Consider the following 47,541-nt stretch of genomic DNA (forward strand, 5'->3'; position numbering starts at 1 on the left):
CTCACTCGCCGCCACATCCCGCGCCGCCCGCCGCCCCTTCAGCGCCGCTCGTCCGTGCCCGCCACCCTGGCCGTGGCGAGGGCGACCCGGTTCCAGGTGTTGATCGTGCAGATGAGGGCCAGGACCTGGGCGAGTTCCCGCTCGTCGAAACGGGCCGCGGCCTCGGCGTAGACGTCGTCCGGGACACCGCCGTCGGCCACCAGCGTGACCGCTTCCGTCAGCGCCAGGGCGGCCTGCTCCTTCTCGGTGAAGAAGTGCCGGGCCTCCCGCCAGACGGCGACCATGTGCAGGCGGTCCTCGCTCTCACCGGCCTTGCGCGCGTCGTTGGTGTGCATGTGGAGGCAGTACGCGCAGTGGTTCAGGTGGGAGGCGCGGATCTGGATCAGTTCGACGAGGGCGGGGTCGAGTCCCTCGCGGGCGGCGGCGTCGAAGCCGACGAGCGCGCGGTACACCTTGGGGGCGGACTTGGCGAAGTCCGGACGGCTCCTGGCGGCCTCGGCGGCGGCGATCGCGGCGGTGGGCGCCGGGGCGCTCTCGGTCGTCCGGGTGTCGATCATGTTCGTCGTCGTCATGCAGACCAATCTACGAGCCGGAAAGACCCTCTGTAGGGTGCATTTCCATGGAGGAATCATGGGTCAATTCCGCTGAGCGGATCGGTGCCGACCTGCATCTGGAGCTGTCCGCGCCGGGCGGGCGGCGGGCCGCGCTGATCCGGGCGCTGCGCGAGGCCGTGCGCGGCGGGCGGCTCGCTCCGGGCACCCGGCTGCCGCCGTACCGTTCGCTCGCCGCGGATCTCGGGGTCGCGCGCAACACCGTGGCCGACGCCTACGCGGAGTTGGTGGCGGAGGGCTGGCTGACGGCTCGTCAGGGGTCCGGGACGCGGGTCGCCGACCGCATGGAACCCCTGCGACACGCCGCGCGAAGGCCCGTTGAGGCACCTCCACGCGCGCGTGGTCCCCGGCACGACCTCCGGCAGGGCAGCCCGGACACGTCGTCGTTCCCACGTGCGGCTTGGCTGGCGTCCTACCGGCGGGCGCTCCAGCAGGCGCCGAGCGAGGTGTTCGGGCCCGGCGACCCCGCCGGGCGCCGCGAGTTGCGCGAGGCTCTCACCGAGTACCTTGCCCGCGCGCGTGGCGTGCGCACCGAGCCCGACCGCATCGTGATCTGCTCCGGCTTCGCGCACGCGCTGGGACTGCTGTTCGGCGGGGGCGCGAGCGGGGTGCTGCGCGGCCCGCTGGCGGTGGAGGCGTACGGGCTGGGATTCCACCGGGAACTGCTGGCCGCGGCGGGCGTACGGACGGTCCCGCTGCCGCTCGACGAGGACGGGGCGCGCGTGGGTCTGCTGGGGCGCGAGCGGGGGGTGCTGCTCACGCCCGCGCATCAGTTCCCGACCGGCGGGCCGCTGCACGCGAGCCGCCGTGCCGCCGTGATCGCCTGGGCACGCGCGCGTGGCACGGTGGTGCTGGAGGACGACTACGACGGCGAGTTCCGCTACGACCGCAGGCCGGTGGGCGCGCTCCAGGGCCTGGACCCCGAGCGCGTGATCCACGTCGGCTCGGTCAGCAAGAGCCTGTCGCCGGCGCTGCGGCTGGGCTGGATGGTGCTGCCGCAGCGGTACGTCGGCGATGTCCTCGCGGCCAAGGGCGACCGGGAAACCTGGGCGAGCGTCCCGGACCAGCTGGGCCTGGCCGACTTCATCGTCTCCGGGGCCTACGACCGTCATGCGCGGCGCATGCGGCAGCGCTACCGGGGCCGCCGGGACCGTCTGGTCGCGGCGCTCGCCGAGCACGCGCCACGGGTCACGGTCACGGGGGTCGCGGCCGGACTGCACGCGGTGCTGCGGCTGCCGCCGGGTACCGAGTCGGCCACGGTCGAGGCGGCCGTCCGGCAGGGCGTCGCGCTGGACGGCCTGGCGGGCTTCCGGCACCCGGAGGCGGACATGGAGGCGCGGGACGGTCTCGTCGTGGGGTACGCGACGCCGTCCGAGCACGCGTACGGGGCCGCGTTGGACGCGCTGTGCGGCGTGCTGCCGTAGCCCCTGGTGCACGTCCCGCGCCGCGTGTGGTCCTGGACCTGACCGGCAGCGGCAGGAGGCGTCACGCGCGCGTGACGCCTCCGGCACACCACACGCCTACGGCTTGCGTGCCACCGCCCCGTAGCCGGGGATGACGCCGTCCTCCTGGCCCGGCACCGGCTCACCGAGTTCGGGGTGCCACTCGGGCACCACCGCGACCCCGGGTTCGACCAGTTCCAGCCCGTCGAAGAAGCGGCCGAACTCCTCGCGGGAGCGCAGCGCCAGCGTGACGCCCGCCGCCTTGAGCTTCTCGGTGGCCGCCGCGGACTCCTCCGGGGTGAAGTCGGCGGTGGCGTGGGTCATCATCAGGTAGCTGCCCGACGGGACTTCGGCCAGCAGCCGGTCGACGAGTTCGTGCGCCCCGTCCTCGTCGGAGACGAAGTGCAGCAGCGCGATCAACGACAGCGCCACGGGCCGCTCGAAGTCCAGGATCTTCCGGGCGCCTTCGACGATGGTCGCCGGGTCGCGGACGTCCGCCTGGAGGTACTCGGTGACACCCTCGGGCGTGCTGCGCAGCAGGGCGGCCGCGTGGGCCAGCACGATCGGGTCGTTGTCGCAGTACACGACGCGGGCGTCGGGCGCGGCCTGCTGGGCGACCTGGTGGAGGTTCGGCTCGGTGGGGATGCCCGTGCCGATGTCGAGGAACTGCCGGACGCCGTGGCCCGCGAGCCAGCGCGTGGCGCGGTGCATGAACGCCCGGTTGACCCTGGCCATCACCGGGACGCGGGGGTCGAGCGCCAGCATCTGCCGGCCCATCGCCTCGTCCACGGGGTAATTGTCCTTGCCACCGAGGTACCAGTCGTACATCCGTGCGGGATGGGGTTTGCTGGTGTCGATCCCGACGGCGCCGGTGGGGTCCTGCCCGGTCATGAGGAACTCCGTAAGCATGTGACACGAATAATGAGCAAGTCAGCACCAAGATAAGGAAGTTGATTAAAAAGTGCGCAGGGAGAAGGGACAGGCGGGTGGGTTCAGGACAACAGGAAGTCCGCCTCTCCCGCCTTGGCTCCCTCGATGAAGGCCGTCATCTCGTCGGAGGTGTAGATCAGCGCCGGCCCGTCGGGGTCGGTGGACTGACGGACGGCGATCCGGCCGTCGGCGAGCTTCATGGCCTCCAGGCAGTTGCCTCCGTTGCCGCCGCTCCACGGCTTGTGCCAGCCCTCGCTGCCCAGGTCCCTCGCGGGCATGCCGTTGTAGATCCGCTGAGCGCGGCCACGCGGCCTGGTCGGGGACTTGATGCGTTCCATTCACAGCTCCTTGCGGAGATCCCGGAGGATCTCCTTCGTGCGATGTGCCGTAGCGGCCTGCGCCGCCATGCGGTCCATGACCTCGAGGTGGGTCGCCACCTCCGTGCGCGCGTCCAGATAGACGGCGCCGGTCAGGTACTCGCTGTAGACCATGTCCGGAAGTTCGGGCATGGCGAATCGGAACAGCACGAAGGGCCCGTACGTACCGGGGTGCGGCCCCGAGGAGAACGGGGCGACCTGTAGCGTCACGTTGGGCAGCTTCGTGGCGTCGAGCAGTTTGTCGATCTGCGCGCGCATCACCTCCGGGCCGCCCACCGGGCGGCGCAGCACGGTCTCGTCCATGACGACCCACAACCGGGGCGCGTCCTCACGGGTGAGCAGTCCCTGGCGTTGCAGCCGCAGGTCGACGTGGCGCTCGATGTCCTCCGGCCGGGTCTGGCCGATGGCCCCGGACCTCAGTACACCGCGCGCGTAGTCCTCGGTCTGCAGCAGGCCGGGGACGAAGTGCGGTTCGTACTGGCGGATCAGGGCTGCCGCGCCCTCGAGGCTGACGTGCATCGAGAACCAGCCGGGCAGCACGTCGTGGAAACGCTGCCACCAGCCGGGCTTGTTGGCCTCCTCGGCGAGCTGGACGAAGCCCTCGGCCTCCGCGTCGGTGACACCGTAGGCCTTCAGCAGCAGCTGGAGGTAAGGGATCTTGAGCGAGACCTCGGCCATCTCCATACGACGGACCGTGGCGGGTGCGACACGCAGGATGCCGGCGGCTTCCTCACGCTTGAGCCCGGCGCGTTCCCGCAGGTCCAGCAGGCGCCGGCCGAGGACGACCTGCCCCACCGTCGGCGCGGACCGCGGTTCGCTCACGCTCCACCTCCACCAAGAGCCGCCGACGGGTCACTGGGCCCGCCGGCCGGTCACGAAAAGGAATCCCAACAGCCCTACGCGCCATGCGAAGACCTAATTCGAAGAGACGTACGAATAAATACGGATCTTCGGTGATCCCAACTGGCGCCGCTCAACGTGCTGTTGCGAGCAGTGTGCCACGGCCCTTCACCGCGTCACACAGCACTCTGCATTTTTCAGAGTGACACTTGCCAAGTGTTCACGGCGGGGCGATAGTGGCAAGCGTGATTCCGTCCGCGCCCTTAGGAACAGACGCCGCCGCAGGCCACCCCCGAGGTCTCGGTGCCGATGGGGGTATCCCCTCGCGAGCGCATTCGAGCCTGGGGGAGGCAGCGGGCCCCGACCGTGCCGCTGCAGAGCGCCGGTTCCGGTTCGAGCTTGCCGCGCACCCGGGTTCCCCGGCGCGGGCCAGACGCCTGGCCCGGGCCCGGCTGACCGGCTGGTCGGTGTGCGAGGACACCTGCGACACCGCCGCCCTGGTCATATCCGAGCTGGTCACCAACGCCATCGTGCACACCGCGAGCGGCGTGGTCGTCTGCGAGCTGTACGACGGCGGAGACCTCGTGCGCATAGCCGTACGCGACGAGGGCTGCGCTCCCGGTGAGCCGCACCCCTCGCCGCAGCGCCCCGACGAGGAACACGGGCGGGGCCTGTTTCTCGTCGACGCCCTCTGCCACTCCTGGGGCGCCCAGGAGCACGGCCCCGGCCTGCTGGTCTGGGCCGACCTGCCCCGGCAGGCTTCCGCGGAACACCCTGCCGAGCTGCGTGACGACCTCGCCGACACCGACCGGGCCCCGGCGCCGCGTGCCGACCTCGGCTGGGGCGCCCGCCCGAAGCCGGGCCCGGCCGACGGCCCGGACGACGAGGGCGAGGCCCCCGCCGAGCAGGGCGATCACGGCGACGCGGTGCACCGTGGCCCCGGCCCAGGCCCCGTCGAGCAGGTCCCCCGCGCTCACCCCGCGGAAGCCCACCCGTCCGGCCACACGCACCGGCCCCGCCACTCCCCCGCCACCGACGGCCGGGCCGATCCCCGGCCGAGCGGCCCTCTCGGCCGGCTCCCGCGCCTGTCCGACGGCCCTCTGTCCCGCGTGGCGCCGCAGTGGCACCGCGGCCCGGGAACCGGCGGGCCCACCCTCCCGGCCGAGCGCACCGACCACGCCCTCGACACGACGGGCGGGGCGACCGCCTGGCGCCCACATCCCGACGCGGGGGCACCGGCTCTCCCCCCTCGCGACCGGGACACGGCGTGAGGGCCACCCCCGGCCGGATCGGGGTACTCACCCTGGACACGCTGGTCCGTCTGGGGCGCGGCCCGGGCGGCGACACCCCGCGGAGCCCGTCCCGGCTCGCGGTTCCCGAAGGCATGACGGCCCCGCTGGGCTGCGACGCCGTCGCCGTACCGGCCCAGCTGGGGCCACTGGTCATGCCTCGTCTGCCGCGCGTGGGGTGCGTGTACGCCGACGAGGCGCACTGGTGGTGGCTGGTCCCGTCGGACTCCGACTACGCGCTGGAGTGGCCCGCCCCGGCGCAGTACGCCACGGGTGCGATCGTGCCGGACTCCGCGCGGGTCCCCGGCCTCATCCACCGGCCGGACGGCACGCTCCCGTACACCCCGCCGATCCCGCTCTACCTGGCCCTGTGCCGCCTCACGGACACACCGCCCACCTGGTCACGGCCGATCAGCGCGTGACGCCCGCCCGCGCGCCACGCGCCGGTTGCACAGCCCTGATCGATACACCCGACGCAGCCTCGATCGACACGACCCCGATCGACGCCTGCCGTCATGGACGCCCCCGGGCGCACGCCGGCGCGCGGTGACCGAGCACCTCCCGCGCCCATGCCCTTGGCGGGCTGCGGCCCACCGGGACGACGGAGGCCGGCCGACGTGGTCGGGTGAGGGTGCGCCGAGAGAGTGGTCGCGGATCTGCCGCGCGCCCTGGACACACCGCCGGCCGCGACTTCAGCGGCGGGCACCAGCTGTCCCGCGGTCAGTGGCAGCGGCTGGGGATCACGAGAGCAGCGTATGGGCATGGCCGCATCCTGCTCGTTGAGAAGCCGACGGCAGACGGCGGCTCTGCACGCCTCGGCCGAACTGGAGGTGTTCGTGAGGAACCGCATGGGCCGGGTGCCCGCCTCGAAGCGGGCCGACCGCGGCGTCAGCCGGTGACGTCTCCGCCCCGGACGACCACCAGGAACGTGTCGGTCGCGAGGTCCATGACAACCTCAGCGGCCAGTCCCTCCATGCGCCGCGCCTGCGCGAATTCCTCCGCGGGCCACGACCCACGCGGCCCGCCCGCGGGAAAGCGTTCGAGCACTGTTCGCCCGTTCACCATCTCGCACCTCCGATAAGCGTTGTACTTGTAGGAGTTAACGCTGTTCGGGGGCGGAACGCCTCGGCCAGTGACATGACTGAGACATAGTTGACACAGGTTCACTGCGGAGGGTGAGGTTCCAGTCACCTTCTGAACGCATTGACTACATTCCGCGTCAGAACTCGTACTCGTCGTGACAGCGGATACGGGTACCGTCCGCGGGGGCACCGAGGCTCGACGCCCTTCCCTTCGGCCCCTCCCACCCTCCTGGCGCCCGAGGGCCGTCAGGTCCACCCGCCAGGTCCAGCAGCATGGTCGTCGAGCCGAGCCCGTCGAGCCCGCGCCGTAGGTCGAATAGACGCGGAAGACGCGGTCACCGTCCCGCAAAAAGCAGCTGAGGCCGGACCGCTCCACGAAATGACCGGATTGCTCAAGGGTGACCTCGAAGTCCCGGTTGAAACCGTTGTCGTACGAGGAGTACCAGGGCAGCGTCCGGCCCATGCGCGCCTTGAACGGCAGGATCCTCGGGAAAGGTGCCCGCGAGATCACGGCGAACGGCGTGTCGCGCGCCTTCAGATGGGCGAGGTGGCCGATCTGGTCGAGGAAGGCGGAGCAACTGCGGCAGCCGGCCTCTCATTCGGGCGCGAACATGAAGTGGTGGACGACGGGTTCTGGGGACTCCGGGCTCCTCAGGTGTCGTACTTCTGGATGCGTCGGCCGTGGCCGCGGTCCACCAGTGCGGGCAGGCGCTCGGCCAACTCCTCCACGGTGGCGGGGACGTCGAGAGTGAGCAGCTCGCGGTCGCGCATGAGGATCCGTCCGTCGACGATCGTGGTGCGTACGTCGGAGGATCGGGCGCTGTGGACGAGGGTCGCGGCGAGGTCGTGCACGGGCTGGGTGTGCGGGCCCGTGAGGTCGACGAGGACGATGTCGGCATCCGGCCGGGGGCGATACGGCCGATGCGGTCGCCCAGGCCGACAGCCCGGGCGCTCTGCACGGTGGCGTGGTGCAGGGCTTGACGCGAGGTCAGCCAGCGGGGGTCGCCCTCGGTGGACTTCTGGATGAGCGCGGTGAGCGCCATCGACTCCCAGACGTCGAGGGAGTTGTTGGAGGCGGCACCGTCCGTGGCGAGTCCGACGGGGACGCCGATCTCGCGCAGCGCCCGGATCGGCGTCGTGGTGGGCCAGGCGAACTTCAGGTAGCCGCGGGGCGCGCTCGCCACGGCCGTACGGCCGCGCGCGCGTGCGAGGACGGGAAGGTCGCGTTCCAGGATGCCGGTGCCGTGGGCGAGGAGGACATCGGTGTCGAGGACGCCGGTGCGTTCCAGGACCTCGATCGGGGTGACCCCGTGCCGGGCTAGGCCGGCGTCCGCCTGGGCCCGGTTCTCGGAGGCGTGCAGATGGACGGCCAGGCCGTGGTCGCGGGCGAGTTCGGCGGTCGCGGCGAGGTCGGCGTCGGTGACCGTGTAGGGGGCGTGCGGGGCGAGGGCGGTGGTGATACGGCCGTCGGCGCCGCCACGGCACCGCAGCGCGAACTCCAGCGAGGCTTCGCGGCCCGGTGCACCCTGAGAGGAGAAGTAGGCCTGTCCCAGATGGGCGCGCATGCCGCATTCCTCGACGACGGCGGCGACCGTGTCCATGTGGAAGTAGTGGTCGGCGAAGCAGGTGACGCCGCCGCGGATCATCTCGGCGCAGGCGAGGCGGGCGCCCAGTTCGACGTCCCTCTCGGTGAGGTTGGACTCGACCGGCCAGACGACGTCGTTGAACCACTCCTCGGTGGGCAGGTCCTCGGCGAGGCCGCGCAGGGCGACCATCGGCGCGTGCGTGTGGCAGTTGACCAGCCCCGGCATCGCGACCTGGCCGCGCGCGTCGATCCGTTCGGCGGCCGCGATCGCCGCCGCGTCGGCGGCGGTGGTGACGGCGTCGACCACTCCGTCCCGTACGACGACGGCGGCGTCCTCGCGGAAGGCGATCCGCTCCCGGTCGTCGTGCACGAGGACGGTGCAGTGGGTGATGACGAGATCGGCGGAGTCGTCCCGTTCGGGAGATGACTGCGGTGACGTCCGGGAGGGCGTCGGAGGGGGCGTCATCGCGTCAACCTACGACGCCGTGGTCCCGTCGCGTGAGCCTTGGCGCGCACGGTGTCCGGAACCTTGCGTCCGGCCCTGCGACGGGCCTCGCCGGCCGGTCCTACGACCGCCCGCGCGGGCCGTGGTCACACCGCGACGGCGTGGCCCGTGACACCGGTCGGCAGTCCCACCCGCTCCCGGTGTGCCGCCAGTTCCCCGAGGAGTTCGGTGAGCCGGTCGCTGTGGCGGCGGTCGAGCCGGCCGGTGTCGTCGAGGTGGACGGCGGCTGCGGTGGTCGTGTCGACAAGTCTTTCGAGGAGGGCGGCGACCTCGTCGGTGCCCTCGGTGTGCCGGGCGAGCGCGGGCAGTTCGGCGGCCGAGAGGGCGATGGCGGCGCGAGCCTCGGAAAGTGCCCGGTAGGCCTCGCGGCGCAGCGTCCAGCGGGCGGCGCGGTCGTCGGAGCCGTCCAGTACGTGGACGAGGTAGGCGTGCGCGGCGCCCGCGGCGGACGCGAGCCGGGCGCGTACGTGCCCGCCGCGCTCCCCCGGCATCGGCAGATGCCCGACGACCAGCACGAGCGCACAGGCCAGCAGCGTCTCCCCGATCCGCCCGACGGAGGCCTGGGGCTCCCCGCCGACCATGACCAGCGACAGGACGAGGACGGTGACCACGGCCGTCTGGGCGGCGAAGTGCCGGGTGGAGACGGGTATCAGCGCCCCGCAGACGGCGACCAGCGCCACCAGCCCCTGCGGGTCGGGCAGCACGGCGGCGAAACCGGCGAAGAGCAGCGCTCCGAGGACGGTCCCCGCGGCCCGGCACAGCACGCGTGAGACCAGCGGCCCGAGGTCGGGCTTCACCAGGAAGACGGCGGTGGCGGGCAGCCAGTACCAGTGCGTGTGCTGCCCGTACCAGTGGGAGTGGTGCAGGGCCTGGGCGATGGCGGCGCTGGCGCCGAAGCAGAGGGCGACCCGCAGCCCGTACTCCCGCCCCCCGGCCCCGAAGGCGGTCCGCAGCAGGTCACGGGCGCCGCGCCGCCGTGTGTGCAGGTCGGAGCCGCCGCCCCGGTCGAAGGCGTGGGCGGCCTGGAGCAGGGCGTCGTCGAGGGCGCGCAGCGCGGGCGCGGACCGGGCGGGCGCGGGCAGCGGCCCGGTGGCCGCGCTCTCCCGTACGGCGGCGGGCGAGGCGCGGGGTCCTTCGGCGGCCCGGCCGGTGAGGGGTTCGCCGGCCCAGGCGAGGGCGGTCGCGGCCTCGGCGAGGGGCAGGGCGGCCGCGTACTGGGCGTGTAGCCGGCGTTCGGCCGCGGAACTGGCGTAGCGCCGCAGCCGGGGCCCGGCGAGGGCGTCCTGGGCCTGGTCGAGAGCGGCGGTGAGGGCGGCGCGGCGGGCGGTGGCGTGCTCGGTGCCCGCCGCGTCGAGGAGCGCGGCGACGGCCTCGTAGACGGCGGCTACGGCCGCTCGCTCCCCGTCGAAGCGGAAGTCTCCGGCCGGCGCGCCCGGGGTGGGCAGCGCGAGCCGCAGCACGATCAGCCAGCCGGCGCCGGCGAGGAAGGCGAGGGCCCGCGCCCAGCCGCTGTCGGGCAGCGGCATCCCGGCGCCGATGGCCGCCGCGACGAGGAGCTGGGTCCCGCCCCCGGAGGCGACGGGCCCGATGGCGCTCATGCCGCCGGCCAGGAGGCCCAGGGCGGTGAGGACGAGCGTCAGAGCGACCGCGCCGACATGGTCCCCGGCGTACGTCCCGACGAGGACTCCGGCCGCCCCGGCGACCGCGGGCGCCCCGAGCCGCCGTACCGCGGTGCGGCGGCTGCCGGGTCGGTCGTTGATCCCGGCGAGCATGGCGGCGATGGCGGCGACGACCCCGAGGGAGGTGCGACCGGCGATGACGGCGATGAGCAGCAGCGGCCCCGCGGCGAGCGCGCCACGCACGACGGCGCTCCACGGGACGGGCCCCCGCTGGGCGCGCAGGGCGTGCGCGAGCCAGGGCGGCAGGGCGGGGAGTGTGCGAACGGCAACGGTGGAACGCGGGGACACAAAGCTCCGTTCGGACGAGGGCGGGGTGTGCCTTCGGGCGACGGTGGCCGGGGCTGGTGCTCGGGCTGTGTCTCCACGGTACGGGGCCATCTTGGAGAAGGTGGGACGGCCGCGTTTCGGGAAGGTGACACCTGGCCGATCCGGGGTTCTTTATGAACGCAACTGCCGGGGCGGTCTCCGCGGTGGCCGCGCCTCCTCACGCGCGCGTGGCTGCCGAGGGCCGCGCCTCCTCACGCGCGTGGCTGCCGCGGGCCGCGGCTCCTCACGCGCGCGTGGCTTCGGCCGCCGCCACCGTCTCCTCGAAGAGGACGCGGGCCCGGTCGAGCGCCTGCGCGACGCTGCCGTTGGCGATCTGGGCGATCTGGGCGTCGACGTCTCGCAGTCCGGCCCGCTCCAGCAGCCTCTTCTCGTTCGTCACCCACTCCCCGCGCGCTGCGAGGACGGCGTGCCCGGCCTGCGTGGCGGCGACGGCCAGAGCGCCGGCGGCTTCCGTGCGGCGGTCCCCGTCCGCGTGGTGGGCGGCAGCGTAGGCGAGGGTGGCGTTCGCCGTGCCGTACCAGCGCTCGCACGCCGCCCGGCGGAGCTTGTCGGGGTAGGCGGCCGGGCGCGGCAGCTCTCCGTGCAGCACGCGGTTGATCGCCAGCTCGGCGACGACCAGGTAGCTCGGGATGCCCGCGAGGTGGAACAGCAGCGGTTCCACATGGAACCGGCCCTGCTCCGCCTCCGCCAGTTCGTGGGTGACGACGTCCAGGTCCCGGTAGTGGACGTCCACCCGTCGTCCGTCGATGGTCAGCCACGCGCCGCCGTTGAAGACGCCGCCGCCCCACGCGCCGACCTCGGACACCTCGCCCTCCCAGCCGACGGCCCGGAGGCCGGCCGGGTCGAAGGTGCCCCGGTAGTAGACGGCCAGGTCCCAGTCGCTGTCGGGGCGGTGGGTGCCCTGGGCGCGGGAGCCGCCCAGGGCGACGGCGCGAACGCCGGGCAGGGCGGCCAGCCGGTCGGTGGTGGTGCGGAGGAAGGCTGCGTCCATCTCAGAAGTCCCAGATGTTCCGGTGGCGGTGGCGGGTCGGCGGGTGGTCCAGGTCCCCGGCGACGTCGAGGAGGGCGCCGGGCGGGGCCGCTCGCAGACGGTTGCGGGCGGTCGTGCGGAAGACGGCCAGCGCGGCTCGGGCACGCGACTCGTAGGGGCCGTCGACTCCCGCGTTCAGGGAGCGCGGGTATGTGTGGGCGGTGAAGGCGCACCGGACGGGGACGGGGCGCGGGCGGCGTCCCTCGCGCCGGGCGCGGGCCGACTCCTCGGTGCCGACACGGAGTTGGACGAGGCGGTGCCCGGACCGCAGACCCGCCCAGCGGGTCGACCAGGGGGCCGGGTGGTGGTTTCGGTGTCGGGGGCGGACGTGGTGGACGGTGCGGGACATGGCGGACCTCCCGGGGCCCGCCGGGATTTCCGGCGCGGCCCGCTAGAGCTCCGCCGCCGTGAAACGGCTCGGATGATGTTTGGTGCGCATGGGAGGAAGGGTGCCTCCGCGGCCCGCGCTCGTCCAGCGGTTAATCGCGGCGGGGACCGGGCGGGGCGAGGCGAGGGCGATTGTCAGTGGGGCGCGCTTCAATGGGAGGCGTCGTCACGGAGAGTCACGACGGAAGGGACACGGGGATGGGGACTGTGAGGTTCGCGGAGGACGAGCGGCGGTACGTGTCGTTGGCCGGACTGAGGATGCGGGGCTGGACGGGAGCGCTGGTGCACCGGCTCCTGGGCCCGCCGGACCGGATCAGCGTGGATCCCCGGGCGCGGGCCGCGCCCCAGGTGCGTCTGTATCGCGTGGAGCGGGTGGAGGCGGCGGAGCGCGGCGAGGAGTTCCGGCACGGGCACACACGACGGATACGCGGCGCGGCACCGGCCGGAGGTCGGGAAGCGCTGGACGACCCGGATATCCCGGGGGTCCCGGTGGTCCCGGGGGTCCCGGGGGTCCCAGGTGGCCCAGGTGGCCCAGGTGGCCCAGGTGGCCCAGGTGGCCCAGGTGGCCCAGGTGGCCCAGGTTGCCAAGTCATCCCGGACCTCCCGGATGTCCTGGGTGTCCCGGATGTCCCGGGGGCAGAGGGGCCGTGAGTCGGTCAGTCCCGGCCCGCGCTCCAGGTTCGCCGCTTCGGAACCGGCTTCGCCAGGCTGCCCCGCCCGGCCGTCCGCAGGCCCATCGCCACGAGTGCCTCCACCAGCTTCACTGCCGCGGCCACCCGTCGACGACCGGGAGGCCCAGTTCCTCCCCCAGCGTGCGCTGAGTCCCGTCATCCCGGCGCAGCCGAGGACGAGGACTTCGGCGTTGGGCAGCCGAGGACGAGGACTTCGGCGCCAGGCAGCCGAGGGCGAGGACTTCGGCGTTGGGCAGCCGAGGACGAGGACTTCGGCGCCGGCGTCCCGGGCCCGGTCGGCTGCGGCGAGGAAGGCAGCGACCCTGCGACGGGAGCAGCTCGCCAGCCGCGCCCGGCGCCGGGTCAAGGGATCATCTCCGGCGTACTGCGCCCCGGCGACCGGCTCGTCGAACGCGAGCCGGCCGAGCGGTTCGGCGTCTCCCGCGTCCCGGTCCGTGAGGCCATCCGCGCACGGGGCGGGCCGGTCAGCCCAGTCCCGCTGCCCTCGCCGCCGTGCGCAGCACCTCCCGCAGCATCTCCGGGGTGAGGCGCCCGGTGAAGGTGTTGCGCTGGCTGACGTGGAAGCAGCCGAAGAGGTCCAGGCCGTCGAGCGGCACCCGCACCCCGTGCGCGAAGGCCGGCCGGGGCCGGGGCACGGTCCAGCCCGCTTCGGTGAACGCGGGCAGCGCGGCCTGCCAGCCGAACGCCCCCAGCACGACGGCCGCCCGCAGCGTGGGACGCAGCAGCCGCAGCTCCTGGACCAGCCAGGGCCGACAGGTGTCCCGCTCCCGCGGGGTCGGCTTGTTCGCCGGAGGCGCGCAGTGCACGGGTGAGGTGATCCGCACACCGTGCAGGGCGAGACCGTCGTCGGCGGACACGGAGGTCGGCTGCGAGGCGAGCCCGACGTCGTACAGCGCCTGGTACAGCACGTCGCCGGAACGGTCGCCCGTGAACATGCGCCCCGTGCGATTCCCGCCGTGCGCGGCCGGGGCCAGCCCCACGATCAGCAAGCGCGCATCGGGCGGACCGAACCCCGGCACCGGCCGCCCCCAGTACGTCCAGTCGGCGAAGGCCGCCCGCTTCGTACGGGCCACCTCCTCCCGCCACTCGACCAGCCGGGGACAGGCCCGGCACCCCGCGACCCGCCGGTCCAGGGCGGGAAGCGGGGTCGGGTCCAGAGGTTCGTCGGCGTCCATGGGTCCACGGTAGGGCGGGGCACCGAGGTCACGGGATCAGACCGTCACGGCGTGCGCCGCACCAGCCGCGCCAGGTCCTTCACGGAGTCGCGTCGGGCCCAGGCGATGAGGCCCAGCGGGACCAGCAGGATGAGCGGCGTCGCCGCGTTCTGCCCGTCGAAGGCGACGATCGTCACGACGAACGCCCCCACCATGAGCGCCCCCAGCGACACCGCGGCCACCGACCGGAGCACCGGGACCAGCAGGGCGACCGCGCCCGCCAGTTCCAGGACGCCGATCGCGTACATGCCGGTGTCGCCCCAGCCCAGCTTGTCGAAGCCCTCGGCCGCCGACGGGTGGGCGATCAGCTTCGGCAGTGCGCTGGCGATCCCGTAGAAGAGGGCGAGCAGCACCTCCAGCCCGCGCAGTGCGATGCGGGCCCGCCGGCGCCCGGCGGTCGGCGTCTCGGAACCGGCCGAGGCGGCGGAGGGGGCGGAAGAGGCGGAGGGGAGGGGTGCCGTGATCTCGGCCATGGGGGTCTCCTGGGTAAGCGGTCCGTTGTGCTGTCGGAGAGTCAGACCGCTCCCCCGCCGTGAACTCATCGCTTGCCGCCGCTTTTCATCGCTTCACCGCCCGCACCCAGATCCGGTCCTCCGTCAGATACCGGTCCACCGTCAGCCCCGCCTCCGCCAGCGCCTCCTCGAACTGTTCCCGGGTCAGCGGCCGGGAACGGAAGGTCTGGGTCCATATCGCGTCCGGGAACACGTACTCCGCGCGCACCGAGTCGACGCCGTCGCCGACGGGTTCGGCCGACAGGATCCGGGTGGTGAAGCCGCTCGGGTCGCCCCGCTCCCGGGGCAGATCGGTGTGGTAGTCCTCGCCCTCCCGCTGGATCAGCACATACCCGCCTTCCGCCACATGCCGGACGCAGGTGCCCAGCAGGCCGCGCCGGACCTCCTCGTCCCCGGCGTGGACGAGGAACGACGCCAGCATCACCACGTCGAAGGTCTCGTCCAGGTCCAGGTCCTCGATGGGGCTGCACACCGTGCGCGCTCCTCGCACCCGGTCGAGCATCTCCGCGGACTCGTCCACCGCCGTCACCGTGAAGCCGCGCTCGAGGAGGGGGTGGGTCATGCGGCCGACGCCGCTGCCCAGCTCGAGGATGCGCGCGCCCGCGGGCACGGCGGCGGTGATGATGTCGGGTTCGTCGCCCACCGGAAGGCGGCTGTACAGCTCGACCGCACAGCCGTCCGGGGTGATGGCGCCGGGCCCCGTGCCCTGGTATCCCTCTCGCATTTCAAGCCTCATACCCGCCCAACGGGCCGTGCCGTTACGGCCGTTCCCTCGCCCCGACGGTTCATTCGTTCGAGTGAAGACACTCTTTTCGATGAAGGCGCGCCGGACGCGGAGTAGGCGGAGTACGCGTGCAACGCGAGGAGCCCCCCAGCTCCGGCCGCACCTCGGCCTCGGCCCCACGGGCCCCCGGCCTCCGGCCCTCCTGGAGAACGCCCGAACCGAGGAGTACGTTGCAAGAAGGAGTGGTGATCCGATGCGTACGGGCAGTGAGCCGGTGACAGCGCGCAGTGCACTGAGGATGCGACTGTGGCTGAGTGTGTGGGGGCTGCTCTGGGCGATCTTCGGGGCGGTCGCGTTCGCGCTCGCGGGGCGTCCGGGATGGGTGATCGCCTGCGCGCTGCTGTGGCTGCTGATCACCGTCGACCTGTCGATGATCCTCAAGCACCTGCGGCAGGGACCGCACTATCAGCCGGGCCGTGACATCCCGCCCTACCGGCCGCCGGAGCGGCGCGGCCACTGAGCGCGAGGCCTCAGGACTCGAAGCCTCGCGAGGCCTCAGGACTCGAAGCCTCGCGAGGCCTCAGGACTCGAAGCGTGCCGCCTTCAAATACTGCGGGTTCGGATCCAGTGCGGCGGCCAGCCGGAAGTGCCGCTTGGCCTGGTCGGCGCGGCCCTGCCGCTCGTAGGTGCGGGCGAGCGCGAAATGGGCGAACGCGTTGTCCGGCTCGCGCTCCAGGACGATCGTGAACTCCAGCTCGGCGGGCCGTAGTTGCGCGGCGGCGAAGAAGGCACGCGCGCGCAGCAGCCGGGCGGCGGTGTTCTCGGGATACGCGGCGATGACACCGTCGAGCAGCTTCACCGCGCCCCGCGGATCCCGTGCGGCGAGCAGCTGCTCGGCCGCACGGAAGTCGATGACATGCGTCTCCGGACTGCGTCCGGTCGAACCGCTGGTATCGGGCACGGAAAATTCCTTCCCTCACTCAGAGCGTTCAACGCGCGCGACGAGGGCCCCTATTCCTCGGACCGCGCCCCCGACCCCTCGGCTGTCCGCGCCCGGCGGACCAGCTCGGCCCATACGTCCTTCACCCGTCGCTCCAGGTCAGGCAGCGGTACGTCGTTGTCGACGACGATGTCGGCGATCTGCCGACGCTGCTCGCGGGTCGCCTGGGCGGCCATGCGCGCGCGGGCGTCCTCCTCGGTCATGCCCCGCAGCCGGACGAGCCGGTCGAGTTGGGTGGCGGGGTCGGCGTCGACCACGACCACGAGGTCGTAGAGGGGGGCGAGCCCGTTCTCGGTGAGGAGGGGGACGTCGTGGACGACGACGGCGTCGTCCAGGGCGGCGGTCTCCAGTTCGCGGGAGCGGGCGCCGACGAGGGGATGCACGATCGCGTTGAGCGCGGCCAGCCTGTCGGGGTCGGCGAAGACGATCGAGCCGAGCTTCGGGCGGTCGAGGCTGCCGTCCTCGGCGAGGACGCCCTCCCCGAACGCCTCGACGACCGCCGCGAGACCGGGCGTCCCCGGTGCGACGACCTCGCGCGCGATGCGGTCCGCGTCGATCAGTACGGCGCCGCACACGACGAGCAGCCGGGACACCTCGCTCTTGCCGGCGCCGATCCCACCGGTCAGGCCCACCTTCAACATGACGGCAAGCTTAGGGTCTGCCGCCGGCACAGCCCACGGCAGACCCCAGACGACAGACGACAGATCCCAGGCCCGAGACCGCGGGCTAGGGACCCTGGATCCCCGAGGCGCTCAGCCCTCGCCTTCCCGTTCGGCGAGGAACTTCTCGAACTCCCGCCCGATCTCGTCGGCGGACGGGATGTCGACGGGCTCCGCGAGCATGTTGCCGCGCGTCTCGGCGCCCGCGGCGGCGTCGTACTGGTGCTCCAGGCCCTGGACGAGGGCGGTCAGCTCCTCGTCGCCCTCCTGGACCTGGCGGTCGATCTCGGTCTGCGTGCGGTGCGCGTCCGTGCGCAGGGCGTGCGCGATGCTCGGCAGGACCAGTCCGGTGGCGGCCGTGATGGCCTCCAGAACGGTCAGCGCGGCGTCCGGGTACGCGGAACGCGCGATGTAGTGCGGCACGTGCGCGGCGACGCCCAGGATGTCGTGTCCGGCCTCCATGAGGCGGTACTCGACGAGGGCCTCGGCGCTGCCGGGGACCTGAGCCTCCTCGAAGGGGCTGCGCTGGCCCGGGACGAGGTCGGTGCGGTTGCCGTGCGGGGTGAGGCCCACCGGGCGGGTGTGCGGGACGCCCATCGGGATGCCGTGGAAGTTCACCGACAGGCGGACGCCGAGGCGCTCCACGATCTGCTTAACCGCCACGGCGAAACGCTCCCACTCGACGTCCGGCTCGGGGCCGGACAGCAGCAGGAAGGGTGCTCCGGTGGCGTCCTGGACGAGCCTGACCTCGATGGTCGCTCCTCGTACTCGGTCCACCGGTCGCGCTGGAACGTCAGCAGCGGGCGGCGGGCGCGGTAGTCCACCAGTCGGTCGTGGTCGAAGCGGGCGACGACCTGGTGGGGCAGCGAGTCGAGCAGCCGGTCGACGATCTGGTCACCGGTCTCACCCGCGTCGATGTATCCGTCGAAGTGGTAGAGCATGACAAGTCCGGCCGACTCCTGGGCGAGCGCCATGTCGACGACAGCCAGCCCCTTCGGCTCCCATGCGTACAAACCCTGCGGATCAAGCACTTGGACCGCTCCTCCTCGTGTTCGTACTGCACAACGCCCCGCAGGGCGTGGGCATTCCCGGCCCACGCCCCTGATCAGGTGACTTCGTGCGGCCCCCTCATGACGGCCGCGTCAGGAAGCCGGCACGCGCGCGTGGAGGCCGGTCACGGCCCGGCGTGCGGAGGTGAACGCGCCGTGCTGCCGGGCGTCGGTGCGGCTGAGCCGGTCACCGGCGAAGTGGACGCGTCCGGTGGGCTCGTCGAGCGGCTCGGAGCGAGGGGCGTCGGTCCCGCCGGGCGGGTCGTGCCAGGCGCCTTCGAGGGACGGTGTCTGGCGCCAGTGGTGCGAGAAGGTGGAAGGCGAGTTCGGTGCGGTACTTCGTTCGTAGGCGGCGGTGAGGCCGGTGATGCCGCCTCCGACGACGACGTGGGAGGCCCTGCGGCCGGTGAGATGGAAGCCGCCGGTGCCGGGGGCGCGGAAGGGTGTCCCGTGCGGGGCCGCCTGTGCGGTGGGGGCCAGGCCGAGGGCGCCCATAGTGGCGAACACGGTCCCGACGCCGCCGGTGAGGCCGACGTTCCGCAGATACGTCCGCCGGCTCGTTCCCGACCCGTGCTGAGGCTGCGCCATGGCTGGGCTCCCCTTCGATCCTGAACGAAGACCGGGGAAGCGTCCCAGCGCCGGGTTACGGCCCGTCAGCTACTCATGTATCTCGCACGTTTCTTCCCGCGCGGCTCTGCGGGGAAGGCTCGCCCCAGCGCCCGGGACAGCACTGAGGGCCCGCACCTCGAAAGGTGCGGGCCCTCAGTCATGAGCTAGTGCTCAGTGGGCGTTCAGCTCTGCCCACCGGCCAGCTTCTCGCGGAGCGCGGCAAGCGCCTCGTCCGAAGCGAGGGCACCAGAGGTGTCCGCACCCTCGGAGGAGTACGAGCCACCGCCGCCGCCACCACCGCTACCACCGGACGCGGCCGGAGCGGCAGCCTCGCCGCCCTCGGCTGCAGCGGCAGCGTCGGCCTCGCGGGACTTGATGACCTGCTGCTGGTGCTGCTCGAAGCGCTGCTGCGCCTCGGCGTACTGGGTCTCCCACACCTCACGCTGGGACTCGAAGCCCTCGAGCCAGTCGTTGGTCTCGGGGTCGAAGCCCTCGGGGTAGATGTAGTTGCCCTGGTCGTCGTACGACGCGGCCATGCCGTACAGCGTCGGGTCGAACTCGACCGAGGCCGGGTCGCCACCGAAGGCCTCGTTGGCCTGCTTCAGCGAGAGGCTGATGCGACGGCGCTCGAGGTCGATGTCGATGACCTTGACGAAGATCTCGTCGTTGACCTGGACGACCTGCTCCGGGATCTCCACGTGGCGCTCGGCCAGCTCGGAGATGTGGACCAGACCCTCGATGCCCTCGTCCACGCGGACGAACGCACCGAACGGCACCAGCTTCGTGACCTTGCCGGGCACGACCTGGCCGATCTGGTGGGTGCGGGCGAACTGCTGCCACGGGTCTTCCTGGGTCGCCTTCAGCGACAGGGAGACACGCTCGCGGTCCATGTCCACGTCGAGAACCTCGACGGTGACTTCCTGGCCGACCTCGACAACCTCGGAGGGGTGGTCGATGTGCTTCCAGGAGAGCTCGGAGACGTGCACCAGGCCGTCGACGCCACCCAGGTCCACGAAGGCACCGAAGTTGACGATCGAGGACACGACGCCGGAGCGGACCTGACCCTTCTGGAGGGTGGTGAGGAACGTCTGGCGAACCTCGGACTGGGTCTGCTCCAGCCAGGCACGGCGGGACAGGACCACGTTGTTGCGGTTCTTGTCCAGCTCGATGATCTTGGCCTCGAGCTCCTTGCCCACGTAGGGCTGGAGGTCGCGGACACGGCGCATCTCGACGAGGGAAGCCGGCAGGAAGCCACGGAGGCCGATGTCGAGGATGAGACCACCCTTGACGACCTCGATGACGGTACCGGTGACGATGCCGTCCTCTTCCTTGATCTTCTCGATGGTGCCCCATGCACGCTCGTACTGAGCGCGCTTCTTCGAGAGGATCAGGCGGCCTTCCTTGTCCTCCTTCTGGAGAACGAGGGCCTCGATCTCGTCGCCGACGGCGACCACGTCGTTCGGGTCGACGTCGTGCTTGATCGAGAGCTCGCGGCTCGGGATGACACCTTCGGTCTTGTAACCGATGTCGAGCAGGACCTCGTCCCGGTCGACCTTCACGATGACGCCGTCGACGATGTCGCCGTCGTTGAAGTACTTGATCGTCTCGTCGATCGCGGCGAGGAAAGCTTCCTCGTTACCGATGTCGTTGACCGCAACCTGCGGGGTGGTGGCGGTGGTCTCGGTGCTGCTCGTCATGTGGGAAAGGGCTCCGGTACGGACAGAGAGTCGTAGGTACTGCTTACGCCGGGAGCCCGTTTCGCTCTGCAGAAGGCCGGACAGCCAAGGAAGCGCCTCACCGGAGAACGGCTACGACGCCTCGACAACCGAGGGGACATACATACAGATGCGAGCGCGACCTGCTACGTCTGAGGTGCGCAGGCCCGCAGCGCAACTTGTAGCATACGGGGGCAGCCGAGCAGGGTCAATGCGCGAAGGCGCACACCCGGGGCGGATCGCCCCAATACCGGCACACAACCTCTCTTCCGAGGCCACGCAGGCCGCGGGACGGCCCTCTCGGGAACACCGTGACGGCGCCTCCCGAGGCGGGTTGGACGGAAGAGTACGACGAGGGAGCCGATCATCCAAGAGCCCGTATCGTCCGAGCCGACGTCCGAGCCGGAGGCCACCCGCCGCGCGGCCGGTGTGGCGGAGAGCGCCCGCGCCAACCGCGGCTGGTGGGACCGCAACGCGGACGAGTACCAGATCGAGCACGGCACGTTCCTCGGCGACGACCGCTTCGTGTGGGGTCCCGAGGGCCTGGACGAGGTGGAGGCCGAGCTCCTCGGCCCACCGGAGGACCTGAAGGGGAAGGCGGTCCTGGAGATCGGGGCCGGCGCGGCCCAGTGCGCGCGCTGGCTGGCCGTCCAGGGGGCCCGTCCGGTCGCCCTGGACGTCTCCCACCGCCAGCTCCAGCACGCGCTGCGGATCGGCGCGGCGTTCCCGCTGGTGTGCGCCGACGCGGCCGTCCTGCCGTTCGCGGACGGTTCCTTCGACCTGGCCTGCTCGGCGTACGGGGCGCTGCCCTTCGTCGCCGAGCCGGTGCTGGTCCTGAAGGAGGTGCGCCGGGTGCTGCGGCCGGGCGGGCGTTTCGTCTTCTCGGTGACCCATCCGATCCGCTGGGCCTTCCCGGACGAGCCGGGCCCCGAGGGCCTGTCCGTCGCCTCGTCGTACTTCGACCGCACGCCGTACGTCGAGCAGGACGACGAGGGCCGGGCGGTGTACGTCGAGCACCACCGGACGATCGGCGACCGGGTCCGTGACGTCGTGGCGGGGGGCTTCCGGCTGGTGGACCTCGTCGAGCCGGAGTGGCCGGTCTGGAACACGGCGGAGTGGGGCGGCTGGTCACCGCTGCGCGGCGGTCTGATCCCGGGCACGGCGATCTTCGTCTGCGAGCGGGACTAGTCCGGGCAGCCCCTTCGTCCTTTTCATTGGTCCTAGCACGCACGCACGCGCGTAAAGGCGTGCGTGCGTGCAAGGAGCCGGTACGCGCGTGCGTGGGTACTTCTGTACGCGCGCGTGTCTGGGTGCTTCCCCTGGCGTACGACACTGGGTGGCGTGATCCGTTACGACGCCCTGGACGCGCTGCCCGTACGGGCCGCCCTGCCCGCGCTGCACGACGCCCTGGCCGGGCAGGGGACCGCCGTGCTGGCGGCGCCGCCCGGCACCGGGAAGACGACGCTGGTGCCGCTGGCGCTGGCCGGGCTGGTGGGCGAGGGGCCGGTGCGGCGGGTGGTCGTGGCGGAGCCGCGGCGGATCGCGGCGCGGGCGGCGGCCCGGCGGATGGCGTGGCTGCTCGGTGAGCGGACCGGGGAGAGCGTCGGGTACACGGTGCGCGGCGAGCGCGTCGTCGGGCGGCACACACGCGTGGAGGTCGTCACCACCGGTGTGCTGCTCCAGCGTCTCCAGCGCGACCAGGAGCTGACCGGGGTCGACGTGGTGGTGCTGGACGAGTGCCACGAGCGGCATCTGGACGCGGACACGGCCGCGGCCTTCCTGTGGGACGTGCGCGAGACGCTCCGCCCCGAACTGGGGCTGGTCGCCGCGTCGGCGACGACCGACACGGAGAGCTGGTCCCGGTTGCTGGGCGGTGCGCCGGTGGTCGAGGCCCACGGGTCGTCGTACGACGTCGAGGTGGTGTGGGTGCCTCCGGTCCGGCCGGTACGGCCGCCGCACGGCATGTGGGTGGATCAGGCGCTGCTCGCGCATGTCGCGTCGGTGGTGCGGCGGGCGCTGGAGGAGCGGTCGGGGGACGTGCTGTGCTTCCTGCCGGGGGTCGGGGAGATCGCACGGGTCGCGGGTTGGCTCGGGGACCTGGGCGGGGTGGACGTGCTCCAGGTGCACGGTCGGGCGCCGGCCGCGGTGCAGGACGCGGTGCTGGCTCCGGGGGAGCGTCGCCGGGTGGTCCTGGCGACGTCGGTCGCCGAGTCGTCGCTGACGGTGCCGGGCGTGCGGGTCGTCGTCGACTCGGGACTGGCGCGGGAGCCGCGGGTGGACCACGCGCGCGGGCTGAGCGCGCTGGCGACGGTTCGGGCGTCCCTCGCGGCGGGACGGCAGCGGGCCGGCCGGGCCGGGCGTGAGGCGCCGGGCACGGTGTACCGGTGCTGGGCGGAGGCGGAGAACGCCCGTCTGCCGCGTTTCCCGTCGCCGGAGATCAAGGTGGCCGATCTGACGGCGTTCGCCCTCCAGGCGGCCTGCTGGGGCGATCCCGGGGCGTCCGGGCTCGCGCTGCTGGACCCTCCGCCGGGCGGGGCGTGGCGGCGGCGGGCCGGCTGCTGAGGGCGGTCGGGGCGGTGGATGCGGCGGGCCGGGCCACGGAGCGCGGGGTGCGGCTGACGCGGGCCGGGCTGCACCCGCGGCTGGGCCGGGCGCTGCTCGACGGGGCGTCGCTGATCGGGGCGGAGCGGGCCGCGGAGGTGGTCGCGCTGCTCAGCGAGGAGGCTCCGCGGGAGTACGGCGACGACCTCGCGGCGGCCCTGCGCGCCGCCCGGCGCGGCGGGGACGCGTACGCGGGGCGCTGGCGGACGGAGGTACGGCGGCTGCGGGCCGTGGCGGCGGAGTTCTCCGGCCCGGCGGAGGGGGCCGTCGCGGGTCCTTCCGCACTGGCGCGCGAGGAGGGCCGGGTCGGTGTCGTCGCGGCCCTCGCCTTCCCGGAGCGGGTCGCCAGGGCCGACGGCGGTTCCTGCCTCATGGTGTCCGGGACGCGGGCCGAGGTGCGTGACGGGTCGGCGCTGCGCGGCGCCCCGTGGCTCGCGGTCGCCGTCGCCGACCGGCCCGTCGGCAAGGGGCACGCGCGCGTGCAGCTCGCGGCGGTCGTCGACGAGGAGGTCGCCCGGTTCGCGGCCGGCACGCTGCTCGACACCCGCGAGAAGGTCCACTGGTCCGAGGGGGACGTGGTGGCCCGGCGGGTCGAGCGGCTCGGCGCCGTGGAGCTGGCGGCGCGGCCGCTGCGGGACGCCGACGCCGGACTCGTACGGGAGGCGCTGCTCGAGGGGCTGCGGGAGGAGGGGCCGGGGTTGCTGCGGTGGTCGGCGGAGGCGCGGGTGCTGCGGCAGCGACTGGCTTTCCTGAGGGCGCGTCTCGGGGAGCCGTGGCCGGACGTCTCCGACGCGGCGCTGCACGCGCGCGTGGACGAGTGGCTGGAACCCGAGCTGAGCCGGGCCCGGCGGCGCGGCGACCTGGCGCGGATCGACGCCGGGAAGGCGCTCGCGCGGCTGCTTCCCTGGGCGTCCGGGGAGGCGGCACGGCTGGACGAGCTGGCGCCGGAGCGGATCACGGTGCCGAGCGGGTCCGGAATCCGGATCGACTACGCCGACCCCGGACAGCCGGTGCTGGCGGTGAAGCTCCAGGAGATGTTCGGGCTCCAGGAGTCGCCGCGCGTGGCGGGGGTGCCGCTGCTGGTGCACCTGCTGTCCCCCGCCGGACGGCCCGCCGCCGTGACCGCCGACCTCGCCTCCTTCTGGAAGGACGGCTACAAGGGCGTACGGGCGGAACTGCGGGGCCGCTATCCCAAGCATCCGTGGCCGGAGGACCCGGCCGGTGCCCAGCCGACCCGGCACACCAATGCGCGGCTCAGGCGGTGACCGGTTCGGCGCCGGCGGCGGGGGCCGGCTCCGGGCCGGCCGGGCGACGGCCGCGGGCCTCCAGGTACAGCGCGAGGGCGAGGAGCAGGACGCCGAGGGTGAGGAAGCCCCAGGGCAGGTAGGACGTCATCAGCAGGACCAGGGTGCGGTTGGCGCCGACCAGGTCGACGGTGTGCTCGATGTAGTCCTCGCGCATCTTCACGTGGCCGGCGAAGGCCGTCACCCTGTCGCGGTCGCCGAGGAGGGTGCCGCCGCGCAGTTCCTCCTGGTGGATCTCCTCGCCGTAGACGGGGGCGCCGGTGACGGGTTCGACCCAGAACTTTCGGACGGTGGTGTACCAGCGGGTGGTGCCGGTCCTGGCGACGGTCTCCGGGGTGATGCCGGCGACGGGCATCGTCCTGGGCATGGGGACCTGGGTCCAGGGGATGGTCTGCTCGAAGTAGTAGACCTCCAGGCCGCGGAACCTCTCGGTGCCCTTGTAGTGGATGGGGGCGGTGACACGGGCCTGCGCGTCGAAGTACTCGTAGTCGCGCTTCTCCGTGCGGAAGGGCCATTTGAACTCCAGGCCCTCGCGGCGGACGGGGGTGCCGTCGACCATCTCCCCGGTGGCGTGGACGGGTTCCTGGGTGTGGGCGTCGAAGATGTAGCGCTCGGGGATGCGGGAGACCATCTTGCCGTCGGGGCCCTGGACGTAGGACAGGCCGTCCCAGACGACGACGTCGCGGCCCGCCGTCCGTTCTATCCGCTCCGACTCCTCCACGTTGCCCTTGAGGGTCTGCACGATGGTGACCTTGGGGACGGTGCGGGCGGTCATCGTGCCGTAGTCGAGGAGGGTGGCGTTCCGCGCCTCCAGGACCATGTCCTGGTAGGCGTGGGCGGGGACCTTGGCCAGGCGCGGGAAGGCGTACCAGCGCAGCAGCGGGGACAGTGCCGCGAAGAACACGGCGAGGGCGAGCAGGATCAGGCCGGCCTTGCGGCGCATGTCGGCCTCCCTCCCGGGCGGTTACGGGTGAGCGGGCACTGTCGTCAGCAGGGGTTTCGGGGAGGTCTCGCCGGTCGGGGTGCCCAGGGCGGTGAGGGTGAGGACCAGGGCGAGCGCGAGGGCGAGGCCGGTCGCGGCGGCGATCAGGGCGCGCATACGGGCCTCCCGCGGGGGTCGGAGGTTCCACCGGAACTGATGGGTCGTCAGGTCGGGCACCGTAGCAACGGGCGAGCCAGATGAGAACACGTCGCGCACCACCGACGGCGCCCCGCTCGCGGGAGCGGGGCGCGTCGGCGGCGCCCCCGCTCGCGGGGAGCGGGGCGCCGTCGGTGGTGCGCGACGTGGTGCGGAGTCGCTGCGGGCGTGGTGGCGAGAGGCCGCCGAGGTGGATTACGAGCCGGTCGTCGTCGATTCGGACGGGCTCGGGGAGGTGCTCTCCGAAGGGGTGCCGGAGGGGGTGTCCGACGGGGTCGGCGTGGGCGACGGGGCCGCCGTCACGGTCAGTTCGACCGTGAGGGTGGCGCCGCCCTCGGTGGTGACGCGCAGCAGGAACGTGCCGGCGGTGTCGTCCGCGTACAGCTTCGGGAGCGTCAGCAGGCCGTTCGCGTCCGTGCGGAGGTCCGTCAGGGTGCGGACGGGGTTGCCGGCGGCGTCCTTGAAGTAGGGGCCCTTGTCGTTCGCGGTCGGGTCGTCGGCCGACTTCACGAGCGTGGCGGTGGCCGCGACCTTGTCCGCCGCGGCGCCCTTGTAGGTGGCCTTGACCTCGACCCGGTCGGCGAACTCGCCGCCCGCGACGCAGGTCAGGGCGGCCGAACCGGTGCGGGCCAGGGCGTCGGCGGCACGCGCGGTGACCGTGGCCGAGTAGTTCACGGCCGCGACCGTACGGCCCACGACGGTGGCGCGGACCGTGAAGGCGCCGGTCTTCTCGCCCGCCCGGAGGGTGGGGGCCGTGGCGATGCCCCGGCTGTCGGTGATGACCGCGGCCACGCTCTCGCCGCCCGTGAAGGTGGCGTCGGTGTCGCCGACGATCGTGAAGCGGACCCGGACCTTGGCGACGCCCGTACCGGCCTTGGTCTCGGTGCGGGTGCTGATCCGGTCGCCGAACGCGTCGCCCGCCATGGCGGCGAGCTTCGCCGTGCCCGCGTCCTCCAGGTGGTGGACCGAGTCGGTCGGGGTCGTCGCGGGAGGCGTGGTGGACGGCGGGGTGGTCGCCGGAGGGGGCGTGGCGGGAGGCGTGCTGGGCGGGGTCGTCCGGGGCGGCGTGGGCGACGGGGACGGGGACGGCGAGGTGGTCGTGCCGCCGCCGCTGCTCTCGTCGCTGCGGTTGTCCGGCAGGGTGCCGGTGCCGTCCGGGACCTCGTGCGTGCCCTTGCGGTAGTACTCCAGCCACGACACGACGGTGTTGTAGTAGTCCGTCGAGTTGTTGTAGCTCAGGATCGCGCTGCGCAGGCCGGCGTCGGTGGACATGTCCCAGCTGTAGCGGCACAGGTAGTGACCGGCGGCGAGCGCGGCGTCGTAGATGTTGTTGGGGTCCTTCGCGCCGTCGCCGTTGCCGTCGCGGCCCGCCCACTCCCAGGTGGACGGGATGAACTGCATGGGGCCGACGGCGCGGTCGTGCGTGGTGTCGCCGTCGAAGGCGCCGTTGTCGGTGTCGCTGATGTTGGCGAAGCCGTTGCCGTCGAGGACCGGGCCGAGGATCGCCGAGCGGGTCTTGCCGTCGGCGTCGACGTTTCCGCCGCGGGCGTGGCCGGACTCCACCTTGCCGATGGCGGCGAGGAGTTCCCAGGGCAGGTTGCAGCCGGGCTTGGACCCGGCGAGCGACGCCGCGGCCTTCTTGTAGGCGTCCAGGACGGTCGCGGGGATGCCGGCCTCCGTGCCGCCGGTGGCGACCGGACCTGTGCCGGTGCTCTGGCTCGGCGCCGGGACGGGGCTGTTCAGCGGCGGCAGGTCCGTGTAGTACGGCGAGTTGCCGGTGGCGCTCTCGTCGGCGCCGGTCGCGGAGCCGGTGCCGACGGACGGCGAGTCCGCGGCGGTGCGTCCGCCCGCGCCGTCGGCCGTGACGTCGGGTGCCTGGGAGGCGGCCAGAGCCGCGACCGCCAGTGCGGCCACGGTGGTGTTGACCGCACCCTTGCGCAGCCTGCTGCCGAATTGCGCCGACATGAAGTGAACCCCTCCCGTGGACACTCGAGCGCCCGTCTTCGTCTGTCTAGCCCGTCCCGTGGGACGCCTTGCCTCAATCGTCCCGTGCGGGACGGTCAACCGGCCGCGACGGTCGCGTTCGCGGGCGGTTTGCGCCGATCTGTTCGTTGTCCGACCGCCCCTCGTACGGCGGCGGCCCTGGCGACCCTACGACAACTTCTTTGTGACCGGCACCCGTTCGAGCACCCTGTTCACCACCCCTCCATGTGCCGTGGGGGCGCCGGAGGCATCCCGCATACTGATCGGACCGTCGATGTCCGAGCCGGCCGGTCCGGCAACACCCGCGCCGAGGAGCCTCGTTGCCGTTCACGCTGAGTCACGCGGCGGCCGTGCTGCCCGCCGTGCGCACCGACGGCACCGGCCGCGGACGCCTGGTGCCGGCCGTCCTCGTCGCCGGATCGTTCGCTCCCGACATGACCTACTACGCGGCGAGTGTCCTGTCCGAGGCGATGAAGTTCGGCGATGTCACGCACTCCTTCACCGGCGTCCTCACCGTCGACGTGCTCCTCGCCTGGGCGCTGGTGGGGCTGTGGCTGCTGGTGCGCGAGCCGCTCGTGGCGCTGCTGCCACGGGCACGGCAGGGCCGTACGGCCGTCCTGACGCGCTGCGGGGCGCCACGCGCGCGTGTCCGGCCGTCCACGGTGGCGTGGTGGTACGTCTCCGCGGTCCTCGGCGCGCTGACGCACGTCGTCTGGGACGCCTTCACCCACCTGGACCGGTGGGGCATGCGGATGTTCCCCGTCCTCGGCGAGACGATCGCGGGCTCGCCGCTGTACTGGTACCTCCAGTACGGCGGTTCGGCCGTCGCGGCGGTGGTGATCGCCACGTTCGTCACGCACGCGCTGCGCCGGACCCCCGCCTCGGAGCCGCTCGCGTGCCGGTGCTGTCGGCGCGCGACCGCTGGTGGGCCGCGGCCCTGATCGGCGGCTGCGCCCTGACCGCAGCGGCCCGCCGGGCGCTGCGCTGGTGGGAGTACTGGGGCCCGAGCGCCAAGCCGTACGAACTGATCCCCACCCTGTGCTTCGGGGCGGGGGCGGGACTGTTGCTGGGGGTCCTGCTGTACGCGTGCGGGGTGCGGATGTGGCGGCGGGCGGGAGACGGTCTGCGGCAGCGGGACGAGGTGGGGGTCGGATGAGCCGGGTGGCCCGGTTCACCACGCGCCGAACCGGTCCGCGCCCATTTCGGCGCGCGCCGCGAAAACGCTGATACGGCGTCCCGCGCGCGGCCTCCGCAGTCGGCGCAGGGCGCCGAGGGCGAGGGTCAGGTGGCCGCGGGCACGCTCGGCCCCGAGCCGCCGGACACCGGCCGGGCGGGTGAGGAGGGCGACGGCCCGGCGGCGGAGACGTACGACCGTCTCGCGCACCGCCGTGAGCGGGGTGCCGGGGACGCGGGACGTGGCCGCGCCGGGCGCGAGGGCGGGCAGCGGTCGCCGGTGGGGCGTCCCGTCGTGGCCGGCCGGCGTTTCGGCGGTGGCCGCGGAGTGGACGCGTACAGGGGCCTTCCGGCGGTGAGGCAGGCGTATACCCATGGCCGCATCCTGGCGGGCGCGGACCCGCGAGGGCGCCTTCTCGGGGGCCACGCGGGTGAGGGCCCTCCGGGGGATGGTACGCGGGGTGACGGGGCAGGGTGAGCGACCCGGTGCGTGCCGCGGTGGGAGCGGCACGGGAGCCGCGCGGCGGGCTCCGGGCGGGGATGCGCCGGGCTCCGGCTCCGCGCGGAGACGCTCGGGCTCCGCGCGGAGAAGGGAAAGGGGACCCCGCCGCTGCCGGCGGGGTCCCTTCGGGTCCGTTGGGCTCTGCCCGGGGCTAGTGGGCTGCCGACTCCCAGTCGGGGCCCGCGCCCACCGAGACGTCCAGGGGGGCCCTGAGCTGCACCGCGCCGGCCATCTCGCGGCGGAGCAGTTCCTCCACGGCCGCCCGCTCGCCGGGAGCGATCTCCAGCACGATCTCGTCGTGGACCTGGAGGAGCATCCGGGACGTGAGGCCCGCCTTCTGCAGGGCCGCGTCCACCTTGAGCATGGCGATCTTCACGATGTCCGCCGCAGTGCCCTGGATGGGCGCGTTGAGGGCCATGCGCTCGGCCGCCTCGCGGCGCTGACGGTTGTCGCTGTTGAGGTCGGGGAGGTAGCGGCGGCGCCCGAACAGCGTCGCCGTGTAGCCCGTCGCCCGTGCCTCCTCGACCGCCCGGCGCAGATAGTCCCGTACGCCACCGAAGCGCTCGAAGTAGGCGTCCATCAGGGCGCGGGCCTCCCCCGCCTCGATGTTCAGCTGCTGGGACAGACCGAAAGCCGACAGCCCGTACGCCAGTCCGTACGACATCGCCTTGATCTTGCGGCGCATCTCCGCGTCCACGGCGTCCCGCTCGACGCCGAAGACCTGGGAGGCGGCCGTGGTGTGCAGGTCCTCGCCGGAGGTGAAGGCCTCGATGAGGCCCGCGTCCTCGGAGAGGTGCGCCATCACCCGCAGTTCGATCTGGCTGTAGTCGGCCGTCATCAAGGACTCGAAGCCCTCGCCGACGACGAACCCGCGCCGGATCGCCCGGCCCTCGTCGGTACGGACCGGGATGTTCTGGAGGTTCGGGTCCGTGGACGACAGGCGGCCGGTCGCGGCGACCGTCTGGTTGAACGTGGTGTGGATACGGCCGTCGGCGGCGATCGTCTTGATCAGGCCCTCGACGGTGACGCGGAGTTTGGCCTGCTCACGGTGCCGGAGCATGATCACCGGCAGTTCGTTGTCCGTCTGGGCGGCGAGCCAGGCCAGGGCGTCGGCGTCCGTCGTGTAACCGGTCTTGGTCTTCTTCGTCTTCGGCAGGCCCAGCTCGCCGAAGAGGACCTCCTGGAGCTGCTTGGGCGAGCCGAGGTTGAACTCGTGCCCGGCGGCGGCGTGCGCCTCCTTCACGGCCTGTTGGACGGCGCCCGCGAACATCTGCTCCATGGCCTCCAGATGGGCCCGGTCGGCCGCGATGCCGTGCCGCTCCAGGCGGGCGAGGAGGGCGGAGGTGGGCAGCTCCATGTCCTGGAGCAGATCCGCCGCGCCGACCTCCTCCAGCCGGCCCCGGAAGGCCTCGCCGAGGTCGAGGATCGCGCGGGCCTGCACCATCAGGGCGTCGGCCTCGGCGCTGTCGTCCGAGCCGAAGGCGAGCTGACCGTCGGCCGCGGCGGCGGGGCCAGCTCCCGGCCCAGGTACTCCAGCGACAGCGCGTCCAGGTCGAAGGAGCGGCGGCCCGGCTTGACCAGGTAGGCGGCCAGGGCGGTGTCCATGGAGACACCGGCGACGCTCCAGCCGTGCTCGGCGAAGACCCGCATGGCGCCCTTGGCGTTGTGCAGGACCTTGGGGCGGTCCTCGGCGGCCAGCCAGGCGGCCCACGTGTTCTCGTCGGTCTCGTCCAGCTCCGACGGGTCGAACCAGGCGGCCGGTCCGCCCGCCGCGGCGAGCGCGACCTCGGCGACCGAGCCGGTGCCCAGGCCCCAGGTGTCGACGGTGGCCACGCCGAGGGGCTCGGCGCCGTGCTCGGTGAGCCAGCCGGTCAGCTCGCCCGTGCCCAGCACCGTGCCGTCCAGCGCGACGCCGGGTGCGACGACCGGGGCCGCCTCGGCCTCCTGTGCGCCCGGGTCGACGGCGAGCAGCCGCTCGCGCAGCGACGGGTTCCGGATCTCCAGGGTGTCCAGGATCATCGCCACGGCCGTGCGGTCGTACGGGACGCGCTCGAGGTCGAGGACGGTGCCGGGCAGTTCCACGGTGCGGACCATCTCCGTCAGACGGCGGTTGAGCTTGACGGACTCCAGATGGTCGCGGAGGTTCTGCCCGGCCTTGCCCTTGACCTCGTCGACCCGCTCGACCAGGTCCGCGAACGAACCGAACTGGTTGATCCACTTCGCGGCCGTCTTCTCGCCGACGCCCGGGATGCCCGGCAGGTTGTCGGACGGGTCGCCGCGCAGGGCCGCGAAGTCGGGGTACTGGGCGGGCGTCAGGCCGTACTTCTCGACGACCTTCTCCGGGGTGAAGCGGGTCAGCTCGGAGACGCCCTTCGTGGGATACAGCACCGTCGTGTGCTCGCTGACGAGCTGGAAGGAGTCGCGGTCGCCGGTGACGATCAGCACCTCGAAGCCCTCGGCCTCGGCCTGGGTGGCGAGTGTGGCGATCACGTCGTCGGCCTCGAAGCCGTCGATCGCGAACCGTGACACGTGCATCGCGTCGAGCAGCTCACCGATCAGCTCGACCTGCCCCTTGAACTCGTCCGGGGTCTTGGAGCGGTTCGCCTTGTACTCGGTGAACTCCTCGGAGCGCCAGGTCTTGCGGGAGACGTCGAAGGCCACCGCGAAGTGCGTCGGCGCTTCGTCACGCAGGGTGTTGGCCAGCATCGACGCGAAGCCGTAGATCGCGTTCGTCGGCTGGCCGGTCGCGGTGGTGAAGTTCTCCGCGGGCAGCGCGAAGAACGCGCGGTAGGCCAACGAGTGCCCGTCCATGAGCATCAGGCGGGGCCGCTCGGCGCCGGAGGTGTTCTCGGTCTTCTTCGATGCTGTTTCTGCCACGCCCCCGATCCTGCCACGCCCCACTGACACTCCGATCCACGTGTGCCTCGGGCGACTGTGCGGAGCCTCGGGACGGTACGCCGTGCACGGCGTGTGAACACCCCCGCTCGGGCGACGCCCGCAGAGGCCGCACGCCGGGGCCGGGACGGCGCGCCTGGGCCGGGGCCGGGACAGGGCACGGCCGGGCACGGCCGGGTCCGCGGGACCTGCGGGCGCGAGGCGGGACGCAGTGCGGGCGGCACGGGCAGCACAGAGAAGCCCGCAGCGGCAGTCGTGCGCCGGCCCTTCAGCGGGGCGTCGCCGCCGGGCCCCGACCGAAGCGCGACGGCGGCAGCTTCTTCGCAACCGCTCCCGGCTCGGCCGGTCACCCCGGCAGCCCGTCACGCACGGAGCACCGGGCGCCTGGACGCCCAGTCCGTCTCCACGCCCACGGCAGCCCGCACCACCCCCGCAGGCTCCCCACGTCCAGGTCACGGTGGGCCGCCCGCCGGTTTCCGCCAGGTCTCCGGCCGCATCGGCAGCTCGTCACGCAGCAGGCGCTTATCGCCCGCCCCCCCCCCCCGCAACCATTGCTCCCGGCTCCCGGCCGTCCGCGCATCCTTCCTGTCGGTGGCGCGTGCGAGGATCGATGGGAGTGGTCACCCGTGTCAGTGAAGGAGCGCCGCGATGGCAACGAAGCCGCCCAAGGCCGACCCGGTTCAGGACGCGCCGCAGGTCGTCGAGCCGAAGCACGCGGCGGCGGGGCTGCCGGCCATCGGGCACACCTTGCGGATCGCGCAGCGGCAGATGGGTGTGAAGCGGACCGCGCTGACGTTGCTGCGCGTCAATCAGAAGGACGGCTTCGACTGTCCGGGCTGCGCCTGGCCGGAGCCCGAGCACCGGCACGCGGCGGAGTTCTGTGAGAACGGCGCGAAGGCGGTGGCCGAGGAGGCCACCCTGCGCCGCGTCACTCCGGAGTTCTTCGCCGCGCACCCGGTCGCCGACCTGGGCAACAGGAGCGGCTACTGGCTGGGCCAGCAGGGGCGGCTCACGCACCCGATGTACCTGCCCGAGGGCGGCGAGCACTACGAGCCGGTCTCCTGGGAACGTGCCTTCGACATCGTCGCCGAGGAGATGGCCGCCCTGGCCTCCCCCGACGAGGCCGTGTTCTACACCTCGGGCCGCACGAGCAACGAAGCCGCGTTCCTGTACCAGCTGTTCGCGCGCGAGTGGGGCACCAACAACCTGCCCGACTGCTCCAACATGTGTCACGAGTCGTCCGGTTCGGCCCTCATGGAGACCATCGGCGTCGGCAAGGGCAGCGTCCTGCTGGAGGACCTCTACGAGGCCGACCTGATCATCGTCGCCGGGCAGAACCCGGGCACCAACCATCCGCGCATGCTCTCCGCCCTGGAGAAGGCCAAGGCCAACGGCGCGCGGATCATGAGCGTGAACCCGCTGCCCGAGGCGGGCCTGGAGCGCTTCAAGAACCCGCAGACCCCGCAGGGCATGCTCAAGGGCGCCGCCCTCACCGATCTGTTCCTCCAGATCCGCATCGGCGGCGACCAGGCCCTGTTCCGTCTCCTCAACAAGCTGATCCTCGAGACGGAGGGCGCAGTCGACGAGACGTTCGTCGCCGACCACACCCACGGCTACCAGGAGTTCGCCGCGGCCGCCCGCGCCGCCGACTGGGACCGGACGCTCGCCGCGACGGGACTCACGCCCGCCGAGATCGAAGAGGCCCTGCGCATGGTGCTCGCCTCGCAGCGCACCGTCGTGTGCTGGGCGATGGGGCTCACCCAGCACAAGCACTCCGTGGCGACCATCCGCGAGGTGGTCAACTTCCTGCTGCTGCGCGGCAACATCGGCCGTCCGGGCGCGGGCGTGTGCCCGGTGCGCGGTCATTCGAACGTGCAGGGCGACCGCACCATGGGCATCTTCGAGCGCCCGGCACCGGCCTTCCTGGACGCCCTGGAGCGGGAGTTCGGCTTCGCCCCGCCGCGCGAGCACGGCTTCGACGTCGTACGGGCGATCCGGGCGCTGCGCGACGGTGAGGCGAAGGTCTTCTTCGCCATGGGCGGCAACTTCGTGTCCGCCTCCCCCGACACGGAGGTCACCGAGGCGGCCATGCGGCGGGCCCGGCTGACCGTGCACGTGTCGACGAAGCTCAACCGGTCGCATGTCGTCACGGGCGCGCGTGCCCTGATCCTGCCGACGCTCGGCCGTACCGAGCGCGATGTGCAGGACGGCGGTGAGCAGTTCGTGACCGTCGAGGACTCCATGGGCATGGTGCACGCCTCCCGGGGCCGGCTGGAGCCCGCGGGCGGGCGGTTGCTGTCGGAGCCGGCCATCGTGTGCCGGCTGGCGCGCCGGGTGCTGGGCGCGGACAGCCGGGTGCCGTGGGAGGAGTTCGAGAAGGACTACGCGACGATCCGGGACCGCATCGCGCGCGTGATCCCCGGTTTCGAGGACTTCAACGCGCGCGTGGCGCACCCTGGCGGTTTCACGCTGCCGCACGCCCCGCGCGACGAGCGCCGCTTCCCCACGGCCACCGGCAAGGCCAACTTCACGGCCGCGCCGGTCGAGTTCCCGGAGCTGCCCGCCGGTCGCCTGCTGTTGCAGACGCTGCGCTCGCACGACCAGTACAACACCACGATCTACGGTCTGGACGACCGTTATCGGGGCATCAGGAACGGCCGCCGGGTCGTCCTCGTCAATCCCGAGGACGCCGGCACGCTCGGCCTGGCCGACGGTTCGTACGTGGATCTGGTCGGCGAGTGGCGGGACGGGGTGGAGCGGCGGGCGCCCGGCTTCCGGGTGGTGCTCTACCCGACGGCTCGGGGCTGCGCGGCGGCGTACTACCCGGAGACCAACGTCCTGGTGCCGCTGGATGCCACCGCGGACACCAGCAACACCCCGGCCAGCAAGTCCGTCGTCGTCCGTCTGGAACAATCGGCGACCGACTGAGCGTTTGCTCAGTCGGCACGGTCACCGTACCGGTCACGGTCACGCCACTGGTCACGACGAACGGAGCAGGTCCCGATGGGCGAGCAGCAGCACGTGAAGTTCCCGCAAGAGGTCATCGACGAGTACGCGGCGCTCGGCGTCGATCTGCGCGCCCTCTTCTCGGCCGGGCACCTGGGCACCCGCATGGGGGTGCAGATCGTCGAGGCGTCCGCGGAGCGGGTCGTCGGCACGATGCCGGTCGAGGGCAACACCCAGCCCTACGGACTGCTGCACGGCGGCGCCTCGGCGGTGCTCGCGGAGACCCTCGGTTCGGTCGGCGCCATGCTGCACGGCGGCAGCTCCAAGATCGCCGTCGGCGTCGACCTGAACTGCACCCACCACCGCGGCGCCCGCTCCGGCCTGGTCACCGGCGTGGCCACGCCCGTGCACCGGGGCCGGTCCACGGCGACGTACGAGATCGTGATCAGCGACGAGGCGGGGAAGCGGGTGTGCACCGCGCGACTGACGTGCCTGCTGCGGGACATGAACCCCGGCGACGCCGCGCCGGCCGCGAGCTGAGGTCACCGACAGCCCCTCCGCCGACCGCGGTCCGGCCCGTCACCCACCCCCCGTTGCCCACCGGCGCCTTGGCGGCCTAGCGTCGGGGCATGGCAACGGGAGGGCCCCTCTGGCCGGGTGCGGCGCGACGCTTACGCGCGGCACGACGGCCGGGGGCGGCGCGACGGACCGCAACAGAACGTCGGCCCCGGGCCGCGCTGCGGCTGGGAACCGCCCTCGGGGCGGGTGTGCTGGTGGCGGCCTGCGCCGGCGCGGGCGGCGGCTCGGCGGGTGCGCGGAGCACTCCGTCGCCCACCGTCACTCCCCCCGAGGTGCTGTGCGCCCGGATCGTCGCCCACTGGTCGCGCGAGGTGCTGGAGGGCGGCACGTACGGGGACTACCAGTCGATGGGGCTGTCCAACGGCCAGTACGACATCCTGCGGTCGGTCGTGGACGCCGCGCGGGCCGCGAAGAAGCATGAAGGCGCCCGCGCCGCGGACGAGTTGGTCGACCGTCAGTCGCGCGAGGGCTGTGCTTCCCGGTACCGCTCCGGCGGCCCGGGCGGGGGTCCGTGGCAGTGAGCGGCGGCGTCGGCCCGGTCGAGCCGGGCGAGGGCACGCGCGCGTGGGAGGCCGAGGACGCCCCGGAAACCGGCGCTCCGCGCGGCCGGACGGCCTTGCGCCACGGGTGCCACGGATTTCACGGGTGGCACGGATTCCATGGGTGCCTCGGATTCCACGGATTCCACGGGTGTGACGGGCGGCGCCGCCGGGCCCTACTCGGAGCACTGGCGGCCGCCCTCCTCCTGACCGCCGGCGCACTGCTCTGGGCGGCGTGGCCTCAGGAGCGTCAACAGGCCGCGCCGCAGCCACGGTTCCCTTCACAGGTCGTCGAAGTCGAGTATCTGGGGCCGCTGTCGGTGCCGCCGGGCACCCGGCCGCGGACGTTCGCACTGGAAGTGCTGCTCCGTGTGGAGTCGGGTCCGCCCGTCACGGCGACGCGGCTGGCGCAGCCGTACGCCGGGATCTTCCTGACGTCGGCGCCGCGGACACCTTTCCGCACCACGGCGGGTTCCGCGCGCAAGATCGTCATCACGATGCATGTGACGGATTGCGAAAATGTGCCGACGGACGCCGGGCTGCCTTTCCTGGACGTAACGCTGCGTAATGCGCGCGCAATACAGGTCCACAGTTTCATCCTTGGCTCCCGCTATGCCCAGGACCTGTCCCAGGCCCTACAAGTCGCCTGTAGCAACGAATCCGGTAATCACCAAAACGCTTGAGACGCCTGGAGTCACCAGGGCCCGTCCTGCGGATTCTCAGCATGCGGACAGGGCGAATCAGTCTGAATTCCCCGGTTCCACCCCCTCAGTACCGCTCTGCATTACCTCGTGTCATAACAAGAGAGTCACATCATGGGCCAGAGCCTCCTCCGCGTTACCTTCACCCGTTTAGAGTCACGGCCAGTCACCGCGCAGCTGGAATACCCCTTCGGCCACAGCGCTCGACTCGGCCTCTTCCAGGGGGGAGGGCCGCCCAGGGAAAGGACTGGAACGTGCGTCAACGTTCACTTATCGCCATCACCGCCGCGCTGTCCGCGGGAGCACTCACCCTCACCGCCTGCGGCTCGCGCGACAGTGACGACAAGGGCTCCGACAGCGGCGGCACCACCGTCACCATCGGCGTCGACGCCCCGCTGACCGGCGACCTGTCCGCGCTGGGCCTCGGCATCAAGAACTCTGTCGACCTTGCCGCCAAGACGGCCAACAAGGAAAAGTTCGTCGAAGGCGTCACCTTCAAGATCGAGGCACTCGACGACCAGGCGCAGCCCTCCTCGGGCCAGCAGAACGCCACCAAGCTGGTCGCCGACAAGTCCGTCCTCGGCGTGGTCGGCCCGCTGAACTCCTCCGTCGCCGAGTCGATGCAGAAGGTCTTCGACGACGCCAAGCTGGTCGAGGTCTCCCCGGCGAACACCAACCCGGCGCTCACCCAGGGCACCGACTGGCAGAACTCGAAGAAGCGCGTCTACAACTCGTACTTCCGCACCGCGACCACGGACGCCGTGCAGGGCCCGTTCGCCGCCCAGTACCTGTTCAACGACGCGAAGAAGAAGAAGGTCTTCGTCATCGACGACAAGAAGACCTACGGCGCCGGCCTGGCCGCCACCTTCACCGAGGAGTTCAAGAAGCTCGGCGGCGCGGTCGCGGGCACCGAGCACATCAACCCGGACAGCAAGGACTTCTCGGCCATCGCCACGAAGGTCAAGAACTCCGGCGCCGACGTCGTCTACTACGGCGGCGAGTACCCGCAGGCCGGTCCGCTGAGCAAGCAGATCAAGGCCGCGGGCGCCAAGATCCCGGTGGTCGGCGGCGACGGCATCTACAGCGCCGACTTCATCAAGCTGGCCGGCGCCAGCGCCGCCGGCGACCTGGCCACCTCGGTCGCGCGCCGGTCGAGGAACTGCCCTCCGCCAAGGAGTTCGTGGCCAACTACAAGGCCGAGAACTACAAGGAGGCCTACGAGGCCTACGGCGGCTACTCCTACGACTCGGCCTGGGCGATCATCGAGGCCGTGAAGAAGGTCGTCGACGACAACGACGGCAAGCTTCCGGACGACGCCCGCGCCAAGGTCACCGCCGCCATGCAGAACGTCTCCTTCGACGGTGTGACCGGCAAGGTCTCCTTCGACGAGTTCGGTGACGCCACCAACAAGCAGCTCACCGTGTACGCCGTCGAGAACGGTGCCTGGAAGCCGGTCAAGTCCGGCACCTACACCGGCTGACCCACCCGCATCACCTGAGCCGCGCGGGCGCTGTTCCACTGGCGCCCGCGCGGACTCACATCCAGACACATCCGTCGAAATCATCCGAACGTCTCGGAGGACATGCGGTGAACGAACTGCCGCAGCAGCTGGTCAACGGCCTGCTACTGGGATCCATGTACGGGCTGGTCGCCATTGGCTACACGATGGTCTACGGCATCGTCCAGCTCATCAACTTCGCCCACGGCGAGATCTTCATGACGGGCGCCTTCGGGGCTCTCTCCGTCTACCTCTGGGTACTGCCCAACGGCACGACCATGTGGATCGCCCTGCCGCTCATGCTCATCGGCGCCATGCTGGTCGCCTCACTCGTCGCCGTCGGAGCGGAACGGTTCGCCTACCGCCCGCTGCGCGGCGCACCCCGGCTCGCCCCCCTCATCACCGCCATCGGCCTCTCCCTCGCCCTGCAGCAGGCGGTATGGGCCTGGTACCCGGAGGCCACGTCGGCCCGCACCTTCCCCCAGATCGAGGGCGGCCCCTTCCACATCGGCGACGTCACGATCCAGACCGGTGACGTCTTCCTCCTCGCCGCCGCCCCCATCAGCATGGGCGTCCTCGCCTACTTCGTCATGAAGACGCGTACCGGACGCGGCATGCAGGCCACCGCGCAGGACCCGGACACCGCCAAGCTCATGGGCGTCAACACCGACCGCATCATCGTGGTCGCCTTCGCCCTCGGCGCCGCCTTCGCCGCCGTCGGCGGTGTCGCCTACGGCCTCAAGTACGGCCAGATCGACTACCGCATGGGCTTCATCCTCGGCCTCAAGGCCTTCACCGCAGCGGTCCTCGGCGGCATCGGCAACATCTACGGCGCCATGATCGGCGGCGTCGTCCTCGGCATCGCCGAGACCCTCGCCACCGCCTACATCGCCGACATCCCCGGCATGGACCAGTTCGGCAGCCAGTCCTGGGCAGACGTCTGGGCCTTCGTACTTCTCATCCTCGTACTGCTGTTCAGGCCACAGGGCCTGCTCGGCGAGCGCGTCGCGGACAGGGCGTGACACCGATGACCACACAGACCACCGCACCCGGGATCCCGAGCACGCCCGCCTCCGGGCCGGCCACCGGCCTCATCGGCATCCCGCCGCACCTCGGCCGCGCCCTCGCCACCGGCGGCGGCGCCCTCACCGTCGTCTCCGCCTTCCTCGCCTGGACCTGGACGTCCGCCTTCCCCGGCGACCTCACCGTCTACGGCTACCCCGGCGGCCTCCAGGTGCTCGCCCTCATCGGCGGCGCCCTCACCACACTCCTGTGCCTGTCCTCCTACGGCGTGAAGGGGCTGCGCTGGCTCACCCCCGCCGGCGCCGACGGCGCGATCAAGTTCGCCGCCCTCGCCACCTTCGCCACCGTCTGGTACACGGTCCTGGCGATCACCGTCGACCTCGGCGGCGTCGTCAACCTGGAGCCCGGCGGCTTCGTCGCCGCCATCGCCTCGCTGGCCGGTCTCCTCGGCGCTCTCGCCCTCCCCTTCGAGCGGCCCGAGCGCGAACCCCACGACCCGGACGACACCGGCTGGGAACTGTTCCGCCACCGCCTGCGCACCGGCGGGGACATCGCCAAGGCAGCCTTCGCCGGCGGCACCGCCCGCCCGGTCGGCACCCTGCCCTCCTACGCCGAGATCCTGATCATCGTCGCCGTCCTCGGCCTCGGCCTCACCGTCTTCACCTACGGCATCGGCACCGAGTACGACGAACTCTTCATCGGCTTCCTGATCATGGCCGCCTTCGGCTTCGCCGCGCTCAACAAGGCCGGGCTCGTCAGCCAGGCGTCCCAGATCACCGCCCGGCACCAGAACATCACCATCTGCGGCGCCTTCGTCGCGGCGGCGATGTTCCCCTTCACCCAGACCGACGACCAGTACGCCACCGTCGGTGTCTACATCCTGATCTTCGGCACCGTCGCCCTCGGCCTCAACATCGTCGTCGGCCTCGCCGGTCTGCTCGACCTCGGATACGTGGCCTTCCTCGGTGTCGGCGCCTACGCCGCCGCCCTGGTCTCCGGCTCCCCCAGCTCGCCCTTCGACGTGCACTTCCCGTTCTGGGCCGCGGTCCTGGTCGGCGCCGGTGCCTCGCTCGTCTTCGGCGTCCTCATCGGTGCCCCGACCCTCCGGCTGCGCGGCGACTACCTCGCCATCGTCACCCTCGGCTTCGGCGAGATATTCCGCATCACCGCGAACAACCTCGACGGCACCTCGGGACCCGATCTCACCAACGGCTCCAACGGCATCTCCTCCATCCCGAACCTCAACATCCTCGGGTTCGACTTCGGAGCCGAGCACGCCATCGCCGGCTTCACCATCGGCCGGTTCGCCAACTACTTCTTCCTGATGCTCCTCATCACCGCCGTCGTCGTCCTGGTCTTCCGGCGCAGCGGCGACTCGCGCATCGGCCGCGCCTGGGTCGCCATCCGTGAGGACGAGACCGCCGCCCTGGCCATGGGCATCAACGGCTTCCGCGTCAAGCTCATCGCCTTCGCCGTCGGCGCCTCGCTCGCCGGTCTGGCCGGCACCGTCCAGGCCCACGTCACCTACACCGTGACGCCCGAGCAGTACCTGTTCGCCGGCCCCATCCCGCCCAACTCGGCCTTCCTGCTCGCCGCGGTCGTCCTCGGCGGCATGGGCACCATCAGCGGACCCCTCATCGGCGCGGCACTGCTCTTCCTCATCCCCAACAAGCTCCAGTTCCTCGGCGACTACCAGCTCTTCGCCTTCGGTCTCGCACTCATCCTGCTGATGCGCTTCCGCCCTGAGGGCCTCATCCCCAACCGGCGCCGCCAGCTCGAGTTCCACGAGGACGCGGAAGCACCCACCGTCCTCACGAAGGCAGGGGCCTGACCACGATGACCACCACCGACACCACCACCAAGACGGCACCTGTCGGCGAGACCGTCCTCGACGCCCGCGGTGTGACCATGCGCTTCGGCGGCCTCACCGCCGTCCGCGACGTGAACCTCACCGTCAACCGCGGCGAGATCGTCGGTCTGATCGGCCCCAACGGCGCCGGCAAGACCACCTTCTTCAACTGCCTCACCGGCCTCTACATCCCCACCGAGGGAGAGGTCCGCTTCAAGGACAAGGTCCTGCCGCCGCAGTCCTTCAAGGTCACCGCCGCCGGCATCGCCCGCACCTTCCAGAACATCCGCCTGTTCGCCAACATGACGGTCCTGGAGAACGTGCTCGTCGGCCGGCACACGCGCACCAAGGAAGGCTTCTGGTCGGCCATCCTGCGCGGCCCCGGCTTCCACAGGGCCGAGGCGGCCTCCCGGGAACGTGCCATGGAACTCCTGGAGTTCGTCGGCCTCGAGAGCAAGGCCGACCACCTGGCCCGCAACCTCCCCTACGGCGAACAGCGCAAGCTGGAGATCGCCCGGGCCCTGGCCAGCGAGCCCGACCTGCTCCTCCTCGACGAGCCGACCGCCGGCATGAACCCGCAGGAGACGCGGGTGACCGAGGAACTCGTCTTCGCCATCCGCGACCAGGGCATCGCCATCCTGGTCATCGAGCACGACATGCGATTCATCTTCAACCTGTGCGACCGCGTCGCCGTCCTCGTCCAGGGCGAGAAGCTCCTCGAGGGCGACAGCGCCACCGTCCAGGGCGACGAGCGCGTCATCGCCGCCTACCTCGGCGAGCCCTTCGAGGGAGCGCCCGGCGCCGAGGAGGTCGCCGAGGTCGAGGCCGCCGAGGCGCAGGCCGAGACCACGACGGACGCCGCGCCCGGCAAGGAGAACGACCGATGACCGCACTGCTCGAAGTCGAGGACCTCCGGGTCGCCTACGGCAAGATCGAGGCCGTCAAGGGCATCTCGTTCAAGGTCGAGGCCGGCGAGGTCGTCACCCTGATCGGCACCAACGGCGCCGGCAAGACCACCACGCTGCGGACCCTGTCCGGACTGCTCAAGCCGGTCGGCGGCCAGATCAAGTTCAACGGCCGCTCGCTGAAGAAGATCCCCGCCCACAACATCGTCTCGCTCGGACTCGCCCACTCCCCCGAGGGGCGGCACATCTTCCCGCGCATGACGATCGAGGACAACCTGCGGCTCGGCGCGTTCCTGCGCAACGACAAGGCGGGCATCGAGAAGGACATCCAGCGCGCCTACGACCTCTTCGCCATCCTGGGTGAACGTCGCAAGCAGGCCGCGGGCACCCTCTCCGGCGGTGAGCAGCAGATGCTGGCGATGGGCCGCGCGCTCATGTCCCAGCCGAAGCTGCTGATGCTGGACGAGCCGTCGATGGGTCTGTCCCCGATCATGATGCAGAAGATCATGGCGACCATCGTGGAGCTGAAGGCCCAGGGCACGACGATCCTGCTCGTCGAGCAGAACGCCCAGGCGGCGCTGTCCCTGGCCGACCACGGCCATGTCATGGAGATCGGCAAGATCGTGCTCTCGGGCACGGGCCGGGACCTCCTGCACGACGAGTCCGTCCGCAAGGCGTACCTCGGCGAGGACTGAGCCCCACCCCCTACGACGAGGCCCGCGCCCCCGGTCGAACCCGGTCGAACCGGGGGCGCGGGCCTCGTCGTAGGTTCTGGGGTCGGCTAACCCTTGGACGCCTTCTTCTCGTCGGCGTCCTGGATCACGGCCTCGGCGACCTGCTGCATCGACATCCGCCGGTCCATGGACGTCTTCTGGATCCACCGGAACGCGGCAGGCTCGGTCAGTCCGTACTCGGTCTGCAGGATCGACTTCGCCCGGTCGACGAGCTTGCGGGTCTCCAGGCGCAGGGTGAGGTCCGCGACCTCGTTCTCCAGCTCGCGCAGCTCCGTGAAACGGGAGACGGCCATCTCGATCGCCGGGACGACGTCGCTCTTGCTGAAGGGCTTCACCAGGTAGGCCATGGCACCGGCGTCACGGGCGCGCTCGACGAGGTCGCGCTGGGAGAAGGCGGTGAGCATGAGGACGGGCGCGATGCGCTCCTCGGCGATCTTCTCGGCGGCGGAGATGCCGTCCAGCTTGGGCATCTTGACGTCGAGGATGACCAGGTCGGGCTTGTGCTCACGAGCGAGTTCGACGGCCTGCTCGCCGTCACCGGCCTCGCCGACGACGCTGTAGCCCTCCTCCTCCAGCATCTCTTTGAGGTCGAGGCGGATCAGCGCCTCGTCCTCGGCGATGACGACACGGGTCGTCAGCGGAGGCACGTGCGACTTGTCGTCGTCGGGCGCGTCTACGGGCTGGGGCGACTCGGGGGCGGTCACGGGGGCTCCTTGTTACGGGCAGGGGTACAGCTGACAAGAGCCTACCTAGCTGCGGTAAGGTGGGGGCGCGGAGGGGCAAGGGAAACCTTGGATTCCGCGAGCCCCGGTAGCCCAATTGGCAGCAGGCAATGGATTCAAAACCCATACAGTGTCGGTTCGAGTCCGACCCGGGGCACTTTTCCTTGGATTCCAAGGTTGCCCTTTAGAAGCGGATGCTCTCGTTCTCGTGAACATCCGCTTTTCTGCTGGGCGTCGCGGCGATCACTCGGACACTGTGGGCGCATGTACGACGCTCGCATTCCCACCTACTGGGCCCACCTCTTCCCTCAGCACGGCCCCGGCAAGAAGCACGAGCGTCTCATCGCCCTCGAACCCTGGCAGCAGACCATCGTCGACGCCCACCGTTGGGCATGGACATCCACGTAGGCCCCAAGCGCTGAGCACCCCTACTGCGGACTGTCGTCCTCCCCGATGTGGTGCACGCGGACCAGGTTCGTGGAGCCCGACACGCCTGGAGGCGAACCGGCCGTGATCACCACCACGTCACCCTTCCGGCAGCGGCCGTACCTGAGCAGCAGTTCGTCCACCTGGTCGACCATCGCGTCCGTCGAGTCGACATGCGGGCCGAGGAAGGTCTCCACGCCCCAGCTCAGGTTCAGCTGGGAGCGGGTCGCCGGTTCCGGGGTGAAGGCGAGAAGGGGGATCGGGGAGCGGTAGCGGGACAGCCGGCGGGCGGTGTCGCCGGACTGGGTGAAGGCGACCAGGAACTTCGCGCCCAGGAAGTCGCCGATCTCCGCGGCCGCCCTGGCGACGGCGCCGCCCTGGGTGCGGGGCTTGTTGCGTTCGGTGAGGGGCGGGAGGCCGGCCGCGAGGATGTTCTCCTCGGCCGCCTCGACGATCTTCGCCATGGTGCGGACGGTCTCCACCGCGTACTTGCCGACGCTGGTCTCGCCGGAGAGCATCACCGCGTCGGTGCCGTCGATCACCGCGTTGGCGACGTCGGAGGCCTCCGCGCGGGTGGGGCGGGAGTTGTCGATCATCGAGTCGAGCATCTGGGTGGCGACGATCACCGGCTTGGCGTTCCGCCTGGCCAGCTTGATGGCGCGCTTCTGGACGATCGGGACCTGCTCCAGCGGCATCTCGACGCCGAGGTCGCCGCGGGCCACCATGATCCCGTCGAAGGCGGCGACGATGTCGTCGATGTTCTCGACCGCCTGCGGCTTCTCGACCTTGGCGATGACGGGCAGCCGGCGGCCCTCCTCGTCCATGATCCGGTGGACGTCCAGGATGTCCCGGCCGCCGCGGACGAAGGAGAGGGCGATGACGTCGAAGCCGGTGCGCAGGGCCCAGCGCAGGTCCTCCTCGTCCTTCTTGGACAGGGCGGGCACCGAGACCGCGACTCCGGGCAGGTTCAGGCCCTTGTGGTCGGAGATGACGCCGCCTTCGAGGACGCGGGTGTGGACGCGCGGGCCGTCGACCTCGGTGACCTCCAGGCACACCTTGCCGTCGTCGACGAGGATGCGCTCGCCGGCCGAGACGTCCTCGGCGAGTCCGGCGTACGTCGTCCCGCAGATGTGGCGGTCGCCCGGCACGCCTTCCTCGACGGTGACGGTGAAGGCGTCGCCGCGTTCGAGGAGTACGGGTCCTTCCGCGAAGTGGCCGAGGCGGATCTTCGGACCCTGAAGGTCGGCGAGGGCGCCGACGCTGCGGCCGCTCTCGTCGGAGGCCTTGCGTACGTGGCGGTATCGCTCCTCGTGCTCGGCGTGGCCGCCGTGGCTGAGGTTGAAGCGGGCGATGTCCATTCCGGCTTCGACCAGGGATTTGATCCGGTCGTAGGAGTCGGTGGCGGGGCCCAGGGTGCAGACGATTTTCGCTCGGCGCATGAATCGAGCCTAGGGCTTACCGGGCGGTAGCGAATTGGGAGGACATGGCGGCTCAACAACCTTTGGATGAAGGGCCGTTGACAAGTGCCGCATTGTGCGTCCGGCGGCTCCCACGGGCATCCGTACAGCGGCGTGAATTCCCCGAACGGGTGAATTCGCGGGCCGGGTGGGGATCGCGCCTTGCGGTTTCGGGCCGACGGGCTCCGGCGGTACGCCCTCCGCGAGGGCGGCGGGCCAGCTGTGCGTCGGGGGGCCGAGGGCGCCCTCGGTGCCGTGAGCGGCGGGTGTGGCTGACGCCCCGGTCTGGTGGTGCTTGCCTGGGTATGGGAGCGGTGCCGCACGGCTCCGGTCACCAGATCGAAACCTCTGGGGACTGTTGCCGTTTGCCATGGCCGGGTCAGAATCTACGCGCGTTCGTTTGCGCGCGTCCCTTGTCTACGCGCGTCATTGGTCGTTCCCGAGGAGCACAGCATGCCGTTGAACCGCCGGAAGTTCCTGAAGAAGTCCGCCGTGACCGGGGCGGGGGTGGCGATCGCGGGCGCTGTCGCGGCGCCGGCGGCGCAGGCGGCGGAGCCCGGGAAGCCGACCAGGCCGGCCAAGCGGTACTCGCTGACCGTGCTGGGCACGACGGACCTGCACGGGCACGTCTTCAACTGGGACTACTTCAAGGACGCCGAGTACACGGACGCCCAGGGCAACGCGCAGGGCCTGGCGCGCGTCTCGACCCTGGTGAACAGGATCCGCGAGGAGAAGGGCCGGGAGAACACGCTGCTCCTGGACGCCGGCGACACGATCCAGGGCACGCCGCTGACGTACTACTACGCCAAGGTCGACCCGATCACCGCCAAGGGCGGTCCGGTGCACCCGATGGCGCAGGCGATGAACGCGATCGGGTACGACGCGGTGGCGCTCGGCAACCACGAGTTCAACTACGGCATCGAGACGCTCCGCAAGTTCGAGGAGCAGTGCGACTTCCCGCTGCTCGGGGCGAACGCGCTCGACGCCAGGACGCTGAAGCCGGCCTTCCCGCCGTACTTCATGAAGACGTTCCGCGTGAAGGGCGCGCCGCCGGTGAAGGTGGCGGTGCTGGGCCTGACCAACCCGGGCATCGCGATCTGGGACAAGGCGTACGTGCAGGGGAAGCTGACCTTCCCGGGCCTGGAGGAGCAGGCGGCGAAGTGGGTGCCGAAGCTGCGGTCGATGGGCGCGGACGTCGTCGTCGTGTCGGCGCACTCGGGCTCCTCGGGCACGTCGTCGTACGGTGACCAGCTGCCGTACGTCGAGAACTCGGCGGCGCTGGTGGCGCAGCAGGTGCCGGGGATCGACGCGATCCTGGTCGGGCACGCGCACGTGGAGATCCCGGAGCTGAAGGTCGTCAACGCGAAGACCGGGAAGACGGTCGTGCTGTCGGAGCCGCTGGCCTACGCGGAGCGTCTGTCGCTGTTCGACATCGAGCTGGTCTTCGCCAGGGGCCGCTGGAGCGTCGAGTCGGTGGCGGCGTCGGTGGTGAACTCCAACACGGTCGCCGACGACCCGAAGATCACCAAGCTGCTGTCCGACGAGCACGCCAAGGTCGTCGCGTACGTCAACCAGGTGGTCGGCACCGCGACCGAGACGCTGACCACGGTCGAGGCCCGCTACAAGGACGCCCCGATCATCGACCTGATCACCAAGGTCCAGGAGGATGTGGTGAGGGAGGCCCTGGCGGGCACGTCGTACGCGTCGCTGCCGGTGATCGCGCAGGCCTCGCCGTTCTCGCGGACCTCGCAGATCCCGGCGGGCGAGGTGACGATCCGGGACCTGTCGAGCCTGTACGTGTACGACAACACGCTGGTCGCGAAGCTGATGACGGGCGTCCAGCTGCGGGCGTACCTGGAGTACTCGGCGGCGTACTTCGTGCAGACGGCGGCGGACGCGGTCGTGGACGTGGCGAAGCTGACGAACGCCGGTGGCCGTCCGGACTACAACTACGACTACGTCTCGGGGCTGTCGTACGACATCGACATCGCGCAGCCGGCCGGGTCGCGGATCAAGAACCTGGCGTACGACGGGGCGCCGCTGGACGACGCCCGGCAGTTCGTGCTGGCGGTGAACAACTACCGGGCCAACGGTGGTGGCGCCTTCCCGCACGTGGCGTCGGCGCAGGAGCTGTGGGCGGAGTCGACGGAGATCCGGACGCGGATCGCGGAGTGGGTGACGGCGAAGGGTGTGCTGGACCCGAAGGACTTCGCGTCGGTGGACTGGAAGCTGACGCGGAACGGTACGCCGGTGTTCTAGGCGTGGGTGCCGAGGGACGGTGGGGAGGGTCTTCCACCGGTCCCTTTCC

The 47,541-nt window shown here is 71.8% G+C and carries 33 protein-coding genes, 1 tRNA gene and 13 pseudogenes; 21 read left to right on the top strand and 26 right to left on the bottom strand.

Going from position 1 to position 47,541, the window contains the following annotated elements; all coding sequences use genetic code 11:
• Nucleotides 1-38: 38 nt before the first annotated feature.
• Nucleotides 39-572, bottom strand: coding sequence for a carboxymuconolactone decarboxylase family protein (locus tag BM536_RS22135; protein WP_425444658.1), 534 nt, complete (start codon nt 570-572; stop codon nt 39-41).
• A gap of 47 nt (nt 573-619) precedes the next feature.
• On the opposite strand from BM536_RS22135, the gene pdxR reads away from it, so the two are divergent.
• On the top strand, nt 620-2,035 hold the full coding sequence (gene pdxR, locus BM536_RS22140) for a MocR-like pyridoxine biosynthesis transcription factor PdxR (RefSeq protein ID WP_094103372.1): 1,416 nt from the start codon (nt 620-622) through the stop codon (nt 2,033-2,035).
• Nucleotides 2,036-2,131: 96 nt separating this feature from the next.
• Here pdxR and BM536_RS22145 read toward each other — a convergent pair whose 3' ends face one another.
• The 3 genes from BM536_RS22145 to BM536_RS22155 all read right to left on the bottom strand — a co-directional run bounded on the left by BM536_RS22145 (nt 2,132) and on the right by BM536_RS22155 (nt 4,182).
• Entirely contained in the window at nt 2,132-2,944 is an 813-nt protein-coding gene (locus BM536_RS22145) for an SAM-dependent methyltransferase (protein WP_073499815.1), read from the bottom strand.
• Nucleotides 2,945-3,045: 101 nt separating this feature from the next.
• Nucleotides 3,046-3,321, bottom strand: coding sequence for a DUF397 domain-containing protein (locus BM536_RS22150; RefSeq protein WP_073499813.1), 276 nt, complete (start codon nt 3,319-3,321; stop codon nt 3,046-3,048).
• A complete protein-coding gene (locus BM536_RS22155) occupies nt 3,322-4,182 on the bottom strand; it encodes a helix-turn-helix domain-containing protein (RefSeq protein WP_073499811.1) in 861 nt (286 codons plus the stop codon).
• Between the two features lie 227 nt (nt 4,183-4,409).
• Here BM536_RS22155 and BM536_RS43060 point away from each other — a divergent pair.
• From BM536_RS43060 to BM536_RS22170, 3 genes and pseudogenes are all read left to right on the top strand, one after another.
• Nucleotides 4,410-5,138, top strand: a pseudogene (locus BM536_RS43060) (ATP-binding protein); the annotation flags it as partial.
• 329 nt (nt 5,139-5,467) lie between these two features.
• Nucleotides 5,468-5,911, top strand: a complete 444-nt coding sequence (locus BM536_RS22165; protein ID WP_073499897.1) for a hypothetical protein — start codon at nt 5,468-5,470, stop codon at nt 5,909-5,911.
• A gap of 213 nt (nt 5,912-6,124) precedes the next feature.
• Nucleotides 6,125-6,337: pseudogene (locus BM536_RS22170) on the top strand (ABC transporter ATP-binding protein); the annotation flags it as partial.
• Between the two features lie 40 nt (nt 6,338-6,377).
• On the opposite strand, the gene BM536_RS41335 reads toward BM536_RS22170, so the two are convergent.
• The 7 genes and pseudogenes from BM536_RS41335 to BM536_RS44910 form a co-directional block, all read right to left on the bottom strand.
• Nucleotides 6,378-6,554 carry a hypothetical protein gene (locus BM536_RS41335; protein ID WP_094103373.1) on the bottom strand — a complete coding sequence of 59 codons (177 nt, stop codon included), beginning with the start codon at nt 6,552-6,554 and terminating at the stop codon, nt 6,378-6,380.
• A 294-nt stretch (nt 6,555-6,848) separates the two neighbouring features.
• Nucleotides 6,849-7,127: pseudogene (locus BM536_RS44905) on the bottom strand (DUF899 family protein); the annotation flags it as partial.
• 95 nt (nt 7,128-7,222) lie between these two features.
• Nucleotides 7,223-8,622: pseudogene (locus tag BM536_RS22185) on the bottom strand (amidohydrolase).
• A gap of 125 nt (nt 8,623-8,747) precedes the next feature.
• Nucleotides 8,748-10,628: an FUSC family protein gene (locus BM536_RS22190; RefSeq protein ID WP_245873691.1), complete on the bottom strand. Its 1,881-nt coding sequence runs from the start codon at nt 10,626-10,628 to the stop codon at nt 8,748-8,750.
• Between the two features lie 262 nt (nt 10,629-10,890).
• Nucleotides 10,891-11,658 (bottom strand): nucleotidyltransferase domain-containing protein, encoded by a 768-nt coding sequence (locus tag BM536_RS22195; protein ID WP_094103375.1) that lies wholly within the window; start codon nt 11,656-11,658, stop codon nt 10,891-10,893.
• 1 nt (nt 11,659) lies between these two features.
• Nucleotides 11,660-12,046: a hypothetical protein gene (locus BM536_RS22200; protein ID WP_094103376.1), complete on the bottom strand. Its 387-nt coding sequence runs from the start codon at nt 12,044-12,046 to the stop codon at nt 11,660-11,662.
• Between the two features lie 694 nt (nt 12,047-12,740).
• Nucleotides 12,741-13,083, bottom strand: a pseudogene (locus tag BM536_RS44910) (aspartate/glutamate racemase family protein); the annotation flags it as partial.
• Between the two features lie 36 nt (nt 13,084-13,119).
• Here BM536_RS44910 and BM536_RS22215 point away from each other — a divergent pair.
• A pseudogene (locus BM536_RS22215) lies at nt 13,120-13,227 on the top strand (GntR family transcriptional regulator); the annotation flags it as partial.
• 13 nt (nt 13,228-13,240) lie between these two features.
• On the opposite strand, the gene BM536_RS22220 reads toward BM536_RS22215, so the two are convergent.
• From BM536_RS22220 to BM536_RS22230, 3 genes are all read right to left on the bottom strand, one after another.
• Nucleotides 13,241-13,951, bottom strand: a complete 711-nt coding sequence (locus BM536_RS22220; protein ID WP_073498254.1) for a uracil-DNA glycosylase — start codon at nt 13,949-13,951, stop codon at nt 13,241-13,243.
• Between the two features lie 44 nt (nt 13,952-13,995).
• Entirely contained in the window at nt 13,996-14,463 is a 468-nt protein-coding gene (locus tag BM536_RS22225) for a DoxX family protein (RefSeq protein ID WP_073498256.1), read from the bottom strand.
• 85 nt (nt 14,464-14,548) lie between these two features.
• Nucleotides 14,549-15,226, bottom strand: coding sequence for a class I SAM-dependent methyltransferase (locus BM536_RS22230; RefSeq protein ID WP_073498258.1), 678 nt, complete (start codon nt 15,224-15,226; stop codon nt 14,549-14,551).
• A 253-nt stretch (nt 15,227-15,479) separates the two neighbouring features.
• Between BM536_RS22230 and BM536_RS22235 the strand changes: the two genes are divergently transcribed.
• Complete coding sequence (locus tag BM536_RS22235) at nt 15,480-15,746, top strand: DUF6343 family protein (RefSeq protein WP_073498260.1); 267 nt, start codon at nt 15,480-15,482, stop codon at nt 15,744-15,746.
• Nucleotides 15,747-15,806: 60 nt separating this feature from the next.
• On the opposite strand, the gene BM536_RS22240 is transcribed toward BM536_RS22235, so the two are convergent.
• From BM536_RS22240 to rpsA, 5 genes and pseudogenes are all read right to left on the bottom strand, one after another.
• On the bottom strand, nt 15,807-16,187 hold the full coding sequence (locus tag BM536_RS22240) for a tetratricopeptide repeat protein (protein ID WP_073498261.1): 381 nt from the start codon (nt 16,185-16,187) through the stop codon (nt 15,807-15,809).
• Between the two features lie 50 nt (nt 16,188-16,237).
• Nucleotides 16,238-16,867: a dephospho-CoA kinase gene (gene coaE, locus BM536_RS22245; RefSeq protein WP_073498263.1), complete on the bottom strand. Its 630-nt coding sequence runs from the start codon at nt 16,865-16,867 to the stop codon at nt 16,238-16,240.
• Nucleotides 16,868-16,978: 111 nt separating this feature from the next.
• Nucleotides 16,979-17,916, bottom strand: a pseudogene (locus BM536_RS22250) (PAC2 family protein).
• Nucleotides 17,917-18,027: 111 nt separating this feature from the next.
• A pseudogene (locus BM536_RS44915) lies at nt 18,028-18,274 on the bottom strand (amino acid oxidase); the annotation flags it as partial.
• Nucleotides 18,275-18,725: 451 nt separating this feature from the next.
• Nucleotides 18,726-20,240, bottom strand: coding sequence for a 30S ribosomal protein S1 (gene rpsA / locus BM536_RS22260; RefSeq protein WP_073498266.1), 1,515 nt, complete (start codon nt 20,238-20,240; stop codon nt 18,726-18,728).
• Between the two features lie 381 nt (nt 20,241-20,621).
• On the opposite strand from rpsA, the gene BM536_RS22265 reads away from it, so the two are divergent.
• Both BM536_RS22265 and hrpB read left to right on the top strand, forming a co-directional pair.
• Nucleotides 20,622-21,446 carry a class I SAM-dependent methyltransferase gene (locus tag BM536_RS22265; protein WP_073498268.1) on the top strand — a complete coding sequence of 275 codons (825 nt, stop codon included), beginning with the start codon at nt 20,622-20,624 and terminating at the stop codon, nt 21,444-21,446.
• Between the two features lie 153 nt (nt 21,447-21,599).
• A pseudogene (gene hrpB, locus BM536_RS22270) lies at nt 21,600-24,124 on the top strand (ATP-dependent helicase HrpB).
• Here the strand turns inward: hrpB and pgfA are convergent.
• The 3 genes from pgfA to BM536_RS22280 all read right to left on the bottom strand — a co-directional run bounded on the left by pgfA (nt 24,114) and on the right by BM536_RS22280 (nt 27,266).
• Entirely contained in the window at nt 24,114-25,106 is a 993-nt protein-coding gene (pgfA, locus tag BM536_RS22275) for a cell envelope lipid trafficking protein PgfA (RefSeq protein WP_073500143.1), read from the bottom strand. The pseudogene hrpB and the gene pgfA overlap by 11 nt on opposite strands.
• A gap of 21 nt (nt 25,107-25,127) precedes the next feature.
• Nucleotides 25,128-25,262, bottom strand: a complete 135-nt coding sequence (locus BM536_RS39670; protein ID WP_107439618.1) for an SPW_0924 family protein — start codon at nt 25,260-25,262, stop codon at nt 25,128-25,130.
• 234 nt (nt 25,263-25,496) lie between these two features.
• Complete coding sequence (locus BM536_RS22280; protein ID WP_073497604.1) at nt 25,497-27,266, bottom strand: lytic transglycosylase domain-containing protein; 1,770 nt, start codon at nt 27,264-27,266, stop codon at nt 25,497-25,499.
• Nucleotides 27,267-27,604: 338 nt separating this feature from the next.
• Here BM536_RS22280 and BM536_RS22285 point away from each other — a divergent pair.
• Nucleotides 27,605-28,440: pseudogene (locus BM536_RS22285) on the top strand (DUF4184 family protein).
• Nucleotides 28,441-28,455: 15 nt separating this feature from the next.
• Here BM536_RS22285 and BM536_RS22290 read toward each other — a convergent pair.
• Nucleotides 28,456-28,833, bottom strand: coding sequence for a hypothetical protein (locus BM536_RS22290; RefSeq protein ID WP_143650952.1), 378 nt, complete (start codon nt 28,831-28,833; stop codon nt 28,456-28,458).
• Between the two features lie 277 nt (nt 28,834-29,110).
• A pseudogene (polA, locus tag BM536_RS22295) lies at nt 29,111-31,836 on the bottom strand (DNA polymerase I).
• A 666-nt stretch (nt 31,837-32,502) separates the two neighbouring features.
• On the opposite strand from polA, the gene BM536_RS22300 reads away from it, so the two are divergent.
• The 9 genes and pseudogenes from BM536_RS22300 to BM536_RS22340 all read left to right on the top strand — a co-directional run bounded on the left by BM536_RS22300 (nt 32,503) and on the right by BM536_RS22340 (nt 42,589).
• A complete protein-coding gene (locus tag BM536_RS22300) occupies nt 32,503-34,782 on the top strand; it encodes an FdhF/YdeP family oxidoreductase (RefSeq protein WP_073497602.1) in 2,280 nt (759 codons plus the stop codon).
• A gap of 75 nt (nt 34,783-34,857) precedes the next feature.
• Nucleotides 34,858-35,340 carry a PaaI family thioesterase gene (locus tag BM536_RS22305; RefSeq protein WP_073497600.1) on the top strand — a complete coding sequence of 161 codons (483 nt, stop codon included), beginning with the start codon at nt 34,858-34,860 and terminating at the stop codon, nt 35,338-35,340.
• A gap of 230 nt (nt 35,341-35,570) precedes the next feature.
• Nucleotides 35,571-35,900 carry a hypothetical protein gene (locus BM536_RS22310; RefSeq protein ID WP_425444669.1) on the top strand — a complete coding sequence of 110 codons (330 nt, stop codon included), beginning with the start codon at nt 35,571-35,573 and terminating at the stop codon, nt 35,898-35,900.
• A complete protein-coding gene (locus BM536_RS22315) occupies nt 35,897-36,601 on the top strand; it encodes a Tat pathway signal sequence domain protein (RefSeq protein ID WP_073497598.1) in 705 nt (234 codons plus the stop codon). Before BM536_RS22310 ends, BM536_RS22315 begins: the two co-directional genes overlap by 4 nt.
• Nucleotides 36,602-36,873: 272 nt before the next feature.
• Nucleotides 36,874-38,099: pseudogene (locus tag BM536_RS22320) on the top strand (branched-chain amino acid ABC transporter substrate-binding protein).
• Nucleotides 38,100-38,206: 107 nt separating this feature from the next.
• Nucleotides 38,207-39,139: a branched-chain amino acid ABC transporter permease gene (locus BM536_RS22325; protein ID WP_073497596.1), complete on the top strand. Its 933-nt coding sequence runs from the start codon at nt 38,207-38,209 to the stop codon at nt 39,137-39,139.
• Nucleotides 39,140-39,144: 5 nt separating this feature from the next.
• A complete protein-coding gene (locus BM536_RS22330; protein ID WP_073497594.1) occupies nt 39,145-40,971 on the top strand; it encodes a branched-chain amino acid ABC transporter permease in 1,827 nt (608 codons plus the stop codon).
• A gap of 5 nt (nt 40,972-40,976) precedes the next feature.
• Nucleotides 40,977-41,876: an ABC transporter ATP-binding protein gene (locus BM536_RS22335; RefSeq protein WP_073497593.1), complete on the top strand. Its 900-nt coding sequence runs from the start codon at nt 40,977-40,979 to the stop codon at nt 41,874-41,876.
• A complete protein-coding gene (locus tag BM536_RS22340; RefSeq protein WP_073497591.1) occupies nt 41,873-42,589 on the top strand; it encodes an ABC transporter ATP-binding protein in 717 nt (238 codons plus the stop codon). Before BM536_RS22335 ends, BM536_RS22340 begins: the two co-directional genes overlap by 4 nt.
• Nucleotides 42,590-42,675: 86 nt before the next feature.
• Here BM536_RS22340 and BM536_RS22345 read toward each other — a convergent pair whose 3' ends face one another.
• Complete coding sequence (locus tag BM536_RS22345) at nt 42,676-43,332, bottom strand: ANTAR domain-containing response regulator (protein ID WP_073499424.1); 657 nt, start codon at nt 43,330-43,332, stop codon at nt 42,676-42,678.
• A gap of 100 nt (nt 43,333-43,432) precedes the next feature.
• Between BM536_RS22345 and BM536_RS22350 the strand changes: the two genes are divergently transcribed.
• Nucleotides 43,433-43,507: transfer RNA gene (locus tag BM536_RS22350), tRNA-Leu, on the top strand.
• A gap of 134 nt (nt 43,508-43,641) precedes the next feature.
• A pseudogene (locus BM536_RS39675) lies at nt 43,642-43,740 on the top strand (transcriptional regulator); the annotation flags it as partial.
• A 38-nt stretch (nt 43,741-43,778) separates the two neighbouring features.
• Here the strand turns inward: BM536_RS39675 and pyk are convergent.
• Nucleotides 43,779-45,215, bottom strand: a complete 1,437-nt coding sequence (gene pyk, locus BM536_RS22355; RefSeq protein ID WP_073499422.1) for a pyruvate kinase — start codon at nt 45,213-45,215, stop codon at nt 43,779-43,781.
• Nucleotides 45,216-45,686: 471 nt separating this feature from the next.
• Here pyk and BM536_RS22360 point away from each other — a divergent pair, with 471 nt between their 5' ends.
• Complete coding sequence (locus tag BM536_RS22360; protein ID WP_073499420.1) at nt 45,687-47,492, top strand: bifunctional metallophosphatase/5'-nucleotidase; 1,806 nt, start codon at nt 45,687-45,689, stop codon at nt 47,490-47,492.
• Nucleotides 47,493-47,541: the final 49 nt, after the last annotated feature.

Source organism: Streptomyces phaeoluteigriseus (assembly GCF_001896135.2).
In the GTDB taxonomy this organism is placed as follows: Bacteria; Actinomycetota; Actinomycetes; order Streptomycetales; family Streptomycetaceae; genus Streptomyces; species Streptomyces phaeoluteigriseus.

Excerpts from the sequence above, each read along its gene's own strand:
- BM536_RS22135 (WP_425444658.1), bottom strand. The coding sequence starts at position 572 with ATGACGACGACGAACATGATCGACACCCGGACGACCGAGAGCGCCCCG.
- pgfA (WP_073500143.1), bottom strand. The coding sequence starts at position 25,106 with ATGCGCCGCAAGGCCGGCCTGATCCTGCTCGCCCTCGCCGTGTTCTTC.
- BM536_RS22145 (WP_073499815.1), bottom strand. The coding sequence starts at position 2,944 with ATGACCGGGCAGGACCCCACCGGCGCCGTCGGGATCGACACCAGCAAA.
- BM536_RS39670 (WP_107439618.1), bottom strand. The coding sequence starts at position 25,262 with ATGCGCGCCCTGATCGCCGCCGCGACCGGCCTCGCCCTCGCGCTCGCC.
- BM536_RS22220 (WP_073498254.1), bottom strand. The coding sequence starts at position 13,951 with ATGGACGCCGACGAACCTCTGGACCCGACCCCGCTTCCCGCCCTGGAC.
- BM536_RS22300 (WP_073497602.1), top strand. The coding sequence starts at position 32,503 with ATGGCAACGAAGCCGCCCAAGGCCGACCCGGTTCAGGACGCGCCGCAG.
- BM536_RS22280 (WP_073497604.1), bottom strand. The coding sequence starts at position 27,266 with ATGTCGGCGCAATTCGGCAGCAGGCTGCGCAAGGGTGCGGTCAACACC.
- BM536_RS22330 (WP_073497594.1), top strand. The coding sequence starts at position 39,145 with ATGACCACACAGACCACCGCACCCGGGATCCCGAGCACGCCCGCCTCC.
- pyk (WP_073499422.1), bottom strand. The coding sequence starts at position 45,215 with ATGCGCCGAGCGAAAATCGTCTGCACCCTGGGCCCCGCCACCGACTCC.
- coaE (WP_073498263.1), bottom strand. The coding sequence starts at position 16,867 with ATGTTGAAGGTGGGCCTGACCGGTGGGATCGGCGCCGGCAAGAGCGAG.
- BM536_RS22225 (WP_073498256.1), bottom strand. The coding sequence starts at position 14,463 with ATGGCCGAGATCACGGCACCCCTCCCCTCCGCCTCTTCCGCCCCCTCC.
- BM536_RS22360 (WP_073499420.1), top strand. The coding sequence starts at position 45,687 with ATGCCGTTGAACCGCCGGAAGTTCCTGAAGAAGTCCGCCGTGACCGGG.
- BM536_RS22290 (WP_143650952.1), bottom strand. The coding sequence starts at position 28,833 with ATGGGTATACGCCTGCCTCACCGCCGGAAGGCCCCTGTACGCGTCCAC.
- BM536_RS22340 (WP_073497591.1), top strand. The coding sequence starts at position 41,873 with ATGACCGCACTGCTCGAAGTCGAGGACCTCCGGGTCGCCTACGGCAAG.
- pdxR (WP_094103372.1), top strand. The coding sequence starts at position 620 with ATGGAGGAATCATGGGTCAATTCCGCTGAGCGGATCGGTGCCGACCTG.
- BM536_RS22235 (WP_073498260.1), top strand. The coding sequence starts at position 15,480 with ATGCGTACGGGCAGTGAGCCGGTGACAGCGCGCAGTGCACTGAGGATG.
- BM536_RS22335 (WP_073497593.1), top strand. The coding sequence starts at position 40,977 with ATGACCACCACCGACACCACCACCAAGACGGCACCTGTCGGCGAGACC.
- BM536_RS22305 (WP_073497600.1), top strand. The coding sequence starts at position 34,858 with ATGGGCGAGCAGCAGCACGTGAAGTTCCCGCAAGAGGTCATCGACGAG.
- BM536_RS22150 (WP_073499813.1), bottom strand. The coding sequence starts at position 3,321 with ATGGAACGCATCAAGTCCCCGACCAGGCCGCGTGGCCGCGCTCAGCGG.
- rpsA (WP_073498266.1), bottom strand. The coding sequence starts at position 20,240 with ATGACGAGCAGCACCGAGACCACCGCCACCACCCCGCAGGTTGCGGTC.
- BM536_RS41335 (WP_094103373.1), bottom strand. The coding sequence starts at position 6,554 with ATGGTGAACGGGCGAACAGTGCTCGAACGCTTTCCCGCGGGCGGGCCG.
- BM536_RS22195 (WP_094103375.1), bottom strand. The coding sequence starts at position 11,658 with ATGGACGCAGCCTTCCTCCGCACCACCACCGACCGGCTGGCCGCCCTG.
- BM536_RS22200 (WP_094103376.1), bottom strand. The coding sequence starts at position 12,046 with ATGTCCCGCACCGTCCACCACGTCCGCCCCCGACACCGAAACCACCAC.
- BM536_RS22230 (WP_073498258.1), bottom strand. The coding sequence starts at position 15,226 with ATGCGAGAGGGATACCAGGGCACGGGGCCCGGCGCCATCACCCCGGAC.